Consider the following 57,671-nt stretch of genomic DNA (forward strand, 5'->3'; position numbering starts at 1 on the left):
TGTGCGTATTGAACAGCTGTACCCATTCCCACGTCATCATCTGCAAGCTCAGCTTGAGCAATATGCTCATGTTCATGACTTTGTCTGGTGTCAGGAAGAGCCACTGAACCAAGGGGCTTGGTATTGCAGTCAACATAATTTCCGTGAAGCAATCCCATTTGGGGCTTCTTTACGTTATGCAGGTCGTCCGGCATCTGCTTCCCCAGCTGTGGGATATACGTCTGTTCACCAGCAGCAACAGCAAGCACTGGTTAATGACGCACTGAACGTTGAATAAATTAAGGATAGAAAATGAGTAGCGTAGAAATTCTGGTTCCAGACCTTCCTGAATCTGTTGCAGATGCCACTGTGGCAACATGGCATAAAAAACCAGGTGACACCATAGAGCGTGATGAAGTGTTGGTTGAAATTGAAACGGATAAAGTGGTTTTGGAAGTACCAGCAAGTGAAGCCGGTGTTTTGGAATCTATTTTGGAAGAAGAGGGTGCCACTGTACTGTCCAAGCAACTGTTAGGTCGTATCCGTCTGGGTGACAGCACGGGTATCCCTGCTGAAGTAAAAGCAAAAACAGAAACAACGCCAGCACAGCGTCAAACCGCCTCTTTGGAAGAAGAAAGCAACGATGCACTAAGTCCTGCGGTTCGTCGTCTGATTGCCGAGCATGATTTAGATCCTGCTGCCATTAAAGGCAGTGGTGTTGGTGGTCGCATTGTCCGTGAAGACATAGAAAAGCATATCGCTGCAAATAAAAAAGAGAGTGATAAGCCCGTTGCATCTGCTGAACAGCCATCCTTATTGCCACACCGCAGTGAAAAACGTGTCCCAATGACGCGTTTACGTAAGCGTGTTGCAGAACGTTTGCTTGAAGCGAAGAACAATACGGCAATGTTGACAACTTTCAATGAAGTTAACATGAAGCCAATTCAGGAATTGCGCAAGCAGTATGGCGATGCGTTTGAGAAACGCCATGGTATGCGTCTGGGCTTCATGTCTTTCTATGTGAAAGCGGTTGTTGAAGCATTGAAACGTTATCCAGAAGTGAACGCTTCCATTGATGGGACAGATGTGGTTTACCACAACTATTTTGATATCAGTATTGCTGTATCTACACCACGTGGTCTGGTTACACCAGTATTGCGCGATGCAGATGCATTGAGCATGGCTGACATTGAGAAAAGCATCAAAGAGCTGGCTATCAAAGGCCGCGACGGTAAACTGACTGTTGAAGAACTCACGGGCGGTAATTTCACTATTACCAACGGTGGTGTCTTCGGCTCTCTGATGTCCACCCCGATCATTAACCCACCACAAAGCGCGATCCTTGGTATGCATGCCATTAAAGATCGCCCAATGGCGGTAAATGGTCAGGTTGAGATCCTTCCGATGATGTACTTGGCACTGTCCTATGACCACCGTCTGATTGACGGTCGTGAGTCAGTCGGCTTCCTGGTGACCATCAAAGAAATGCTGGAAGATCCAACACGTTTGTTGCTGGATGTATAGCATCACTGTCGGCGGAGAGTGTTAATTCTGCCAAGTCTGAAGTAGTACGACGTTGATGTAAAAATATATGCAGGCCAGCCCCTTGGGGCTGGTCATATCCAGAGCAACAAAATAGAAGGTAATTTACCTTTCTTAAATTAAATTATGGATAGAACATCATGAATTTACACGAGTATCAGGCAAAACAACTTTTTGCACGGTATGGTTTACCAGCACCTGCTGGCTATGCTTGTACCACACCGCGCGAAGCAGAAGAAGCAGCATCCAAGATTGGTTCAGGTCCTTGGGTCGTTAAATGTCAGGTTCATGCAGGTGGCCGCGGTAAGGCGGGTGGCGTGAAAGTCGTCAACAGTAAAGAAGATATTCGCACTTTTGCTGAACAATGGCTGGGCAAACGACTGGTAACTTACCAGACAGATGCACAGGGGCAACCTGTTCATCAGATCTTGGTGGAAGGGGCTACCGATATTGCCAAGGAGCTGTATCTTGGGGCTGTTGTTGATCGTGGTACACGTCGTGTAGTGTTCATGGCCTCTACTGAAGGTGGCGTCGAAATAGAAAAAGTGGCAGAAGAAACGCCTGAGTTAATTCATAAAGCCATTATCGACCCACTCTCTGGCCCTATGCCGTATCAAGGCCGTGAATTGGCGTTCAAACTTGGTTTGACGGGTAAACAAGTTGGTCAATTCACCAAGATTTTCTTGGGATTGGCTAACTTGTTCTTAGAGCGTGATTTGGCATTGGTCGAAATCAACCCTCTAGTGATCACAACGCAAGGTGATCTGGTTTGTTTGGATGGAAAATTGAGTGCTGATGGTAATGCGATGTTCCGTCAGGCTGAATTGCGTGAAATGCACGATCCTTCGCAGGAAGATCCACGTGAAGCTCAGGCTGCACAGTGGGAACTGAATTATGTTGCGCTGGATGGCAATATTGGTTGTATGGTGAATGGTGCAGGTCTGGCAATGGGAACGATGGACATTGTCAAATTGCATGGTGGTGCACCGGCAAACTTCCTTGATGTCGGTGGTGGTGCCACAAAAGAGCGTGTTACCGAAGCATTTAAGATCATCTTGTCAGATGAAAATGTTAAAGCTGTTTTGGTTAATATCTTTGGTGGTATTGTCCGCTGTGACTTGATTGCTGACGGCATTATTGGTGCGGTGGAAGAAGTGGGTGTTAACGTACCGGTAGTCGTTCGTCTGGAAGGAAACAATGCCGAACTGGGTGCTAAAAAGCTGGCGGATAGCGGTTTGAACATCATTGCCGCTACCAGTTTGACTGACGCAGCTAAACAGGCAGTAGCCGCAGCGGGGAATAAATAATGTCTATTTTAATCGATAAAAACACCAAAGTGATTTGTCAGGGTTTTACTGGCAGCCAAGGGACTTTTCACTCGGAACAGGCGATAGCCTACGGTACTCAAATGGTGGGTGGCGTAACACCGGGTAAAGGTGGCACTGAGCATTTAGGATTACCTGTATTCAACACCGTACGTGAAGCCGTTGAAGCAACGGGTGCAACCGCTTCTGTAATCTATGTTCCGGCACCATTTTGTAAAGATTCCATTCTGGAAGCGATTGATGCAGGCATTAAACTGATCATCACTATTACAGAAGGCATCCCAACACTCGATATGTTGACCGTTAAGGAGAAACTGGATCAAGCTGGTGTTCGTATGATTGGTCCTAACTGTCCGGGAGTCATTACTCCTGACGAATGTAAGATCGGCATCATGCCTGGTCATATTCACAAGTCAGGTAAAGTGGGCATTGTTTCCCGTTCAGGCACATTGACTTATGAAGCGGTTAAACAGACCACAGATGCTGGGTTGGGGCAATCTACCTGTGTCGGTATCGGTGGTGACCCGATCCCGGGTTCGAACTTCATCGATATTCTGCAACTATTCCAGGAAGATCCACAGACAGAAGCGATTGTCATGATTGGTGAAATTGGTGGTACAGCCGAAGAAGAAGCTGCGGCTTACATCAAAGAGCATGTGACTAAGCCGGTTGTTGCTTATATTGCGGGTGTGACTGCACCTAAAGGTAAGCGTATGGGTCATGCCGGAGCGATTATCGCAGGTGGTAAAGGAACAGCAGATGAGAAATTTGCTGCACTGGAAGCTGCTGGCGTGAAGACCGTCCGTAGCCTTGCAGACATTGGCGATGCTGTAAAAGCGTTATTAGCATAACAATCACAAAATAAACCATTTTTATAGAAAAAGGCTGCCCTAGGGTGGCCTTTTATTTTTTATTCATAATATTAACAGTAGGTTAGTTCATTTATAAGATGATTTATTTTTCAATTTAATTTAATTAGGTTTTAGTAAAATCTATTTATTTGATTAATTAAATTGAAAAAATATTTTTTCTAAAGAATGAAAACGAAAAGTTAATTTTCTAACGAATTTTACAGTAAAAAATAAATTACGAACCATTACAAATAACAACTTATTAACATTAGATAAACTATAATGAAATAATAACTGTAAAGATTAACAAAATAAGGAAAAAATTGACTAAAATCAATTTATTACTCTATATTGTATTCGCTAAACTTGATTAAATTGATCTAGTATATATAGGTATTAACTTGAGAATGTATGGTTTTGTTGACCTATATTCAGAATTCTAAGCTGAGTCACGTAAAAGCTATTTATTGTATGTGAATATAGGCGTAATATTATTGTGGTATCTATTGAATTTTCCATTTTGTAATAATTCATTGTTGTGTTTGAGGCATTTATTGCTGGTAGTTACGAGACTTTCGTTTTACGAAGTCGGGTTGCCGCAAGTCGGTGTCTTCCTGCTAGGAGCAAGGAGTCAAGATGTTTGATATTGTCGAACTGTCACGATTACAGTTTGCCTTAACTGCTATGTACCATTTTCTGTTTGTACCATTAACGCTTGGTATGGCGTTTTTGCTTGCGATCATGGAAACGGTATATGTCCTTTCTGGCAAACAAATCTATAAAGATATGACAAAATTCTGGGGTAAGTTATTTGGTATTAACTTTGCTCTAGGTGTCACAACGGGCTTGACCATGGAGTTCCAATTCGGAACCAACTGGTCATATTTCTCACATTATGTTGGTGATATTTTCGGTGCGCCTCTGGCCATCGAAGGTCTGATGGCATTCTTCCTCGAATCTACATTCGTTGGCCTGTTTTTCTTCGGTGGGATCGACTGAGTAAGAAACAACACTTGGCGGTTACCTGGCTGGTTGCATTAGGCTCTAACTTCTCTGCATTGTGGATCTTGATTGCGAATGGTTGGATGCAAAATCCGATTGCGTCTGACTTTAACTTCGAAACCATGCGAATGGAGATGGTGAGCTTTAGCGAACTGGTACTTAACCCAGTGGCACAGGTGAAATTTGTCCATACTGTTGCAGCGGGTTATGTGACAGGGGCTGTTTTTGTGCTAGGTATCAGCTCTTACTATCTGCTTAAAGGGCGTGATTTGGGGTTTGCTAAACGCTCTTTTGCGATTGCAGCGAGTTTTGGTATGGCTGCGGTACTGTCTGTTATTGTTCTGGGTGATGAATCTGGATATGAAATGGGGGACGTGCAGAAAACCAAACTAGCAGCAATTGAAGCAGAGTGGGAAACCCAGCCACCTCCAGCTTCATTCACGCTGATTGGTCTTCCTGATCAGGATAAAATGGAAAATAAATACGCCATCCAAATTCCTTACGTTTTAGGTTTAATTGCTACCCGCTCAACAGATACCCCGGTCGTTGGCTTGCGTGATTTGATGAGCCAGCATGAGCAACGTATCCGTAATGGTATTAAGGCCTATGAATTACTGGAAAAACTGCGTGCAGGTAATGTTGATCCAAGTGTTCGTAGTGCATTCAATGAAAGTAAGAAAGATCTTGGCTATGGCATGCTCGTGAAGCGTTATACCCAAAACGTAACTGATGCAACAGAAGAGCAAATCAAAGCTGCTGCGAAAGACTCTATTCCACGTGTAGCGCCGCTCTACTTTGCATTCCGTATCATGGTTGCTGCTGGCTTTATTATGCTGTTGGTTATCGGCCTGTCGTTCCTGAGTGTTCTCCGTAACCGTATTGGTCAACATAAATGGCTGTTGCGTGCTGCATTGTTCAGTATTCCATTGCCATGGATTGCCATTGAGTCTGGTTGGTTTGTCGCAGAATATGGTCGTCAACCATGGGCGATTGGTGAGGTGTTGCCAACGGCTGTCGCGGCATCAACACGCAGTGTTGGCGATCTGATTTTCTCAATGGTGCTGATTTGTGGTCTGTACACTTTGTTCTTGATCGTAGAGATGTTTTTGATGTTCAAATTTGCTCGTCTTGGCCCAAGTAGCCTGAAGACAGGTCGTTACCATTTTGAACAAAAAACAGTGTCTTCAGCGAATAATATTGAGTAAGCAGGAGTCCACTTATGCTTGATTATGATGTATTACGATTTATATGGTGGCTGCTGATTGGTGTGTTACTGATCGGTTTCACCGTGACTGATGGTTTTGACATGGGGGTGGGTATCCTGCTGCGGATCATTGGTAAAAACGATACCGAACGCCGTATCATGATTAACTCAGTTGCCCCACATTGGGATGGTAACCAGGTTTGGTTAATTACCGCGGGTGGTGCTCTGTTTGCTGCATGGCCAATGGTATATGCCGCCGCTTTCTCTGGCTTTTATGTGGCAATGATCCTGGTTTTGGCTGCATTGTTTTTCCGTCCGGTGAGTTTCGATTACCGTTCAAAACTGGAAAACAGCAAATGGCGCAATATGTGGGATTGGGGGCTGGCTATCGGTAGTTTCGTACCTGCATTGGTTATCGGGGTGGCATTTGGTAACTTGCTGCAAGGTGTACCATTGGCAGTCGATTCTTACCTGCGTGTCTCCTATGAAGGCTCATTCTTTGGATTACTGAACCCTTACGGATTGTTGGCAGGGGTGATTAGTCTGATGATGATTGTGACACAAGGTGCAACTTATCTGCAAATGCGTACAACGGGTGAACTGCACCTACGTTCCCGTACCGCAACCCATGTTTGTGCAGCGATAACGGCAATAGCATTCCTATTAGCAGGAATATGGCTGATTTATGGCATTGATGGTTATGTTGTGACGGGCGGTCTAGATGTTAATGCCGCATCTAATCCGTTACATAAAGAAGTCATTCAGCAGGCAGGTGCATGGCTGATCAACTTCAATAACTAGCCGCTTTTGTGGGCGATACCTGTGCTGGGAGTGATTCTTCCTCTGCTGACTATGCTGTCTACTTGGATGGATAAAGGTGCCTGGGCATTCTGTTCTCATCCCTGACAGTGGCTTGCATTATCCTGACTTCAGGCATTGCTATGTTCCCGTTTGTGATGCCATCAAGCCTTGACCCGAATGTCAGTTTGACTATGTGGGATGCGACATCCAGTCAGTGGACGTTGCAAGTTATGTTAGTTGTTGCGCTTATCTTTGTTCCTACTGTGTTGTTGTACACCATTTGGTGTTACTACAAAACTTTCGGGCGTTTGGATAAGAACTATATTGATAACAACAAACACTCACTGTACTAAGGAGCATAGGCATGTGGTATTTTGCTTGGATTCTCGGAACGCTCTTGGCTTGTAGTTTTGCGGTCATTGCTGCTTTGGCACTTGAGCATAGCGAATCACAAAACGCTTCTGAGAGTGACAAAAATAATGGCTGATAGATGCTACCAGCTTATGGATAAGGGCCTATTGAGGGCTCTTATCCTCATTATCGCTTTAACACTTGCTGCCTGTGTATTTTGGGATCCGGCACGTTTTGCCGCCAGTACCAGTTCACTACAAATATGGCAAGGTATTTTATTGATTTGGGCAGTTTGTTCTGGCGTTACTTTTGGTGTTGGTTTTCATCCTAAGAGTATTATCTGGCGATTGTTTTTTCACCCATTACCCGCATTTCTTATTCTTCTTTTTGGCTTATATCATTTCTTTAAGTAAACTAGTTGTAATTTTATAGGCTGATAGCCTATAAATTTTTTTTTTTACTAACAAGTCATTCCAAAGCGCTATTGTCTTAAGTATAGTGACAGCGTCAATTCGCCTAATTAGGATTATATGAGTAATATGTTGTTCCGTTGGCCTATCCGTGTTTACTACGAAGACACAGATGCTAGTGGTGTGGTTTACCACGCTCGGTATTTGGGTTTTTATGAAAGGGCTCGTACAGAGATGTTGCGTGAAAGAGGTTTTCACCAACAGTCTATGTTGGATGAGCAAGTTGGTTTTGTTGTTAGTCGTATGACGATTGACTATCGGAAACCAGCAAAACTGGATGATCAACTGATTGTTGAAAGTGAAGTTACGAATATCCGTGGAGCTTCCCTAACATTTATTCAACGAATTGTTGATTGTAATGGCGTAGTTTTCAGCAGTGCGGAATGCCTGGTTGTCTACGTGAATTCATCTCAAATGAAGCCGATTGCGCTTCCAAAGTCTATTGTCGCGGAGTTTAAGCAGTGACTGACATGAACATCCTTGATTTATTTCTTAAGGCAGGTTTTTTAGTACAACTGATCATGCTGATTTTGATTGGTTTTTCTATCGTCTCTTGGGCAATTATTATTCAACGGACAAAGATCCTTAATGCTGCAAGCCGTGAAGCAGAGGCATTTGAAGATAAATTTTGGTCTGGTATTGAATTATCTCGTCTTTACAAAGAAAGTCAGTCACGCCGTGATTCATTAAATGGTATTGAACAGATATTCCATTCTGGGTTTAAAGAGTTTGCTCGTTTACATCAGGCAAATAACGCTGCACCAGAAGCTGTTATTACAGGAACTTCCCGTGCCATGCGTATTTCACTAAATCGTGAATTGGAAGTATTGGAAAATCACATTCCATTTTTGGGTACAGTAGGTTCCATCAGTCCTTATATTGGTTTGTTTGGTACGGTCTGGGGGATCATGCATGCCTTTATCGCCTTGGGGGCAGTTAAACAAGCAACTCTGCAAATGGTGGCTCCCGGTATTGCTGAAGCTCTGATTGCAACAGCTATTGGCCTATTTGCGGCAATTCCTGCGGTGATGGCTTATAACCGTTTGAACCAGCGTGTTAATAAATTAGAACAAGTTTACGATAATTTTATGGAAGAATTTCTGGCGATTTTGCATCGTCAGGCATTTGCTTCTAATACTGTTAAGTCGTAATAAATCGTAAGGGGAAATCAGTGAATGGCGCGTACTCGTAGTCGCAGACGTGAGCTAAAATCCGAGATCAATATCGTTCCCTTGCTGGACGTGTTGCTGGTATTGCTACTTATTTTCATGGCAACAGCACCAATTATCACGCAAAGCGTAGAAGTCGATTTACCTGATTCGGTGGATTCAAAAACAGTTTCTAGCACTGATAATCCACCGGTCATTGTGGAAGTTTCTGGGGTAGGACAGTACAACATGGTTGTTAACCAGGAACGTTTGGAATTATTACCTGAACAGCAAGTTGTTGCAGAAGCTCAAACCGTGATGAAAGCCAATCCGAAAACAATTTTCCTGATTGGTGGTTCTAAGGAAGTTCCTTATGATGAAATTATCAAGGCGTTGAATATGCTTCGTCAGGCAGGTGTAAAATCGGTGGGTTTAATGACCCAGCCTATCGGCACCTGACAGCGGCTGTTACTTAAAGTTTCTGGATGTCGAGCGTGGGAAAGACAAGCGAGCAAAATAATAGGCTGAATCGGGCCATTATCATCTCTGTAATATTGCATATTATCCTGATCGGGTTTCTGATTTGGGGTTCTTTGACGCAAAAAACAGAAATGGGGGGCGGTGGACAAGGCGGTACTGTCATTGATGCTGTTATGGTTGATCCGAATGCGGTCGTTCAGCAATATAACCAACAACAACAGCAACAGGCCAATGCAAAGTTAGCTGAACAACAGCGGAAGAAAAAAGCGGAGCAACAGGCTGCTGAATTGCGGGCAAAGCAGGCGGAAGAACAGGAACGCTTGAAAGCGGCTGAAGAAGAACGAATTAAAGCGCTACAGGAAGCTGAAGTGCAAAAAAAACAATCTGAGGCTGCTGCCGCTAAAGCGCGTGAAGAACAAAAACAGGCGGAAGAAGCGGCTGCAAAAGCACTGGCAGAAAAAGAAAGAATTCTAAAAGAGCAAGCTGAAGCCCGCCAGAAAGCGGAAGCCCAGGCGAAGAAAGAGGCAGAAGAAGCGGCAAAACGTAAAGCGGCGGCTGAGGCAAAAGCTAAAGCGGAAGCTGAAGCCAAGGCTAAAGCCGAAGCCGAAGCCAAAGCTAAAGCGGAAGCCGAAGCTAAAGCCAAAGCAGCAGCCGAAGCAAAAGCTAAGGCAGAAGCAAAAGCTAAGGCGGAAGCAGCAAAGCAAACTCAAACGGTTAATGATCTATTAGGTGGATTAACATCTAATACGCCTAAGCAGGGTGGTGCGGCTGCGGCAGGAAAAGGTGGTGGTAAGAAAAGTGGCCTTTCTCAGCAAGATATTAATAGTTATCTGGGAAAAGTTCAGGCTGCAATAGAGAGTAAATTTTACGATTCCAACCTGTATATTGGCCGTACTTGTGATTTAAATATAAAACTGGCGCCAGATGGATTACTGATTGATATCAAAGCAGGAGCGGGTGATCCGGCGTTATGTCGAGCGGCAATTACTGCAGCTAATTTGGCAAAAAAGATGCCGCCTCCACCAAGCAAAGAGGTTTATGAATATTTTAAGAGTTTCACATTAGAATTTAAACCGCAGTAATTTAAGTGTTTGGTGCATAATTGCTATGCACTAAATAAACTTTCGAATAATTTATATATACAAACAAAATTATTAGATTTTATTTAGGTATCTAGTTTTGTTTGTTGGCGTTTGTTAGAATCCGGCGGATTATTGCGGCGAGTAAAAGATCGCGATAAGGGAGAGATGATGAAGCAAACTTTTAAACAGATGTTTAAAGTCATATTAGGCTTTCTGGTTATGTGGGCGGCACTTGCTCATGCAGAGGTTCGCATTGAAATTACACAGGGTGTTGATTCTGCCCGTCCTATTGGGGTTGTCCCATTTAAATGGACTGGGGCAGGTGAGTCACCTGAAAATATTGGCTCAATTATTGCTGCGGACTTGAGAAACAGTGGAAAATTTAATCCGATTGATTCTGCCCGTATGCCGCAACAACCGACGACTGCATCAGAGGTAACGCCTGCGGCATGGGCTGCATTGGGGATCGATTCAGTCGTTGTTGGACATATTCAACCCAGTGCAGATGGTAAATTCTTGGTTTCTTATCAACTTGTTGATGTTGCTGGTGCACCAGGAACGGTGTTGGCACAAGAACAATTCACCGTTGAAAAGAAATGGTTACGTTTTGCGGCACACACAGCCAGTAATCAGGTATTTGAAAAACTGACGGGCATCAGAGGTGCATTTACTACCCGTATAGCTTATGTCGTTAAAAATAGCAGTTCAGGTAAGTATCGAAATGAGCTGCGTGTTTCTGATTATGATGGTTATAATCAATTTACCGTACATAGCTCACCGGATCCATTGATGTCACCAGCTTGGTCGCCAGATGCTTCCAAACTTGCCTATGTTACATTTGAAGGTGGTCGCTCTGCGCTGATTATCCAAACACTGGCAACAGGTGCTATTCGTCAGGTAGCTTCGTTCCCTCGCCATAACGGAGCCCCTGCATTTTCTCCGGATGGGACTAAACTTGCCTTTGCATTATCTAAAACCGGTAGTTTGAATCTTTACGTGATGGATTTAACGTCTGGCCAAATCCGCCAGATCACTGATGGTCGCAGTAACAATACTGAGCCAAGTTGGATGCCAGATAACCAGACATTGGTCTATACCTCAGATCAGGGTGGGCGTCCACAATTATATAAAATCGATATTAATGGCGGTGCTCCACAACGCCTAACTTGGGAAGGACCACAAAACCAAGATGCAGATGTTAGCCCTGACGGTAGTTTTATTGTGATGGTTAGCTCAGCGAGTGGCAGTCAGCATATCGCCAAACAGGATCTAGCAACGGGATCTGTCCAAATTTTGACAGATACGTTCCTGGATGAAACGCCGAGCATCGCACCTAATGGCACTATGGTGATTTATAGCTCCACTCAAGGGTGGGGAACTGTATTGCAGCTAGTTTCGACTGATGGGCGTTTCAAAGCGCGTCTTCCGGCTACCGATGGACAGGTAAAATTCCCTGCCTGGTCGCCGTATCTGTGATGCATAATAATATGTATGGCAAACTATAAAAGGATCAAAGAGATGCAACTGAACAAAGTGCTAAAAGGGCTGATGTTAGCTTTACCAATCATGGCCGTAGCAGCGTGTAGTTCTAACAAAACTGGCAATAATGATCAGTCTAGTGTAGGCACTGTTGATAATTCTTCTAAGACTCTGTCTGCTGAAGAATTAGCGCGTCAGCAGATGCAAAAGCTGCAAAATAACAACATCGTATACTTCGGTTTCGATAAATACGACATCAACAGCGAATTTGCTCAGATGTTGGATGCACATGCTGCCTTCTTGCGTACTAACCCGTCTGTAAAAGTGACTATCGAAGGTCACGCAGATGAGCGTGGTACTCCAGAGTACAACATTGCTCTGGGTGAGCGCCGTGCGAATGCAGTGAAAATGTATCTGCAAGGTAAAGGTGTTTCTGCTGATCAGCTTGCTATCGTTTCTTACGGTAAAGAAAAACCAGCTGTACTTGGCCATGACGAAGCAGCATATGCGAAAAACCGTCGCGCTGTGATCGTATACTAAGAGTAATGCATGAACAGTAACTTCAGACGTTATATGTTGGGTCTGTCGTTATTGGTTGGCGTAGCGGCTCCTTGGGCCGCTACCGCCCGAGCGCCAATCAGTAATGTCGGCTCAGGCTCCACCGATGAGCGCCTCTCCCAATTAGAGCGTATTTCTGACGCTCACAGTCAATTATTGACCCAGCTTCAGCAACAGCTTTCTGATTCTCAACGTGATATCGATACACTCCGCGGTCAAATTCAGGAAAACCAGTATCAATTAAATCAGATCATTGAACGTCAAAAAGATCTTTACCTGCAATTGGATAAAATCACCAATCCATCCAGTGCAGAGAGTTCAGAGCCAGAAAATCGTAATGCGGCACCTTCGGCACAAGCTGAGAATAAAAAATCTGCTGTGTCGGCAAGTACAGGAAGTGAAAAAGGTGATTACGATGCCGCTGTTTCTTTGGCTATCAATACCAAAGAATATGATAAAGCGATTGTCGCATTTCAAAATTTTGCCAAAACCTATCCCAAGTCTAAATATTTGTCGAATGCCAATTATTGGTTAGGGCAGTTGAATTACAACAAAGGCAAGAAAGACGATGCGGCTTATTATTTTGCCACTGTTGTGAAAGACTATCCTAAGTCACAAAAAAGCAGTGATTCCTTGTATAAAGTTGGTCTAATCATGCAGGAAAAGGGGCAAAAGGATAAAGCGAAAGCGGTTTATCAGCAGGTGGTTAAGCAATATCCAGACTCTAATGCAGCAAAAATGGCCGGAAAAAAGCTTTCCGGGATGTAATAATTATCCCCGAAAGGTCAGAAATCGGTCTTTTGGGGAATAATTGACTGCTTAATAAGCATTTAAACAATTTTTCCAAAATAAACATTGCACCACGCTGAGAAATCAGTAATATATGCCGCCGTTGGCAAGGATAACTGCCAAACAGATTTAGAATTTAGATGGGTCGTTAGCTCAGTCGGTAGAGCAGTTGACTTTTAATCAATTGGTCGCAGGTTCGAATCCTGCACGACCCACCATCTAAACTTTCACTTCAAATACTTCTCAGATGGGTCGTTAGCTCAGTCGGTAGAGCAGTTGACTTTTAATCAATTGGTCGCAGGTTCGAATCCTGCACGACCCACCATCTTTAAATATTCCTTAAATAGATTGTAAACTCATTCAAAAGAACAGTTGGCTTTTAATTGATTTATCGTAGCAGATAATTTAATAAGTTGATTACTGACTTCACATTTTCTCCTTATCGTTTTTAAATCTTTAAAATAATTAAAGACTTTTTTTCTTAAATTCGTTATCTTGTTTAGTATTTAAAACAACAAAGCGCAAAATAGCCCAATTGTCTCGTAATTTCATGTTTATTGTATTGATATACTAAACATTATTTATGGTTAAGGATAAAAAAGTATGGATTTTTTCAACATTGATAACATATTCGTGCATATTCCACTAGGAACGGGCGGCTATAACCTTTCATATATTGAAGCGATTGGTACGATAGCAGGGCTGTTATGTATTTGGCTCGCTAGTCAGGAGAAAATCATTAATTACCTGTTTGGATTAATTAATGTCTCACTATTCGCTGTTATCTTCTTTCAAATTCAACTCTACGCCAGCCTCATTCTGCAAATCTTTTTCTTCGCGGCTAATATCTATGGGTGGTATGCATGGAGCCGAGTTAATGAGCAAAAACAAATAGAGCTTAAAATTCGGTGGCTCAACCTTAAACAGATGGTTGTTATTGCCGCGGTTTCCATATTTGCCATATTGATCATGACATTCAATATCGATCAAATATTTGGTTATATGGCAAAAGTGGTGGTGCTCACCCTACAGGGAATGGGTTTTAATATCATCATGCCTGATTTACAACCTGATTCTTTTCCATTCTGGGATTCAGTGATGACAATATTATCCATCGTGGCAATGATACTGATGACGCGTAAACATGTAGAAAATTGGCTGATTTGGGTCATCATCGACGTTATTAGTGTCGTGATTTATTACTGTCAAGGCGTGTTGGCGATGTCACTGCAATATATTATTTTGACAGGTATTGCATTGAATGGTACTCGTCTGTGGATCAAGGCAGCGAAACCAGCGGATAACAACCCAAAGAAAATGTAAATTAAAAGCAATCATCGGCCATAGATAATTAACGTTCTATGGCCTGTTATTTGCTCTTTTTCTGCAAGACATTCTCTTCTTATTCATCTATTTATTTGAATTAACATCATTTTTACTCTCAATGGTATTTTCCATAAAAAAGTATTCTATTTTTACTCACAAAGATTATTTACAGAACAACGCCTAACAGTTAGATTGAGATCACAAAATTATTTTAAATAACTGTAAACGTATTAGGTGAAAGGATAATGAATTACCAGAACGACGATATAAGAATAAGAAAAATAACAGAATTATTGCCACCAGTTGCATTACTCGAAAAATTTCCAGCCACAGAAGAGAGTATTATTACTGTTCGTAAGGCACGTGAATCTATTCATAATATTTTAATTGGTGAAGATGATCGTCTATTGGTAGTGATTGGTCCATGTTCAATTCATGATCCACAAGCGGCGTTAGAATATGCAGAACGCTTGAATAAATTACGTGAAGAATTGAAAGCCGATTTGGAAATTATCATGCGCGTGTACTTTGAAAAGCCCCGCACGACTATTGGCTGGAAAGGATTGATTAACGATCCAGGCATGGATTGCAGTTTTGATATCAATGGCGGATTACGTACTGCCCGTAAGTTATTGCTCGATATTAATAACATAGGATTACCTGCAGCAGGTGAATTCCTGGATATGATTACACCTCAGTACCTAGCCGATCTCATGAGCTGGGGTGCGATAGGGGCACGTACAACGGAGTCTCAAATTCATCGCGAGTTGGCTTCAGGGTTGTCGTGTCCGGTTGGTTTCAAAAATGGTACAGATGGCACAATTAAAGTCGCTATTGATGCGATTAATTCAGCAAGTTCATCGCACTGTTTCTTGTCTGTCACGAAATGGGGTCACTCCGCGATTGTTAATACAATAGGTAACCAAGATTGCCACATTATTCTGCGTGGTGGCAAAGAGCCTAATTACAGTGCAGAACATGTCGGTGCCGTTAAAGAAGGGTTAAAAAAAGCAGGCTTGGCTCCCCGCGTAATGGTTGATTTTAGCCATGCAAATAGCGCGAAGCAGTTCAAAAGACAAATGGACGTCGGTGTTGATGTCTGCGGTCAGATTGCAGGGGGCGAAAACGCGATCATTGGTGTTATGGTTGAAAGTCATTTGGTGGAAGGAAACCAAAGCCTGGAGAGTGACAAGCCTTTGGTTTATGGTCAAAGTGTGACTGACGGTTGTATTGGTTGGGAAGATACCGAAACGTTATTGCGTCAGTTATCTCAGGCTGTCAGAGTCGCAGAAGCTAATTTATCGCAAAAATGCCATAAAAAGCCGGACATCAATCCGGCTTTTAACGTTATTTTTACGCGAGTTGAGGATTACTTCGCTTTACCCTGATTTGCAACTGCTGCTGCCTTTGCTGCGATTTCATCAGCATTGCCCAGATAGTAGTGTTTGATAGGTTTCATGTTCTCATCAAACTCATAAACCAGTGGTACAGCGGTTGGAATATTCAATTCAAGAATTTCTTCTTCACTCATATTATCCAGATACTTCACCAATGCACGCAGGGAGTTACCGTGAGCGGCGATAATGACTTTTTCTCCTTTTTCTACGCGTGGCTTGATCACTTCTTCCCAATAAGGAATAACACGTTCAATAGTCGTAGCAAGGCTTTCAGTGACTGGGAGTTCTTCTGGTTTCAGGCTGGCGTAACGAGGATCATGGCCTGGGTAGCGTTCATCATCTTTGGTCAAATCAGGAGGCGTGATAGCAAAGCCACGACGCCACAATTTAACTTGATCATCACCGTATTTGGCTGCGGTTTCTGCTTTATCCAGGCCTTGTAATGCACCGTAGTGGCGTTCATTCAGTTTCCAGCTTTTTTCAACTGGCAGCCATTGCTGATCAACCTGATCCAGAATATTCCACAAAGTGTGAATAGCACGTTTTAGAACGGAAGTGTAGGCGAAATCAAAAATAAAACCTTCTTCTTTCAGTAGTTGACCAGCTTGTTGTGCTTCAGAGCGGCCTTTGTCGGACAATTCAACATCAGTCCAGCCAGTAAAACGGTTCTCTTTGTTCCACTCACTTTCTCCGTGCCTTACAAGAACCAGTTTAGTTACAGCCATAGCTTAAACTCCTATCAGTACTTTTTAATACAAAATGAAAAGATCGCTGCGGGCATTATATGGCGCGACAGGCCAAAACGGCAAACAATAGTCTCGTATCTTCTGTTTTAAATCATAATTGGTGATAATTACAGCGATCATATATCTGGGAGGAAGGGAAATAACGGAGAGTTTATGATCTGGACTGTCTCCGAATAGAGAGAGACAATTCAGATCAAATGGAATTCAGTTTAGTGCATGACTACTGATTTTATTGGGTAGGTGAAAAATAGTAGATGCATTAAGTTGAGTGAAAAATGGAAAGCAACAGCCACCCATAAACGCCCACTCCACAGCCAGGTCAGGCCATAAATTAACCCTGCCAGCGTAGCAAAAATCATCAGTAAACCCCCGCCAGCAAAATGGGCAGCGCCAAACAGCAGGGAGGTAATGACAAGGGCTAAGTAAGGATTCATCCATTGACTGAGCTTCTGCTGAATATAGCCACGAAACAGCGCTTCTTCAGCCAAAGAGACAAAGAAAAGATTAGCAATAACAAAGGCCGGGAACCAATTAGGTAGATGGAGTTCAACGGACAATCCGCCTAGTACGGTTGCAAGCCATAATAATGCTGGAATAGCTGCGATCAATAATGCCCATCCATGAGCAGGTGCATTAGCCAACGGTTTTCGGATGAACAAAGTAGGCATACAGAATATCAGGATAAATGGTAGCAGTGCCTTGTCAAAGTTGAAATACATTGAAAAAGGAGCGCTGAGCGGGCCTGCCTGCACTTTATCCAGATACTTGAGATTATGAAATCCTGGAATGTAGTGTACAAACAATAAAATACCACCAATGAGCAATAACAGTTCTATAACGATTTTGGGGACAAAATGTTTTTCGCTGTTTTTTTGGCAATAACGATATGCCATACCTAAAAGAGTGATCACTATCAGCGTGATTATAGCAGGATAGGTAAGTATGTTAGTGTTGATCCCAGCAATGATAGCGAAGAGTACGACGAAAAAAGCAATTTTCTGACGACTCTCTAAAAGAGCCAATGCAATGGCAAGTAATGCCCAAGCCATATAATTCCCTAATATCTTTGAAAAAACTAATGAAATAATCTAAAAATAAACGGTGATTCTATAGTAATGGTTAAAAAATTCAAAAATAATAATAAGAAATATCAAAAAAATATGACTTGATTTTATTAAAGAGTGATTAAATTGCACGGTAGTAGAAACCCCTCTCCATCAAGAGAGGGATCATCGTCATGCGTTGAACAAAAAAGAAGATTACAGTGATTCTAAGCAAATATTTTCAGTTTCATACCGATAAATATCACCGTCAGGAATAAATCGCAGACGATGGGTAATGCACTGTGGCGCATCTTCTTGATGATGGGAAACAAACAGAAGCTGTGTATCACCATGAGCAATCATGATGTCAATGAAGCGCAGGACTAACTGGCGGTTTAGAGGATCAAGCCCTTGCAAGGGTTCATCCAGGATCAATAAAGCGGGATGTTTCACCAGAGCGCGGGCAATCAAAACCAGCCGTTGTTGTCCCCATGACAAACTATGAAATGGGCTATTTGCTGTTGCTCCAGATAATCCCAATAAACCCAGCCATTCATCTGCTAACTGTTGCTGTCGATCTGAAACGGCCTGATAGAGTCCTATTGAATCGAAGAAACCTGACAGGATAACATTCCGAACGCCGGTACTGACACGATACTCCAGATGAACACTGTTACTGACATAACCAATGTGACGTTTGATATCCCAAATCGTTTCACCACTTCCCCGTTGACGGCCAAATAATATTAACTCATTGCTGTAACCTTGCGGGTGATCGCCTGTAATCAGGCTAAGAAGTGTCGATTTACCCGCGCCATTTTCACCGATGATTTGCCAGTGTTCATTAGGGTTAACTTGCCAGCTTAAGCTGTGCAAAATGGGTTTATCATTGTATTGGACAATAACATCACGCATTGACACCAACGGTTGATCAGCGGGAAGTTGCCCATCAATTCGGTATCCATCTGCTTCGGGAAGACGAATATTTTTCAGCCCTTCGCTGTGTGCTAACTGTGCCACGAGAGATTCTGCCAAAATGCGTTCTTTCTTTCCAGCCAGCGTCAGGTGGCAATCTGCCAGTACACCGATTTGTTCGACAAAATCAGGAATTTCATGGAATCGGGTTAAGATTAAAACTAAAGTAATGCCTTTTGCCGCCAGAGAACTTAATAATTGGGTAAGTTGATTGCGGGCATAACTGTCTAGTCCATCAAAAGGTTCATCAAGGATAAGCAGATCCGGGTTTACCATTAATGCCTGACATAACAAAACCTTACGAACTTCCCCTGTTGAAAGGTATTTGAATCGTCGTGAGAGCAGATCCTTGATACCAAAATATTCGCTTAGTTCAAGACACAATTCATTGTCTTTATGGTGAAGCTGGATGATGTCTGCGGCAGTACGTCCAGTATCTTCTTCTCCTTCACTGAGTAAATCTGTATTGTTGCGTTGCCACTCTTCATCAATCAGTTTTTGTAATTGTTCGAAAGATAGACGTATTGGTGTGCGAAACGAACAATGACGGTCACCTGCCAGTTGAATTAACTCGTCCGACAGTGCACGCGCCAGTGAAGATTTTCCACTGCCATTTGCGCCAACAAAAGCCCAACTTTCCCCAGAAATAATTTTCAGTGACGGTAGCCGTAGGGTACGGGTGTCACTTAAACGGAAACTACCTTGCTTTATTTGCAATTCAGACATTCTTCTTCCTTTTTAAGCAACATCAATTAAAGGATCATCAGAAATAAGCGGAATAATGTTCAATGTCAATGTGTAGCTGTTTGTTATTCATTGAGGCGTAATATTTTTGTAATCGATGTTTCAATTTTATCGCTGATACTAGGCTGTTTGCGCCTTGGCTGATAGAACCCGTTATTTTAATATGCGTAGGCAACGCAATTCATTGGGGATCAGAGAACAGGCGTTGTTGCAATTTTAGTGTTAACAATATTTGGGCTTGCATAGTGATTTATTTAGGATAACTATTTGAGCGTTCTTACAACAAAACCATAAGAATCGCACGTTTCGTCGGTTACTGTTACTGTTTTATTGTCTAGAATAACCCAATTAACGTCTGTGTTATGTCAGGTTCAGAGATGATACAGTTAATTTGTTAGTCACTCAGGATATGAGGTTAGCATGTTTGAATTGCTTAAAAGTATGGGATTTGCGCTGATCATGGTTCCCGTGGTGATGGCTGCTATTTTGGTGCTGATTTATGGGCTTGGGGGATTATTCAATCTTATCTCCAAAACAGAAAATACCAGTCGGTAGTCTTGCTCCTTATGATTCCTATTACCCGGTTATCCGGGTAATCATCAATTCCAACCTTCCCTTCATAGGTAATTTTTTGCATTGAGATCAATATAAAAGCTAAAACTGGCTCAAAACTTGCCGATTAATCTTAGAATAGCGTTTTCATTTAACGTTGTATCTTGTTATACACAACGCACTATATTGATTAGCGTAAGTGAGTATAAAATGAAAAATAAAGTTTATCAGTTGCTGACAGGGGCTGTAATTTCTTTTGCGCTTGCTGGAAACGTTTGGGCAGCAGATAAGGTGACGGTTTTTGCGGCCGCTTCATTAACGAATGCATTGGATGATATTACAGCACAGTATAAAAAAGAAAAACGGGGCGATATTGTAGCCTCTTATGCTTCATCATCGACGCTGGCACGTCAGATAGCTCAGGGAGCTCCGGCGGATATTTTTATTTCTGCCGATCAGCAGTGGATGAATTACGCGACTGACAAACAATCAATTGCCGAAAATACTCGTCATACCTTGTTGGGTAACCAGCTCGTCCTGATTGCGCCGAAAGAGAGTCATTTGAATCAAGTTGAGATCAACCAAGAAACCAAATGGAAGTCTTTGCTGGCGGGAGGGCGGTTAGCGGTTGGCGATCCTGATCATGTACCCGTTGGTATTTATGCTAAAGAATCACTGCAATATTTGAATGCATGGGATACGGTTCATCCATTGATGGCACGCACTAACAATGTGCGTAGTGGTATGGCGCTGGTGGAACGAGCCGAAGCCCCGCTGGGCATTGTTTATGGTTCTGATGCTGTTGCCAGCAATAAGGTGAAAGTTGTGGGGGTTTTCCCACCTGAAAGCCATAAATCGGTGGGATATCCGATGGCGATAGTCAAAGGTCATGAAAAACAGGCAGTTCGCGATTTTTATGATTACCTTAAAACCCCTGAAGCCGCTGTTATTTTTAAACGCTACGGCTTTAGTCCACTGTAGGAACGGATCTTTTGGAGATGTTAAGTGAATATGAATGGCAAGCAATTTTACTGAGCTTAAAAATCTCAGCGATTGCTGTGCTATTCAGTTTGCCATTTGGGATCTTAATGGCATGGATGCTGGCTCGTTGCCAGTTTGTTGGTAAATCCCTGCTTGACAGCATTATTCACCTACCGCTGGTATTACCGCCAATCGTAGTCGGATATTTGTTGCTTATCAGTATGGGGCGGCACGGAGTTATTGGTGAATTCCTTTATGACTGTCTTGGTATCAGCTTTGCGTTTAATTGGACAGGGGCGGCATTAGCTTCGGCTGTGGTGGCTTTTCCACTGATGGTCAGGGCTATTCGGTTGTCATTGGAGAGTATTGATCGGCGCCTGGAACAGGCTGCCCGTACTTTGGGGGCAGGTTCGCTTAAAGTCTTTTTCACCCTTATCTTGCCATTATCATTACCCGGTATCATCGTTGGCGCGGTATTGGCGTTTGCCCGCTCGTTGGGTGAATTTGGTGCCACTATCACCTTTGTTTCCAATATTCCGGGGAAACCCGAACCATTCCTCTTGCCATGTATACTTTGATAGAAACGCCAGGTGCTGAAACTGCCGCTGCCCGTTTGTGTGTTATCGCCATTATATTGGCTCTGATTTCATTGATGCTCTCTGAGTGGCTGACACGTTGGGGCAGAAAACGTTTGGGGGCAGCATGTTAGAGTTGGATTTTGAACAGCGCTTGGGTGAGCTTCACATGCAAGTGAATACCACTTTGCCAACAGAAAGCATTACCGCTGTATTTGGTCTTTCGGGAGCAGGAAAAACTTCATTGATCAATGTGATTGCGGGATTGAGCCATCCACAAAAAGGCCGCATTGTTTTAAACGGCACTACTTTAGTGGATACAGAACAAAATATCTTTGTGCCACCAGAGAAGCGTCGAATTGGTTATGTCTTTCAGGACGCGCGACTTTTCCCGCATTATCGCGTGAAGGGAAACTTACAGTACGGCATGGCACCAGAGATGAAACCCCAGTTTGACAGCATCATTGGCTTGTTGGGAATTGAACATTTGCTGTCTCGTTTCCCCATCACGTTATCTGGTGGAGAAAGACAGAGAGTAGCGATTGGCCGTGCATTATTGACTGCCCCTGAAATCCTGCTTATGGATGAGCCACTGGCATCATTAGATTTACCGCGTAAACGCGAGTTATTACCTTATCTTGAAAAGTTGTCCAAAAACGTCAAAATCCCGATCCTTTATGTCAGTCACAGTTTAGATGAAATTTTACGTTTGGCAGAGAATGTTATTGTTATGGACAACGGAAAAATCAGGGCAACAGGAACCTTGGAAGAGGTCTGGTCGAGCAGTGCATTGCGTCCATGGCTGCAAAAAGAGAGTTTGGGCAGCATACTAAACGTTTCTGTTATGGAACATCATCAACGTTATCAAATGACCGCCGTCGCGGTGTCTGACAAACTTCTTTGGTTGCCACAAGTTAATGTTTCTCCAGGAACGGATCTGCGTATCCGTATTGATGCATCCGATGTTTCTTTAGTCTTGGAGCCACCAAAATCCAGCAGCATCCGTAACACCTTACAAGTCAAAGTCATTGAGTTTTTTGAAGATAATGGCCAGGTTGATGTCAAATTAGCAGTGAGTGAACATAGCCTGTGGGCAAGAATTACGCCGTGGGCGCGGGAAGAGCTTAATTTGCGGGCAGGGCAATGGTTGTATGCACAGATAAAAAGTGTTTCGTTGAATCGTCACTTATAACTATCTGGAACATTATAGAGGGAGCAGAGCAGTGGACTGATTTGCTCCCGTTGGATTAAATTACAGTACGTATTTTCTCAGAATTTCAGCAATGCCAGGTTGAGTATTATCCCGTGTCACAATATCTGCCCGTTCTTTGACGGCCTCAACGCCATTACCCATCGCGACACCCAACCCAACATTCTCCAGCATACTGAGATCGTTATAATTATCACCGAAAGCAATCACATCGTTCATACTCATGCCTTGCGATTCCACCCATTGCTGTAATCGCATACCTTTGCTATTGCCTTTCTTGGCGATATCTACCTGATCAAACCATGACCATTCACACTCAAGGCCAACATTTTCCTCAATTTGTTCACTTATCTCACGCAGTTTCACTAAATCGGATGAGCTGGTAGCGAATTTCCAAATAGCATTCACCGTGTGGATTGCATCTTGAAAACTCTCTGTTTGCTGGATATTAGGGCGTTGATGTTCAGGCAGAGAATCCGACCATGCAAGGGTTCGGACTACAGTGTGAGGAAATTGATATAAAATGGCATCATCAACATACATCAAATGCTGAATTTCCGTGCCTTGCAGATAGGAAAGTGCTTGGGAAGCTTCTTGGGCAGAGAGTGGATTAGAGGCCAATACTTTCTTTGCATGATAATCATAGGAATAAGTCCCATTGCAGCAGATCGCAGGCGTATCGAGTTGTAACGCTTGATAGAAAGGGTGGATGGCGACATGATGGCGTCCAGTGACAATCAAAACTTTGATACCTGATTGGCGGGCTTCATTTAGGGCTGTCAGTGATTCGGGCAGGATACGTTTTTGTGGATCGAGCAGTGTTCCATCGAGATCCAGCGCAATAACGCGATACGACATGAGTTGTCCTCTAAGTTGTCCATGATATAAACAAAATATTATACGTTAGTTGAATATAGTTAAACCGTCATATACCAATTGCCTTTCAAGATGCGTCTTATATCTCCTCGCGTAGCGGGGGAAAATATAAACAATCATATTGACTTGCAAGCTGCAATTGGACGTTGGATTGGTATATGGATAGTTTAGCAGGCAAAATCTTTCAAGAATCGTTACAGATCAATGAAATAGTAATGAAGTATTAAGGAGAGAACATGAAACAGGTGGTTTATACAGCCAGCCCAAATAGCCAACAAATTCACGTGTGGTCGCTGAATGTAGCAGGGGAACTTGTGCTTCTCCAGACCGTAAATGTGCCCGGTGAAGTACAGCCAATGGTTGTCAACCCTGATGGTAAACACTTATATGTAGGAATTCGTCCGCAATTTAGTATCGTCACCTATGCAATTGGGGCAGATGGACGTCTTGAACAGCAGGCTATTGCACCATTGCCGGGTAGCCCAACGCATATATCTACTGACAGAGCAGGGCGTTTTTTATTTTCTGCATCTTACAGCTTTGATAACTTAAGCGTTCATCCTATTGATCAAAATGGGATCGTTACAGCACCACATCAAATTGTAGAAGGCCTGCAAGCGCCACACTCTGCCAATATTGATCGGGAAAATTGTCAACTGCTGGTTCCCTGTCTGAAAGAAGATCACATTCGTATTTTCAATTTAGATGAGTGGGGCTATCTGACAGAAAGCCGGACAGATGAAATAACGACAGCAGTAGGTGCCGGTCCACGTCATATGGCATTCCATCCGGAAAAACAGGCTATTTACTGCATTAATGAGTTGGATTCAACCGTTGATGTTCTGCGTCAATGGGAAAAATACCGTATCGTGCAATCAGTTGATTCGCTGCCAACAGATTTTTCCAACGTTCGGTGGTCGGCAGATATTCATATCACACCGGATGGCCGACATCTTTATACCAGTGAACGTTCAGAAAGCCTGATCAGCCATTTTCGCGTTTCAGAAGATGGTTATCACCTGACATTAGTTGGTCATTATCCGACAGAAACCCAACCTCGTGGTTTTGCCATCGATCACAGTGGTCGTTTCCTGATTGCATCAGGACAGAAATCAGATCATATTTCTGTATCACGCATTGACGAATATTCGGGGGAATTAACGCAACTGGCGCGTTATCCGGTTGGTAAAGGCCCGATGTGGGTGACGGTATTAGCGCTGTAACCTTGGGCTTCCAGTCACATAGCTTGCTATGTGACTGGAGAATACGCCTTTGCTACTTAAGATAAAAAATTAATGCAATTTATTGTTGGATTAGATTAAAAGAGCCGATACCAGATAAAACAATAGGGTATGTAATTAATATGTGATTCTGTTGTACAGAATATAAATCGCCCAAATAAACATTTCCTTTTAAAAGACGTAATATAATATTTCTTGGGTAAATATAAAGTTGAATATTTAATGGCGCGTTGATAATGGAATAAGGGTATTTTACAACGCCACCAAGATGAATATTATTAAAATTCAGTAGTGGTGTATTATGTCCTCCCTGAATATAGCCATTGAAATTGGTTTTTTTACCTATATTTGGCTGATGCCCAATAATAGCCGAGTTAGATGATACCTGGATAAAAGGATAATTACCATATTGATAATATGTATTAATGTTAAAATGCCCACTGATAAATTCTGTTTGTTGCAAGACAGGGCTGGTTAATGTATCTGGTTTAACTGTTTCTGCAAATAAAGGAGCTAATTCAGGTTTTTCTTTTACCAGAATTTCATAATGTGAAATTTCTTGCTCATATCTGTTTTTAGATAGTTTAAATACATCCTGCATTTCTTCATTGGAAGGGGTGATCAAATTTTCTGTATTCATGATATTTTCCTCTTTGTTTAAATGAGTGTGGTTACGTCATGAATATACCAAATAACTTATTTCTAGGTGACGAAATAACCTCTGTTTTTGTCATTAATATTTATCAGTGATTGACGTTTGGAAATGCATTTAATATGTTTTTTTATTAGGGATATAATAATCAGGTTTATTTGTTTCAGTCATATAATGAGATATACCAATCTAACTTAAAAATGTTTTTGATTTATTTCTGCTAAGCGGAAATAAATCAGGTTTCATATCGTGTTGTAAATTGCGATTTGAAGTTTAATGCGTATAAATAGCTTTCAAAATGATAGGAGTATTCCTTACCCCGCGCACCGCGCGGTAAGGAACGCCAACATCTGATACTTTCAGTATTATGAAAACCTGTTTATATGACCGGATATATTTTTATTTAATTTATTGTACCCGCAATGGCCTTTGTCAGCTTTGTTAGCTGTTCTGTTTGAATAATATAAGGCGGCATCAGGTAAATTAACCGGCCAAATGGCCTGATCCATACCCCATGTTGGACAAAATGGCGCTGTAATGAAGCGACATTTACGGGCTGTTTCATTTCAACCACACCTATCGCGCCTAACACCCGAACATCTTTGACTAAACTATGTGACTTGAGGGGAAATAGTTCTGCTTTTAATTGAGTTTCAATTGCTTGAATACGTTGTTGCCATGGGCTGTCAGCGAGCAATTTCAGGCTGGCACTGGCGACGGCGCAAGCCAGAGGATTACCCATAAAAGTTGGGCCATGCATAAAACAGCCCGCTTCACTTTGACTGATAGTTTCAGCAATATGGCGGGTAGTCAGTGTTGCGGACAATGTCATATATCCCCCCGTCAATGCCTTGCCTAAGCACAATATATCTGGCTCAATCTGCGCATGTTCACAGGCGAATAACTTGCCAGTTCGCCCAAATCCGGTAGCAATCTCATCTGCAATTAACAAGATCTGATATTCATCACAAAGCTGACGAACCTGACGCAGATATTCAGGATGATAAATTCGCATCCCGCCAGCCCCCTGAACAATAGGTTCTAAAACCACAGCGGCTACTTCATCATGATATTGCAGCAATAATTGTTTCAAAGAAGCGATATCTTCTGCTTGCCATTCATCACCAAACTGGCATTGCGGAGCATCGGCAAACAGATGATTGGGGAGATAGCCTTTGTACAGATTATGCATGGAGTTGTCTGGATCGCAGACAGACATAGCCCCGAAAGTGTCGCCATGATAACCATGACGCAGAGTCAGGAAACGATGGCGTTTTTTCCCTTTGGCCTGCCAATATTGCAATGCCATTTTTAGGGCGACTTCGACGGCGACAGAGCCTGAATCCGCCAAAAAAACACACTCCAAAGCATCCGGCGTCATCGCCACTAATTGCCTGCACAGTGCAACTGCAGGAGGGTGGGTTATGCCACCAAACATAACATGGGACATCTTATCGATTTGTGATTTTGCGGCTTCATTGAGAGCAGGATGATTATAACCATGGATAGCCGCCCACCATGAAGACATACCATCAATCAATGTGCGACCGTCTGATAAAACCAATTCTACACCTGTGGCTGATACGACCGGATAGGTGGGAAGTGGATTTGTCATTGAGGTATATGGATGCCAAATATGGCGCTGGTCAAATTCAAGATCTGAAGGAGTCATAATAACTTTAATGTAAACCTTTTTTAGTTCATTTTGGTTGACATGATAGCGAGGCTATTTAAACTGACAACATTTTTTACATCGGAGATGTTATTGTGAGCGAGCGTCAACAATGGACTATCAAACAAACACAGGCGTTGTTTGATAAACCTTTTTTTGAATTATTATTTCAGGCACAACAGGTACACCGCGAACATTTTGACCCACAACAAGTACAGGTCAGCACTCTGCTTTCGATCAAGACGGGTGCTTGCCCAGAAGACTGTAAATATTGTCCGCAAAGCTCCCGTTACAAAACGGGCCTGGAAAAAGAGCGGTTGATGGAAGTGGAAAAAGTCATTGAATCAGCGCATAAAGCGAAAAATGCGGGTTCAACCCGTTTTTGCATGGGGGCGGCCTGGAAAAACCCCCATGAACGTGACATGCCGTATTTGGAGAAAATGGTCAAGGAAGTCAAGGCATTGGGAATGGAAACCTGCATGACGTTGGGTATGCTGAACCACTCTCAGGCACAGCGTTTGGCAGAGGCAGGTCTGGACTATTACAACCATAACTTAGACACCTCGCCAGAATTTTACGGCAATATCATCACTACTCGAAGTTATCAGGACAGGCTGGACACGTTGGATAATGTCCGCAATGCGGGCATTAAAGTTTGCTCTGGCGGTATCGTTGGGTTGGGAGAGCAAATTCGCGATCGGGCAGCATTATTGGTGCAATTAGCAAACCTGCCTAAGCCACCGGAAAGTGTACCAATCAATATGCTGGTAAAAGTAAAAGGGACGCCACTGGAAAACAATGAAGATGTCGATCCTTTTGACTTTATTCGTACCATTGCGGTAGCACGGATCATGATGCCAAAATCTCACGTCCGTTTATCCGCTGGACGTGAACAGATGAATGAACAAACTCAGGCTATGTGCTTTATGGCGGGGGCTAACTCCATTTTCTACGGCTGTAAGTTGCTGACAACACCAAATCCGGATGAAGATAAAGATCTGCAACTGTTCCGCCGTTTGGGTATCAATCCTCAACAGACAAAGACGGCAATTGGTGACAATCAACAGCAGCAAAATTTGACAGAAGCCATCCTTCATAATGCTGATAACGAACAATTCTATAATGCGGCAATATGATGAGCTGGTCAGACTTTTTCTCCCGGCGTTTGGCCGAACGTCGGGGCACTCCGCTGTGGCGTAACAGGCAAGTCCATCACGGATCTGATGGACGTTTATTATCTACGTCGGACGGCCAATATCTTAATTTTTCCAGTAACGATTATCTTGGGCTGAGCCAACATCCCAAGATTATTGCTGCCTGGCAACAGGGTGCCCAGCAATATGGTGTAGGCAGTGGCGGTTCAGGGCATGTTACGGGCTACACTGCTGCACACCATACTCTGGAGCAACAATTGGCTGAGTGGTTGGGATACTCTCGTGCTTTGCTTTTCATTTCCGGCTATGCCGCTAATCAAGGGGTAATTGCGGCGTTGATGGCAAGGGAAGATCGCATTATTGCCGATCGATTAAGCCATGCGTCTTTGCTCGAAGCAGCAATGCACTCGCCCGCCCAACTGCGGCGCTTTCTGCACAATGATATGGGATCTTTGCAGCAACATATGGCAAAAGCATGTCTTGGTAAGACGCTGGTAGTCACGGAAGGTGTTTTTAGCATGGATGGCGATTATGCACCGCTTGACGCTATTGCGCAGCAAGCGAAATCTACGGCGAGTTGGCTGATGGTGGATGATGCCCACGGTATCGGCATTCACGGAGATGAAGGACGTGGCAGTTGTTGGATGCAAAATGTTAAACCAGAGATTCTAATCGTCACCTTTGGCAAAGCATTTGGATTGAGTGGCGCCGCCGTTTTATGTGATGAACAAACTGCGGAATACTTGCTCCAATATGCCCGGCATCTGATTTACAGTACCTCAATGCCTCCCGCGCAGGCAGTGGCACTTTCCGAAGCCATACGGCAAATCAAGGCTGGGGATGAGTTGCGTCAGCGGTTGCGAAACAACATTCGTTACTTTCGCCGCGAAGCACAGCATCTGCCTTTTGCATTGATGAATTCAGAAACGGCCATCCAGCCATTAATTGTGGGTGATAATGAACGTTGTACCGCACTGTCTCATGCGCTTAAGCAAAAAAAAGTGTGGGTTAAAGCGATACTTCCCCCCACGGTTCCCCCTGACAGTGCACGATTGCGTATTACATTGACAGCCAACCATACACGGCACGACATTGATGCATTACTGGAGGCATTGCATGGATCTGGTTGTTAAATCTGTTGACAAGCAAGCGATTGCTGGTGCTTTTGGACGCGCGGCTGCCAAATATGACACAGTGGCTAAATTGCAACAGCAAACCGGTGAATATTTGCTGGGATTGGCACAAGCGGAAAAGATTGGTGGACGAGTACTGGATGCGGGGTGTGGAACCGGTTTTTTTAGTGCTCGTTGGAAACAGTTGGGGAAACAAGTGATCGCCCTGGATTTGGCTTCCGGTATGTTGAGCCATGCAAAGGAACAACAAGTTGCTGATTATTATTTGCAAGGGGATATCGAACATTTGGGGTTAGCGGATAACAGCGTAGACCTCTGTTTCAGCAATCTGGCGGTGCAATGGTGCAATGATTTGCCAAGCGCCTTGCGCGAATTTTATCGTGTGACTCGTCCTGGTGGATTGATCGTATTTTCCACGCTTGCACAGGGTTCACTGAATGAATTGGCCACTGCTTGGGCGCGAGTGGATGATTATCGACATATTAATCATTTTCTGCCATTGCGAGCAATTACCCAGGCATGTCAACCCTACCGACATAAAGTCATTAACCGGCAATATTACCAGCACTATCCACAACTGTTGCCCTTACTGAATTCTCTAAAAGGGATCGGTGCAACACATCTGCATTATGGCCGCCAGCAGGGATTAATGACAAAAAAACGTCTAACAGCGCTTGCTGAAGCATATCCACGGAACAATGGGGATTACCCATTAAGCTATCAAATTGCTTTTGGAGTCATTTATTGTGACAAATAAATATTTTCTTACAGGAACCGATACCGAAGTAGGTAAAACAGTGGTGAGTTGTGCTTTACTTCAAGCCGCTAATAAGAAGGGATATTTGACTGCCGGTTATAAACCTGTGGCATCTGGCAGTGAAATGACGAGTGAAGGAATACGCAATAGTGATGCACTGGCCTTGCAACGTAATAGTACGGTGCCACTGACTTACCAGGAAGTGAATCCATTGGTATTTGTGGAACCGACATCGCCACACATTGTCAGTGCGGAACTTAATCAGCCAATCGATTTTTCCGTTTTATCAGCAGGCTTGGCCGTTTTGGCAAAAAAATCTGACTGGGTTTTGATTGAGGGCGCGGGAGGATGGTATACGCCATTATCGGAAAATACGACGTTTGCTGATTGGGTGATTCAGGAGAACTTACCGGTAATTTTGACAGTTGGTGTCAAATTGGGCTGTATCAACCATGCGGCATTAACCGCAAAGGCTATTCAGTATGCGGGGTTAAAACTGGCAGGCTGGGTTGCCAATGAAATTGAGCCTGCCGGTAAACGTCAGGCTGCTTATCTGGAGACATTGGAGCACATGATCCCCGCACCTTTATTGGGCGTTATTCCTCATCTGAGTGAATCATGTGATAAAAATCACATAGGAAAATATATTACTATTGATTCTTTGGTTAACTAATTGTTTACTGTGGGTTAGTTAAAGTCAATGCTGACTGTCGTTCTTTAGTCATTGTTCTCAGGCAGAGGATATTTTATTTCGACAACCATTGAGCTATTTTTGATCAAGAAATCGCGTGAATCAATCTCAAAGCAGTATAAAAATATTCCACTATTGAAAAAATTTATAAGTGGGGATAACTCTGCAACTGCCCATACCTAATAGCTTTTGCTGAGTTATCCACTATTCCTGTGGATAACCTTGTGTATTAGTTTTAGAAAAGTATCCTCATGCAAGGCCATACGCGGCTTGCGCCAGATTTGCTGTTATTCTCTACTTGTATTTTTTTATAATCAAAATCAATATGTTAAATAAAATCAATTCCTTTTTGCATCTCTTTGCTATTCAGTGCTTTATCATTTCAGTTGTTAATACAAAAATAGGAAAAAGCCAGATCATTATCTGGGGATAAAAATAGTCATCCTTGATGTTAAACAAAAGTTAATACCATAAGATTAATAACATCCGGGCAATAACATTATTTTGCCAAACTGACTTGAAGCTGGTTTTTTATCCAGTATGATAAAAAGAATTTTGTCGATGTATGGATGGCGTGGGGAAAATGAGCAAAGAAACAAATAAGGTATTTAAGTTATATTCTGATTTTAAACCGGCAGGCGATCAGCCATCGGCTATCAGACAGTTACAGGAAGGGCTGGAAGATGGACTAGCCCATCAAACACTTCTGGGGGTAACCGGCTCGGGTAAAACTTTCACCATTGCCAATGTTATCGCAAACTTAAATCGACCCACTATGATCCTTGCCCCCAATAAGACATTGGCAGCTCAGCTTTATAGCGAAATGAAAGCGTTTTTCCCTGAGAATGCAGTGGAATATTTCGTTTCCTATTACGATTATTATCAACCAGAAGCCTATGTGCCCAGTTCTGATACCTTTATCGAAAAAGATGCTTCAGTGAATGAACATATCGAACAGATGCGCCTGTCCGCAACGAAAGCCTTGTTGGAACGCCGTGATGTTGTGGTGGTGGCTTCTGTCTCCGCGATTTACGGTTTAGGTGATCCTGATAGCTATTTGAAAATGATGCTGCATTTAACCGAAGGTATGTTAATTGACCAGCGCGCTATCTTGCGTCGTTTAGCCGAACTGCAATATACCCGCAATGATCAGGCATTCCAGCGCGGAACATTTCGGGTACGTGGTGAAGTCATTGATATTTTTCCCGCAGAGTCGGACGAACGTGCTTTGCGTGTAGAATTGTTTGATGATGAAGTCGAACGCCTTTCCCTGTTTGATCCGCTGACAGGGCAGGTCGAGTACCATGTGCCGCGTTATACCATCTATCCCAAAACCCACTATGTTACGCCACGTGAACGTCTCCTCCAGGCGATGGAGGAGATCAAACTGGAGTTGGAACAACGGCGCAAGATCCTATTGGCGTCAGACAAATTATTGGAAGAACAGCGTGTTACCCAGCGAACCCAATTTGATCTCGAAATGATGAATGAATTGGGTTACTGCTCTGGTATTGAAAACTACTCCCGTTATCTGTCCGGCCGTTCTGCCGGTGAACCCCCTCCAACGCTGTTTGACTATCTGCCGGCGGATGGCTTGCTGGTGGTGGATGAATCCCACGTTACTATCCCACAGATTGGCGGGATGTACCGAGGAGATCGCTCCCGCAAGGAAACATTGGTGGAATATGGCTTCCGTTTGCCGTCAGCGTTGGATAACCGTCCATTGCGGTTTGAAGAGTTTGAGGCGCTGGCACCACAGACCATTTATATTTCAGCCACTCCCGGCAATTATGAATTGGAAAAATCCGGTCATGAAGTTGTTGAACAAGTTGTGCGTCCAACGGGACTCATTGACCCTGAAGTTGAAGTTCGCCCAGTGGCAACCCAAGTAGATGATCTTCTGTCTGAAATCCGTATCCGTGTGGCAAACAATGAGCGCGTGTTGGTCACCACCTTAACCAAACGGATGGCGGAAGACCTGACTGAATATTTGGAAGAGCATGGTGAGCGAGTGCGTTATCTCCATTCTGACATTGATACTGTAGAACGGGTGGAAATTATCCGTGATCTTCGTCTCGGTGAATTTGATGTTTTGGTTGGCATCAACTTGCTGCGCGAAGGCCTGGATATGCCGGAAGTTTCCCTGGTGGCAATTTTGGACGCGGATAAAGAGGGTTTCCTTCGTTCGGAACGTTCCCTAATCCAAACCATCGGCCGTGCAGCACGTCACCTGCATGGTAAGGCCATTTTATATGGCGACAAAATAACGGATTCGATGGCAAGAGCTATTGAAGAAACAGAACGCCGTCGAGCCAAACAGCAGGCATTTAACCAAGAACACGGCATCGTACCGCAAGGTTTAAAGAAAAAAATTGGTGACATCCTGAAAATTGGCCAGCCGGTTAATGGTAAAGGGAAGGCTAAAGGAAAAAATAAAGTTACTTTAGGTACAGATGATTACCGCAACCTGTCAGCGAAAGAGCTGGAGAGAAAAATCCGTGAACTGGAAGAGAAAATGTACCAACATGCACGGGATCTCGAATTTGAACAAGCAGCCAATATTCGTGACCAGGTTCAGGCATTGCGGACGCAATTTATTACTAATTCCTGAAAATTTATGTGGGCCATCGTGACTGGTTAATTGGTCTTTTTCAGACCGATTAACAGGTCTTTGGGGAGGGTTTATGGCTGCTATCATAAAGAAGACAAACTCCATTATTTTAAATAGAGTTTGTCAGTGGACTGAAATGCTAACCCAATTTTTGCAGAGTATGCTCAATTGCCTGGCGCAATAATTCACGGTCGTGACGGTAAGGCACATCCTGCGCTTCTAAAACCTGTTGTGTCACAACGCGGTCACTGAAAGGGCTGATATCAGTACGTGGGCCGACAATAAGCGCATTAATCATCCTGCGGCCAATCTTATTTTCCATGATTGCCAGTTTATCTTTTAATGATAAATTGGCAGCAGCGTGGCTGAGTTCTTTTCCTAAGTTACCGATATAAATCATGTTTGCATTACTGCGCCGTAAGGATTGGGTTAAATCTTCCAATAGCAACAACGGCATCAGGCTGGTGAAGAAGCTGCCAGGGCCGATCAAAATCAAATCTGCTTGTTCAATGGCATCCAGTGCTTCTTTAGTGGCATTGACATGAGGGTAAAGCAATAGTTCCTGTGGAACGCAATTCAGTTGATCGATATTCACTTCACCATACACAGTATTGCCTTGATCATCGACAGCCATCAAATCAACCGACTGCTCTGACATCGGAATCAATTGTGCATTGACTTTCAGCAGATTGCGGAGCAAGTTAATCGCCTCAAGAGGACGGACACTTAAATGATCCAGGGCTTTCAACATCAGGTTGCCTAAATTGTGGCCAGATAATTCGCCGTTGCCACTAAACCGATATTCAAACATGGCAGAAGCAATGGTAGGTTCCGTGATTAACTGATTGAGACAATTGCGCATATCTCCCCACGCAATTCCACCTTCTGAACGTCGTATTCTGCCGGTTGAACCCCCATTGTCCGTTGTCGTGACAATGCCTGTCAGGCGTGCGCCAAGGGAAGAAAGGGAAGACATAACACGTCCAAGTCCATGGCCGCCGCCAAGGGCGACAACGCGATCTAAATCAGCTAATGTGCGATTTCGCATAGGATTCCTGTTACTGCTAAATGTAGGGGCTTTAATAAAACGCATGTAATTTATCACAAAATATGATGCTGTCAGAAATTGATGTGGTTTTATGCGATCATTGCGAATGATTGCCTGGAAACATCGTAGAGAGCTGATGTATGGTGATTAGTTAACTCTTTGTATAATAAGATATATATAACATCGAGGATTAGCTTTTTATTTTAGGTTCATATAAAATTTAACTGATATTAACTCCTAGCCTCTGTGTCTAAGTCGCTGTACCAGATTGATATGATGCTTTGGCCGTGACTCCTGAGTCACCAGGATGCCAGGTAGAAATGCCGGCATCTCCCGTATTTGGAAGGTGTTATTGTGGAACAACTCGTAGATGTATTCTCACGCAAGTTCTATTATTTGAGATTGTCTATTACTGATGTGTGTAACTTCCGTTGCACCTATTGCCTGCCTGATGGATATCAGCCTCATGGCCATAAATCATTTCTTTCCCTGCCAGAAATTCGTCGTATTAGCCGGGTATTTGCTGAACTTGGCACAGAAAAAATCCGCCTGACAGGGGGAGAACCCACCATGCGCCGTGATTTTTGCGACATCATCGCAGCGGTTCATGAAAATCCGCAAATTAAAAAAATTGCTGTTACAACTAATGGTTACCGTATGGAGCGGGATGTCTCCCAATGGAAATCAGCTGGCCTGACCGCGATTAATGTGAGTGTTGATAGTTTGGATCCCCGCCAATTTTACGCCATTACCGGACAAGATAAATTTTTCCAGATTATGCGTGGTATTGAGGCAGCTTTTGAGGCGGGATTCAACGTAGTGAAAGTTAATGTCGTATTGATGAAGAATGTGAATGATACTCACCTGCCTGCTTTTCTTGATTGGATTAAACGTCGTCCTATCCAGTTGCGTTTTATTGAACTGATGGAAACGGGAGAAGGCAGTGACATTTTTCATCGACATCATCTTTCTGGGGAAGTGATCCGTCATCAACTGTTACAACAGGGATGGCAACAACAGCAACGTGCGCGTAGTGATGGACCGGCTCAGGTTTTTCGTCATCCCGATTATCAGGGAGAAATTGGCCTTATCATGCCGTATGAAAAAAACTTTTGTCAAAGCTGCAATCGTCTGAGGGTATCTGCAATTGGCAATCTCCATTTATGTTTGTTTGGTGAGCAAGGCATTCCATTGCGTGATTTATTGTCTGATGATGCATCACTGGGTGCCCTGAAATTGCGTATTCAAGGTGGATTGCGCCATAAGCGCGAGACTCATTTTTTACATCAAGGGGATAGCGGGATCACCCCGAACCTTTCTTTTATTGGCGGCTAGCTTGGTTGCAAGATTTATGTTCAGGAGCAAAGAATGTCTCAATTAACCCATATTAATACTGCGGGTGAAGCTCATATGGTGGATATTTCTGCCAAAGCCGAAACAGTGCGTGAAGCACGGGCAGAAGCCTTTGTTGAAATGCAGGCTGAAACCTTGGCCATGATTATCACAGGTGATCACCACAAAGGGGATGTCTTTGCGACCGCCCGTATTGCAGGTATTCAGGCAGCGAAACGGACGTGGGAATTGATCCCGCTTTGCCATCCGCTGCTGCTGAGTAAAGTGGAAGTCCGGCTGGAAGCACAAACGGAACATAGTCGGGTTAGGATCGAGTCCTGTTGTCGCCTGGCGGGGAAAACAGGTGTGGAAATGGAGGCTTTGACGGCGGCATCTGTGGCCGCTTTGACCATTTATGATATGTGCAAAGCGGTTCAAAAAGATATGGTCATTGGGCCTGTGCGTTTGTTGGAAAAAAGTGGTGGTAAATCAGGCAATTTTAAGGTGGAGTCATGATAAAGGTACTGTTTTTTGCTCAAGTCCGCGAATTGTTGGGAACGGATTCACTTGAGCTATCTAATGATTACTTAACTGTAGCGCATCTTCGTCACGCACTGACTGAAAAAGGGGAACGATGGGCGCTGGCACTGGAAGAAGGTAAGGTGTTGTCTGCCGTAAATCAATCTTTTGTCCATGCTGAACATGCTTTGAAGGACGGTGATGAAGTGGCTTTTTTCCCACCTGTTACGGGGGGATAAAAATGGAAAATACACGGATCAGTGTCCAGCAGGAGACATTCAGTGTTGGGGAAGAATATCAATGGCTCTCGCAATGTGATGAAGATGGTGCTGTTGTGACTTTTACCGGCAAAGTTCGCAACCATAACTTGGGAGATAATGTTAACGCCCTGACATTGGAGCATTATGCTGGCATGACAGAAAAAATGTTGCAGAAAATTGTTGACGAAGCCCGCCAACGTTGGCCTTTGCAACGAGCCTGCATTATTCATCGCATTGGCGAATTGTACCCAGGGGATGAGATTGTATTTGTTGGTGTCACCAGCTCTCACCGCAATGTAGCTTTTATGGCGGCTGAATTCATCATGGATTATCTGAAAACTCAGGCTCCATTTTGGAAAAAGGAATCGCTTGTCGAGGGCGAACGCTGGGTAGAAGCAAGGCAAAGTGACCAGAATGCGGCAAATCGTTGGCAAAACAGTGTTCGGTAGATCGTTCTGCGGACTATCTCGAAAACTGGACAAATAAACAATATGTCACTGAAATTGCCATTAATTGGCGGATGGTTTTATTAATGTTCTATGCTAATGTATAACTTTTGAATAGATTGTTTATTTTTAAACATTCTTAATCCTTAAACATTGTTATGAAAAGGTAATCATCATGGATCGATATCAACGTTCTAATGATTCGATTGTCCAGAAAGCGGGTTCTGGTATACAAACATACATGGCACAAGTCTACGGTTGGATGACTTGTGGCTTGCTATTAACTGCATTTGTTGCATGGTATGTGGCAAATACCCCTGAAATTTTATACGCCATTTTCAGTAGTTCTATTGTTTTCTATGGCTTAATCATTGCACAGCTTGCGTTAGTTTTTGTGCTGTCTGGTTTGGTGCATAAAATGAGTGGAGCACTGGCGACAGGGCTGTTTATGCTGTACTCCATGCTAACGGGGCTGACACTTTCCAGTATCTTTGTGGTGTATACCAGTAGCTCTATTGCCAGCACATTTGTTGTTTCAGCGGGGATGTTTGGTGCCTTGAGCGTTTATGGTTATACCACTAAGCGTAGTCTGAGTGGCTTGGGTAGCTTCCTGTTTATGGGGCTAATCGGCATCGTTCTGGCTTCTTTGATAAACATCTGGCTGAAAAGCCCGGCATTGATGTGGGCAATCACTTATATCGGTGTTGTGATTTTTGCTGGTTTGACGGCATACGATACCCAAAAACTGAAAGAAATGGGTGAACAATTGGATGTTAACGATAAAGAAAACCTGCGTAGGTACTCAATTACTGGTGCGCTGACTCTGTATCTGGACTTCATTAACCTGTTCTTAATGTTGTTGCGTATTTTGGGTGATCGCCGATAATTGCTGATGCATTAAATTAAAAAACCCTGCCTTGGCAGGGTTTTTTAGTGGTCATTAATCAGTTATCTATGACAATTGACATTGATAATGTTTATACACATTAAACTTTAAGTTGCAATTTACAACACTCTATGAAATCACACGCATCTTGAAGTTAGATTGGTACATGACTAATTATCTACAGTGTACAGTGGAAACATCATAGAGACATAGATAACAATCGAACAGCGAACCCAATCAACACAACGCCCATGATTCGTTCAAACCAATAGCCTTTCTGTATGAATTTATTACGAATCAATACATTCGAGAAAATGATACTAACCAACACAAACCATACAGCATTGACTACACACATCCATACACCATAGAAAACCTGTATCAGAGTAGGTGTATTACTACTCACTACGGTTGTGAAAACAGCCAAAAAGAACAATGTTGCCTTAGGATTAAGGGCATTAGTCATAAACCCCATCAGAAATGCTTTCCATCTACTCTGTGAGGTCAAAATAATTTCTTCACCTTCTAAGGTATCCAAATTAGCAGGCTTAGTCCTAATAAATTTGATACCAAGCCACGTGATATAAATTGCACCAACGAGTTTTGCTACTTCTAACAACCACGGAGTGGCATGCATTAATGCACTAACTCCCACCAGTGTATAGATAACATGTATTGATATTCCTGCTCCGATACCTACTGCCGTACATATACCTGCCCAACATCCAAATCTTATACTCTGCCGTATAGTTACCGCAAAAATATTTCTTACCTGGCGCGACTACTGCCAGGAAATGAATCACAGCCAGTCCTAAAAATTCTCCCCAATAGTTAGACAGCATATCAACTCCAGAATGACAATGGATTTTCTGTTCCACGATAGCCTATAAAACAAGACAGGCTCAAACGTAGATCATCGACGCCAGCAGTCACAGAATGCATACACCGAGAGTTAAAGATCAAAAGATCACCCACATCTGGTCGAATCTCTAGTGCTGGTTCACCAAGCAAAGAAGGCTCGATCCCATAACTATCACCACGCATAGCATCAAATTCTTCTGGAAGAAAGTTCATCTTTCCAAATTTGTAAGGCTCCGCCTTCTCTGGGCATAGAAAGATAAACATTAGCTGCAAACTGGGCTTGAAGACTCTTAGCTCTAAAGCTATCAGGAGCATCTTTAGCAAAAATATCATGGTGTGCAAGAAAAGTGACCCCTGGTATAACTACCCTCGACAATCCCACATACATTTTCTTGCCATACAGTGTTTCAATTTGGGCTCCAGCAGGCCAAAACCATCTAAATGCATCTCAGTTTATCTATTGCGAATAATAAGGTGAACAACGTTGTCGTAAGTCATTAATGTTCTGGAATACACTTTCAAAATAATCTTCTACACGCTGTGGTTTATTCTCAGCTTCATAAAATGCCATTCCGATTCGCCCTATGCTCGGTGCATTTAAATATCTATCAAATCCATGCCCTAATATTTTTTCCCCTAACTGTTCAGCTAACAAATTAGGCACAAATTGTTTTACACGTATAACTAAACTTTCTTTCTCTGCAAGTTTTTTTAAACACGCGGCATCAAGGCAATCAACTTCTATAATCATAATGTCTTTTTCTTTTATTTACTGATGATTTTTATAAAAAACATATTAAATTGTTAGGGGCTGTGGATGTTTTGTGAGGGGAATTGGAACGGCATGATGATTTGGTATCCTTGTTTTCGCCAAAAAACCGTTACCTTGAGAACATCATGCCAAGAACTATGTTACCAGCTCCTTTGTGGAATAAGCTATTTTTATTCATGCAACAAAATGAGCTTATCTACAATAAAGAGGAACACCGACTGACTTTCGAAGGCATTCTTTACCGGATGAGAACGGGTATTCCATGGCGTGAATTGCCGGATGAATTTGGCAAATGGAACACCGTATTCAGACGTTTTAATGCTTGGTCAAAAAAAGGCATTTTTGATTTATTATTCAAAATGTTGTCTGAAGACACGGATACTGAATGGTTGTTTATTGATGGCAGTATTATCCGTGCACATCAGCATAGTGCGGGCGCCGCCTCAGAGGAGAATGAGGCCATAGGTAAAAGTTGTGGCGGACTCTCAACCAAAATCCATTTAGCCGTAGACAGTTACGGTTTTCCTGTCCATTTTGAGCTTTCCGAGGGACAAACACATGATATCGTTCATGCTGAAAGTCTCCTTGCACAATCTCCAACTTCAGATTTTGTTATTGCGGATAAAGGATACGATAGTGAAGCTTTCAGGGAAATCGTCAAACGAAAAGGCGCGACACCGGTCATTCCCTACCGGAACAATAGCCGAAAATCGGATAAAAAGATTGATAAGGGTTTATATCGTTATCGTCATTTAGTGGAAAATGCGTTTGCCAGAATCAAGCATTTTCGTGCAATCGCAACAAGATACGATAAATTAGCACGGAATTATGCCAGTATGGTGGCACTGGCATTTATCATCGTCTGGCTACCCATGTGGTCAGAATAAATGATGAACACAAAACGTCAACAGACTCTAGACTACATCATAATTTACTATTAGATTGTCCTTCTTTATTTTAATCTCCTGCACTTTAATATTTCCTAATTCTCCTAGAGATGTCACATGGGTACCACCACAAAGGTAGGGCGTAAAATGACCGAAACTCACTTCTCTAAATCCATCATCTCGTTGAACTACTTTGCACGGTAGATCCTGTTTAATATAATTTTCACATATCGTTTGAATATGCTCTTTCGACACACTTTGAGCATTCACACTCGGCTTAAATACTATTCTCCCTTCACCCGGCCAATGATGAGCTTTAATTGGGTGCCACATCATACCTTCAACGACATGTCCAATAAGATGCCCGGCAGAATGCAGCCGCGAATATAATTGGCGTCGTTCAATATCAATACGAGCAAAAGCATTTCCTAGAGCTACAGGTTCTGTAGTTAAATGGACGATGTCACCATCTTCCACTGTCACGTGAACTACCTCTACTTCATTAAGCCAGCCTATATCACTAGGTTGCCCCCCTCCTTGAGGATGAAATATAGTAGACTTTAACCAAGTGGAATAACGCCCATCATCACGAGGAATACAGCCAATCACTTCAACATTATCGGTCAGTGCTTGACTCGATAAATAATTACGCTCTGTCATATTTTATTCCCAGATATTATTACAATTTAAATATATACCAATCTAACTTCAAGATGCGTGTGATTTCTCCCTGCGAAGCGGGAGAGAAATCAGGTTTCATATCGTGTTGTAAATGGCAACTTGAAGTTTAATGTGTATAGCTTGATAATAATTTCAATTTGAACTGTCTAAAATATAGAAGTCAGTTTCCTTATGATTTTCTAAAAATAATTAACATTCATTAGAAAAAAAGTAAAGTAATAACTAAATAGTTTCAAAATAAAGTGTTCTTTACCCTGTGCGGCACGCGGGGTAAAGAACTCCAACATCTGATACTCTCAGTATTATGAAAACCTATTTAGTAGGGATATAATAAACAATATTTCAATTAAAAATATAATAGAAAATTATTCTACGCTTAATGACAGACAGTGCAATTAGGTGGTTTTTCACACAGGGCAAGAGCGTGAATGCTCACTTCTTGCCCAACACCGTAAATCCTGCGACTAATACCTTGTCCAGATAGTTAATATCCATGCTCGCAAGCCGTTGTTTTCGGCGAATACTCGCTTTTTTGGTTGTTTCTGCCCGCAACATATTGACACTGATATGACGCATACATCCCAATATTTCAGCCGATTCTCCCCGATGGATAAGGCAAGCATCTTCTCCCATAGTGACATCAAGAACCCAATGTAATCGTGTTTCGATCCCCCAATGGCTCCTGACAGCGGTCGCAAATTTATCCGTGTTTAGCTCCGCTGAACTGATGTAATAACGATAATCGAGCGACTCTTTTCCTTTATTATTAATTCGATACCCGATTGCTACGCCGATGCTTTTTAAGTTTTTCCATTCAGGAAATGGTTGAGATAACGCTTGTGCAGACAATACATGATATTCACGCGCTTCTATACGACCATGCCCTTGTTCTATCGTGATATTTTCGGCATGACTCACTGCTGAGACTTGCGCAGACAACGCCTTCTTGACGGCGTGATACAGCGTTTCCTGATTGCCTTTCACCGCCAGAAGATAGTCACCTTCTTGCTGCACAATTTGTTCCGCAATCTTCGTTTGACATCCCATCGCATCAATTGTTATCAGGCAGCCTTTGATATCCAGCAAACGGAGTAATTTAGGGATCGCAGTGATTTCATTGGACTTTTTGTCTGTCTTCAATTGCCCCATCACAACGCCATTCTGGGTGGCAAACGCACTTACCATGTGGAGCATCGACTGCCGATCCTTGCCGTGATAAGTTCCCCGCAATGTTTTCCCGTCAATGGCGATAATTTCCCCTTCAGAACGTTCATTAATCCCTTGAACCCACTGGATAAAACAGTGCTGAAACTCAACAGGATTGAGACGAGAAATAAGTCGAGCGATAGAATCATGTCCCGGTATTCCATTCGGGAAAAGTGATTTTTTTTGATACCAGTCCAGATACGTTTCGCCGAAATCTTCAATATCTTCCCATCCTTCCGCGCCGGCGATGATGGATGTAATTGCCAGAAAAAGGATATCAAACAAAGGATAACTGATCTTAGACGACTGGCGAGGGTCTGTTAACGTACTGAAATATTGAGAAAAGGCATCGATGCTCATGAGAATACTTCCTAAAAAAAGAAGGATGAGATGATGTTTTTTCTTATCCGTCAACCCTAAATTTTGTTAACAAAAAATTCACGCTCTCACCCTGGTTTTTCACAGTTTTAAATTTATCAAGCAATCTTACTTCGAAACAGCCGATAAGCGACTCCCCCAGTTGTGGCAGTAATGACCAATAAAGGCCATAAATTTGGCCAAATAACGGATAAATCAGCGCCTTTCAAATAAATCTGCTTGGTGATATCAGTAAAGTGTCGGATTGGATTAATCCAGGTGATATTTTGTAACCAAACAGGCATATTCTCGACCGGAGAGATATAACCAGAAAGTAGAATAGCGGGCATCATAAACACAAATACACCAATAAACGCTTGTTGCTGGGTGGAACAAACAGCAGAAATCAGCAAACCGAAACCCACCAAGGATAAGCCATAAATCAACATACAGCCATAAAATAGCAGCAATGAACCCGCGAAAGGAATTTGATAGAACAGCGTTCCAATCAGCAAAACAATGCTTGCTTGCATCGTCGCCACAACTAATGCTGGAATCGCTTTGCCAAGGAAAATTTGCCATGTCGCCAATGGAGAAACCAGTAATTGATCCAGCGTTCCTTGTTCCCGCTCACGAGCGACTGACAACGCTGTGACAATCAGTACACCAATCGTGGTAATCATGGCAACCAGAGACGGCACGACGAACCATTTATAATCCAAATTGGCGTTATACCAGTTACGCACAATGAGTTCACTATTATTGAAATTAGGGGTATTTCCCAACAGTTGTTTTTGGTAATCCATCACAATCTGCTGGATATAGTTGGCTGCAATTTGGGCGCTGTTTGAATTACGCCCATCCAACAAAACTTGAATTGATGTCGGGTTATGGTTGGCGAGATTAGCACTGAAATTTTGCGGAAAGCGTACCAGCAATAGTGCCTTGCGGTTATCCAGGGTAGGGCGGATCTCTTGCGAACTGGTTAGCAAAATAACATCAGGAAATGCTTTTGATTTTGCCAGTCGTTGGGTTAACTCAATCGATGCCTGTCCATTATCCTCATTATAAATGGCGATGGTGGCATTTTTGACTTCCAGCGTTGCTGCCCACGGGAACAGGATCATTTGTATAATCACGGTCAAAATCAAAATGTTCCGTGTTTGCGGCTCTCTCAGAAGAGACTGTAACTCTTTCATAATGAGTGTGTACAGACGATAAAACATGCTCTTTCCTTTTTAATCCAGATGTCGACGTGTTTTCCACGCGGTCAGGCCGATAAAGACGATGGAACTGGCAATCAACAGGAGCAGGTTTGTCATCAACACAGTGCCAATGTTCCCGGCCAGAAAGAGCGTCTGTAGGCTGCTGACGAAGTAACGTGCAGGTATGATATAAGTCGAAGCCTGAATAAGCGCAGGCATACTGTCTATTTCGAAAACGAAACCAGACAACATAATGGCAGGCAAAAAAGCGGCATTGAGAGAAATCATCGCCGCATTGAATTGATTACGTGTCAGGGTAGAAATCAGTAACCCCATCCCCAGGGCGGTAGCAAGATAAAGGCTGGAGACTAACGCTAGTATCCAGAGTGAGCCGCGATAGGGCACCCCCAGCACAAACACCGTGAATAGCATACAAAGTACCATGACAAAAGATCCCAGCATCTGATAGGGCAATAATTTGGCAAGTAACAATTCGGTGCGGGTAACCTGAGTTGAAAGTAGCGCTTCCATAGTTCCGCGTTCCCATTCACGGGCAACCACGAGTGAGGTAAGAATTGCGCCTACCACAGTCATAATAATTGAAACCGCACCGGGAATAAGAAAGTGTCGACTAATGGCGGCGGGATTAAACCAATAACGGATTTGTGTATCAATCAAGGGTGTCGTTGAAATTCCACGATTTTGTCCTCGTTGCTGTAACCAAATTTGCCAGATGCCTTTAGTATAACCCTGCACAAAATTGGCGGTATTGGGTTCACTACCATCGGTAATAACCTGAATCGGAGCATGGCTCCCTGTACGGGCGAGCTGGGTATCAAAATTGACAGGAATGACGATAATGCCGCGGATTTGGTTTTCCTGCATTTTTTTGATTAAGAACTGGCGGTTGTCGCTGATGGTAGCATCAATATAGGGTGATCCCGTAAATACATGCACTAGCTCTCTGGCGTCTTTGCTCTGCTGCTCCATGAGAATGCCGAGGCGAAGTTTGCTGGAATCCAGGTTAATACCGTAACCAAAAATAAACAGCAACATCAATGGGATAACTACGGCAATCAAAGCACTGCTGGGATCACGGACAATCTGCTTAGTTTCTTTGATGCAGAGCGCTTTCAATCGACGCCATGAGAAACTGACGGCTTTCTGAGGTGTTGTATGTTCAGGATGACTCATTGCGGCTCCTTATCGTAGTTCAACACGAGATCGATAAAAGCATCTTCCATGGAAGGGTTAGGGAAGTTATCCGTAGCGACCAGTTGTTTCAGTTCATCGGGTGTTCCGGCTGCGATCAATTTGCCTCGAAATACCAGCCCGATACGATCACAATACTCTGCTTCTTCCATAAAGTGAGTTGTGACCATCACAGTTACCCCTTTATCCACCATGCCATTGATATGTAGCCAAAATTCTCGGCGGGTTAATGGATCAACGCCCGAGGTGGGTTCATCCAAAAACAGAATATCAGGTTCGTGCATCAATGCGCAGGAAAGGGCAAGTCGTTGCTTAAATCCGAGCGGCAGGCTATCCGTCTTTTGGTGTAAGATTGGCCCAAGATTGAAAGCACGGATCATGTCAGACATCTTTTCTTGTTGATGACGACCTTTCAGGCCGTAAACACCAGAGAAAAATTTAAGGTTTTGTCCAACGGTCAGGTTGCCATAAAGTGAGAATTTTTGCGCCATATAACCAAGGCGTTGACGGGCTTTGCCTGAACTGGTTTTTAAATCCATATCCAGAACCAAGGCTTTGCCTGAAGTGGGGATCATCAAACCACACATCATTTTGAAGGTAGTTGATTTTCCGGCGCCATTTGGCCCTAATAGGCCGAATATTTCCCCTCGTTTCACCTGAAAATCGACATGGTCAGTCGCCGCAAAATCGCCAAATTTTTTAGTCAGACTACGAGCTTCTATCACGGTTTCGGTTGGGTTTGGTGGTATTTGAGGCATTATCTCCGCTAATTCGGAGCGATGGGACGGGCCGCCACCTAATAAATCGATAAATGCGTCTTCGAAACGGGGCTCGGCTTCGATGAGATTGGTTTCATGTCCCCCTATTTGTTGGAGTAAGGCGTTCTTATCTGCTTCTTCTTTTAAGATCAGGCGAACATATTTTCCTTGAATCACACCATCAGTCACTTGCGGCAAGGTGAGGGCATGTTGCAACATTTTGCGCCGTGCATCCTGTTTGACATCAAGCAAAAAAGATCGGCCCGCAATATTGCGGGTTAAATCTTGTGGCTGGCCGCGATAGAGTAGCTCACCTCGGTTCATCAACAAAACATCACGACATAACTCGGCTTCATCCAGATAAGAGGTGCTCCATAAGATCAACATACCATCAGAAGCGAGCTCATGGACCATTTGCCATAATTCACGACGGGCAATGGGATCAACGCCCACACCAGGCTCATCCAGTAGCAAGACCTTCGGGCTACCTAGTAATGTGCAAGCCAGCCCCAGTTTTTGTTTCATGCCACCGGACAATTTTCCGGCTAACCGTCCGGTAAAACGGGTTAAGTCTGTGAAAGTGAGTAATTTCTGAAAGGTGGCTTTGCGCTCTTCACCAAGAACACCGCGCAGATCGGCATATAAAGTGAGATTTTCCATTACGGTTAAATCTTCATACAAGCCAAATTTCTGCGGCATGTAACCGAGCTCAGAACGGACTTGAACACTGTCCTTGATGGGATCAAGCCCCATGATTTCAATATTGCCGCTATCAGGTTTCAATAATCCGGCCAACATTCTTATCAGCGTGGTTTTTCCGGCACCATCTGGACCGACAAGTCCCGTCACTGATCCGCCCTGAATTTCTGCTTGCAGATGAGATACAGCAGGAACCTCTAATCCTGGAAAAGTTTTCTCCACGCCGTTCAGTTTTATCGTATAAGCTGAACTGGTCATGTTATCGCCTACTTATTTGTTTCAGTAAAACGCAAAGTAACAGGCATTCCTTGTTTCAGTCCTTCATCGGGATCAAGGACAATAATGCGCAGGCGATAGACCAAATCTGTTCTTAAGTCAGGGGTTTCGACATTTTTTGGGGTGAATTCGGCAGTTGGAGAAACGAAACCGATTTTGCCATGATAAGGCTGGTTTTTCCGCCCATCGGTATAAATCAAGACCTCCCGTCCGGCGATAGCCTGATTAAGATTAGGCTCATCAATATATGCCCTAATCCAAACAGGATTGGTCAATGACAGGGTAAAAACCGTGTTGCCAGCCGCCAGCATGGTGCCTGGCTCAATGGCTCTGGTCAGGATCATCCCTGCCGAGGGAGAAGTGAGTTGAGTATCTTTTAGATTAAGTTCAGCCTGTGCCACGGCTGCTTCTGCTTGAATAAGCTGGGCTTTTGTCGCCGCAATTTCTTCTATACGATAACCAGTTTCGAATTGACGCAATTTATCTTTTGCTGCCTGGTAAGCGGCCAGTGCTTGATTGCGTCCGGTTCTGGCATTTTCCAGATCATTGGCTGAGATTGTTTTGCTCTGCCATAACCCTTGCTGGCGTTTCAGGAAACTATCGGCAAAATGGAATGCTGACTCTTTTTGCTTGACTTCAGCACGTACCTGGGCGATTTCTTCGCTGCGATAACCCGCTTCGGCTTTGGCAAGATTTGCTTTAGCGACATCACGTGCTGCTTTGGCTTGATTCAAGGCATTGATAAAGGGGGCATCATCAAGGCGACCAATCATTTGGCCCACAGTAATGGCATCACCTTCATCCACCTGCAAATTAGCCAGCTTACCTGCAACCCGAAAACTTAGGTTAACAGTCCTGACATCAACATTGCCATACAGGGTAAGCTCCCTGCTATTTTGTTCCTGATAATAGTAGATACCGACAATAGCACTGATAACAACAATGAGTGCCAATAGGGCAAGAGCAAACTTTTTACTGTTCATACTATCCCTTATGCCTTGTTCAATTTATACCCGCTATCTTTCAAGTGGTGGCTTCGTTGGTTATGCCATTGCTTAAGCGCTATTGGGCATACCTGTTTGATTTTTCTCTTAACCCATCAAGTAACAAATTGATGTGTTGAGATAAAACCTGATTGATTAATTCGTATTCTTTGGCGCCAATATTGTCCCATCCGGTTTGGCGTAATAAGGCTTCCCTGGCCAGTCGGAAAGAGAGGATCTCACCCAATAGGGCATGGGTATGAATTTGGGTTGAAATTTGGCGTTCATCAGCGCCAATATAATTGGCAATGAGCTTATTCAACCGAGAATAAATTGGAGCCAGCCCCTGCTCATGCATAACGCTGTAAGCCTCTGTTGGCGTCAATTGTTCATGGGACATGATCCGGCTGATATTGATACTGCTTTTTTCGAAAATCAGGCGGTTATAGCTAACCATTCCCTGATGAATAAATGCCAATATTTGGTTTTTGGGGTAGGGCTTCGCTGTTTTAGCAAAAAAATGATCAATGGCTTCAATAAGAGGGGCAAACTCTGATTTCAGTTTATCGGCAATATGTTGTACGACGGCGAGGTATAATCCCTCTTTGGAACCGAAATAGTATGCGATAGCCGCGATATTTTGCTGTGCATGTTGGGCAATATTGCGGGTAGTCGCACCATCCAGACCTGATTTGCCAAAAATCTCTATCGCTGCTTCCAGAAGTTGTTGTTTGGCTTGTTCGCCGCGTAATGTCTGGGCCTTCTTTGCTGCCATGTCAAAATATTTCCTGTGATAAAGAGTTTTGGGAATACTAAAAATATATCAATCGTATGATTAACTTTAAAACTAAAGTAATTCGATGTAAAGTTAACACAAATTGTCTTTTTAATAGTCATCCATAAAAAATAATCGTCCAAAAGACATATCTGTTATAATCACGCCCTGTTTATATAGGCTGCATTGCAGTTTGTGTAGTCCTGAATTGATATCAGGCATGATGAAGTCTGGAGTATTTCTTATTTATGAATTTTGAGTCACTCGGCTTGAAGGCTGATATTTTGCGTGCCGTTGAAGAACAAGGTTACGTGGAACCTACCCCTATTCAGCAGCAGGCCATTCCTGTTGTGTTATCCGGCAAAGATCTACTGGCCAGTGCCCAGACAGGCACAGGAAAAACAGCAGGATTTACTTTGCCTATTCTGCAACGCTTGAGTGAATCCCCGATTCAGGCAAAAGGCCGCCGTCCGGTCAGGGCGTTGGTTTTAACCCCAACCCGAGAACTGGCGGCTCAGGTGGGAGAAAATGTACGTAATTACAGCAAATATCTTAGATTACGTTCGTTTGTTGTCTTTGGCGGAGTCAGCATTAATCCGCAGATGATGAAACTGCGTGGTGGTGTCGATATTCTGGTTGCAACACCGGGCCGCTTACTGGATTTGGAGCACCAAAATGCGGTCGATCTTTCACGCGTTGAGATTCTGGTTTTGGATGAAGCAGATCGCATGTTGGACATGGGTTTTATTCACGATATTCGTCGGGTGTTGAACAAACTGCCAGCAAAACGCCAAAACTTACTCTTTTCGGCGACATTCTCTGATGAAATTAAGAGCCTCGCCAATAAATTGCTGAAAGAGCCAGTCAGCGTAGAAGTGGCACGGCGTAACTCGGCCTCTGAGCAAATTGATCAATCCATCCATTTTGTTGACAAAAAGCGCAAGGGTGAGTTGCTCTCTTACATGATAGGCAGCCAGAACTGGCAACAGGTACTGATATTTACGCGTACTAAACATGGTGCAAACCGGCTGGCGGAACAATTAAATAAAGATGGTGTGCCTGCGGCTGCGATCCACGGTAACAAAAGTCAGGGAGCAAGAACCCGTGCGCTGTCTGATTTCAAGACAGGGAAAATCCGTGCGCTGGTGGCAACGGATATTGCTGCCCGTGGGCTGGATATTGACCAATTGCCTTATGTCGTCAACTATGAATTACCAAACGTTGCTGAAGATTATGTGCATCGAATTGGTCGTACTGGGCGCGCTGAGGCGACTGGACAAGCGATATCGCTGGTGTGTGTCGATGAACACAAGCTTCTGAAAGATATTGAGCGCCTATTGAAACGAGAAATTCCACGCATTGCTATTTCGGGTTATGAGCCTGATCCTTCTATCAAAGCTGAGCCTATCCAAAATGGACGTAATAGCCGTGGTAATAACTTTCATAGTAATAGCAGCTCGCGCGGTAATCATTCTCGCGGCAATAACCCTCATCGAAATGGCAAACAGGGTCATTCCAAACAAAATCGGGTAAATAAAGAACGCGCAACCAAAACCTCACGTGCTTCGGTAGCGGGAGAGTAATTTAATGCGCGTTTTGCTGGCTCCGATGGAAGGGGTTTTGGATTCTTTGGTTAGGGAACTGTTGAGTGAAATCAATGACTATGACCTGTGCGTTACTGAATTCCTGCGTGTGGTTGACAGCTTACAGCCGGTAAAATCTTTTTACCGGCTGTGCCCTGAACTGCATCATCAGAGCCGTACCCCATCGGGAACTCCAGTCAGGCTCCAGCTTCTTGGCCAATATCCAGAATGGTTGGCAGAAAATGCGGCGAGGGCGGTTGAGTTAGGATCATGGGGTGTCGATTTAAACTGTGGTTGTCCGTCAAAGGCGGTCAATGGCAGTGGTGGTGGTGCTAGCTTATTGAAAGATCCCGAACTCATTTATCAGGGAGCTAAAGCCATGCGTGAAGCGGTGCCCGCCCATTTGCCGGTAACAGTAAAAGTACGTCTGGGATGGGACTCTACTTCACGTCAGTTTGAGATTGCGGATGCTGTTCAACAAGCGGGGGCAACCGAATTGGTTGTGCATGGACGAACCAAAGAAGAGGGGTATAGAGCGGAGCATATTAACTGGCAGGCGATAGGTGAGATTCGGCGTCGCCTTGCTATTCCTGTCATTGCCAACGGTGAAATTTGGGATTGGCAAAGCGCTCAGGCGTGTATCAAAACGACAGGATGTGATGCCGTGATGGTGGGCCGTGGTGCTCTGCATGTGCCAAATTTGAGTCGTGTCATTAAATATAACGAACCCAAAATGCCGTGGAGCGGCGTACTCAAGTTACTGCAAAAATATACTTATCTGGAAAAGCAAGGAGATACGGGGCTTTATCATGTTGCCCGTATCAAACAATGGTTGGGGTATTTACGCAAAGAGTATAATGAAGCGGATGAGTTATTTATGCAAATCAGAGGATTGAAAACATCTGCTGAGATTGCCAAAGTTATTTCTTCTGCCGTAGGTGAATGTCTACTGCGATATACCATCCAAGAATCCTCCATCTTCTGTTAGCCGCATTTATTCCCTCCCGTGATAGAATGTTTCTCTATTTCTGGGGGATCTTAGGAAAAGAAACAACAGTTTCTATAGGTAATACCACGTGGCGTGGCTTACCTATACATTTCCTATAGATATAAAAATCAGGCAACGGCCTAATTGCCTCTGTTTTACTATAATGCTGGTGGGTGATCCGACTTTTCCTGAATTAAAGGATAATGTTGTCGGTATATTTTTCATTACCCTCTATGACCAATATGGAAATAAAGGAAAATTTCAGGTCGTGCCACGGCATAAAAACGACGGAGAGAAAATTAGAATTTATCTGGTGGACGCTTAGTCTATATACCTGTTCATAATACTGAGAGTATCAAGTGTTATAGCTCCTTATCGCGCTCGGTGTGTGGGATAAGGAGTACTCCCGTCATGTTGAAATGCTATTTAGAAGAATATTGATTAAATAAAATTCGCCTTATGTACGCATTAAACTTCAGGTTGCAATTTTTTTTGTTGGTGTCTTAACTTAAAACAGAGAAAAATAATTGAACCAGTGGACTAATAACCTAATTAGTTTTGGAGGTGGTGTATGGGGATTCTGTCATGGATTTTCTTTGGTTTAATTGCTGGAATTCTTGCTAAATGGATTATGCCGGGAAATAACAGCAGTGGCATCATAATGACGATTATTCTGGGTATTGTGGGGGCTGTGGTTGGTGGATATATTAGTACGTTTCTTGGTATGGGAAAAGTGGACGGCTTTAATTTGGGGAGTTTCGTTATTGCCGTTATTGGCGCAATAATAGTCCTGTTTGTATACCATAAAATTTCTAATCAATAGTACAAGAAAGGGCATGTTATTTTGATGCCCTTTCTTGTTATTTAGTTATTTTTCTAACGGAAGTGAATCATCAGCGCCCCATTCAGCCCAGGAGCCATCGTATAATCCTGTTTCCTCATGACCAATCATATTAAGCCCCAGAACTAAAACTGCGGCTGTCATACCAGAGCCACAACTGGTAATGATAGGTTGGCTTAAATCAACGCCCTGTTTGCGGAATATTGCTGCAATTTCTTCTCGTGGCTTATAGCATCCATTATCAATCAGGGCTGTCCACGGAACATTTTTAGCGCCGGGCAGGTGTCCCATCCTCAGACCTGGACGGGGTTCCGGTACTTTTGCCTGAAAACGCTCTTCTGCTCTGGCATCAACAAATTGTACCCCTACATCGTTACGGAGAGCATCAAGGACCTGCGCCTGAGAACAGACTTTTTCAGGGGTAAACTGGATATTGAAAACTTCGGGAGAGCGAATAACTTTACCGGATTCGGTGGGATAACCGGCTTGCTGCCAGCCTTGTAAGCCACCTTCAAGAATACGGATATGCTGGGCCCCAAAAATTTTGAATGTCCACCATGCCCGTGGGGCGGAAAACATATTGCCTTGATCGTAAATTACCACCAGATGATTTTCACTGATGCCCATTTTGCTAACAGCCTGACGGAAAGTTTCCGGCGCCGGCAACATGTGAGGCAGGTTGGTTTGTAGATTAGCGACCTTATCCAGATCAAAAAATTGTGCGCCCGGAATGTGTTTCTCTAACCAAAGTTGGTGATAGTTGATAGATTGGGTAGGCATTGGGGCACTGGCATCAACGACAACGATATTTTCATCATAAAGATGTTCGTTTAACCATTGTGGACTGACAAAATGTTCATTTTTCATGAGCTTCCTCATCTGGTGTTACGATACAAGCCAACGTATTTATTGTTGCCCTGTTGGAGTATTTTCCTGCTGAGTCTGTTGTGGCGCTTCTGTTGGTGTGGTTGAGCGGGTGTATATATTCATCCCTGCCAGAAGGTTCCCACCAATTGAGCCGATGGAAAATAATATGATGATAATGAGCAGGATTTTTTTCATCTTTGTATCCAATAAGGTTTTAATAGGGAGTTATAACGGTTATAAAAATCCAAAAGTATATCGGCTTCTACATTCCAGACAAGCGATAACCGGTTTTCTTGCATTGACAGTAAAAAGACTGGAAACCGTTTCGCAGGAATGATCATATAAAGCTGCTTTGAGATCAGTTCTATGGGAAAATTATTTCTTACCAAATTGCGCTTATGCGTTTGAACAGTAAAGACAGAAGTATGATGAAAAAAATAGCCCCTCCATTTTTAAGCAGTAAAACTCATGGCTCTTTCTAATTCAGTAAAAAGTCAGATTAGTCAGTGGTATAAATCATTATCTACCCATATTGATGGTTTTATTCCACGTGCCCCGCAACGTCAAATGATCGCCGAAGTTGCAAAGACATTGGCAAATGAAGAAGGGCGGCATTTGGTGATAGAAGCGCCAACAGGAGTAGGAAAAACGTTATCATATCTGCTCCCAGGGATTGCCATTAGCCGGGCAGAACAGAAACCATTGGTAGTCAGTACAGCCAATGTTGCCTTACAAGATCAAATTTATAGCAAAGATTTGCCGCTGCTGCGTAAAATTATTCCTGACCTGAAATTTACGGGCGCTTTTGGTCGGGCGCGTTATGTCTGCCCACGCAACCTGGAGGCCATTTGTGCCGCAGAAGGAGAGCAGATTGACTTGATGTTTCTAGTCGAAGATCAGACTGAAATTGCGAACAGTGAAGAGCGGGAACTGTGTCGCCGACTGCGCAGTGATTATACGACGTTTGTCTGGGATGGCTTACGTGATCATCATAAACTGGCACTGGCGGATCCATTGTGGGCAAAAATCAGTACGGATAAGGTGAACTGCCTGGCACGCAATTGCCAGTTTTACCATCGTTGCCCATTTTTTCTTGCGCGCAGGGAAATTGAAGATGCAGATGTCATCGTTGCCAATCACTCTTTGGTTATGGCGGCGTTGGAAAGCGAATCGGTTTTACCGGACGCAAAAAATCTGTTGTTGGTTTTGGATGAAGGGCATCATATTCCCGAAGTGGCAAGGGATGCGCTGGAAGTTGAAGGGGAAATCACCTTATTCCAGCTTAATGGGCAATTAGATACCTTTGTCCGCCATGTAGAACAATACCTGGTTCAATTCCGGCCGGCAAAACCGCCCGCTTTGGCCAATATCCCTCGATTACAGAACCATTGTGCAATAATCCGTGAATACTTTAAGGAATTGGTGGAGATAACACAGGCGCTTTTGCCTGAGCGTGGTGAAGCGGAAGAATATCTGTTCGAACTGGGAAAGTTACCGGATAGTCTGCTGCTATGCTGCCAGCAATTATTTAAACTCACTGATGGATTACGTAGTTTAGCTGAAGCGATTTTGAATGATTTAAGTGATCAGACGGCCAAACAAGATATTGTCCGATTGCATCGTGCTATTTTGCAAGTCAGCCGAACATTGGGTTATTTTGAGAATATGACAAAACTGTGGCGTTTGGCGTCACAAGAAGAGTCTTCCCATGCGCCAATATCCAAATGGTTAACGCGACGCGATGAGAAAAACCAATCGCATTTTTATTTTCACTGTGCTGGAATTCGGGTCAGTGAACAATTAACCCAAATACTATGGCGTACCATCCCCCATGTTGTAGTGACATCGGCCACGTTGTGTTCACTGAATAGCTTTTCCCGCATTCAGGAACTTACCGGATTACACGAAAATTATGGTGATCGTTTTATTAGCTTGTCATCACCTTTTGAACATGTACGACAAGGGCGTTTGGTTATACCGCAAATGACACAGGAACCGACCATTCAGAATGAAATGCAGCATCTTGAGGAAATGTCGCGTTATTTCCGCTCTCAAGTGATAGCAGGAAAACATCGGGGAATGTTGGTACTTTTTAGCAGTCAACGAGCAATGGAAGGGTTCCTCACTTTTGTTACAGACCTGCGGTTGATGTTATTGGTACAAGGTGATCAGCCTCGTTATCGATTAGTAGAAACACATTGCAAGCGTATTGATGAAGGACAAACTAGCGTTCTGGTTGGGTTACAGTCATTTGCAGAAGGGCTGGATCTAAAAGGTGATTATCTATCACAAGTCCATATCCATAAAATCGCATTTCCTCCCGTAACCAATCCGGTGATCATTACTGAAAGCGCCTGGTTGAAATCTTTAAAACGTTATCCATTTGAAGTACAGAGTTTACCCAGCGCTTCCTTTAACTTGATCCAACAAGTGGGGAGGTTAATTCGTAGCCATGAGTGTTATGGTGATGTGGTTATTTATGACACTCGGTTATTTACCAAACGTTATGGTTCACGTTTATTGAATTCTTTGCCGGTATTTCCCATTGAACGGCCGAAGGTGCCAGCGGAAAAGGAATAAATAACTCATGGATGGGTTATTTATTCAATTGCGCTGTATCAATATTACAATGTGATGATTTGATTTTTATGTATCCAATAATCATTAACTGTTAGCCCTTGCAAGAAGCTCTCATCATGAGAGCTTAAAATAAAAATTTTTTGGTCAGCAAGGGATTTGATCAGTTCCCTAAAAAAAGTGATTGAGTTTAAATCTAGGCCATTAGTAGGTTCATCAAAAATATAAACATCAACATCAGACATTAGTGCAGATGTCAGTAGAAATTTCTTTTTAGTACCTAAAGACATGTTGCCGAATTCTGTATTTAAGTAATGGGTAATACCAAACCCTGTTAAATAATCTGCTAATTGATAGTCATGGTTTATCTTTTTATAACGTTTAGTTAAATTAATGATATCAAGGCCGGTAAGAAAATGGTAAAAATTAACATGGTCAGATAGATAAAAGCCTTGTTTTTGTAAATTGAATGGGTGATTCTTATGATCCTTAACGAAATTACATTTACCTTTATTAACCTTTTTAATTCCAGATAGGCAAGCAAGAAAAGTTGTCTTACCAGAACCATTAATACCTTTGATACGATTTATACCAATATCAAATTGACAATTAACATTTGAAAATATTTTTCTATTGCCAACCGTTGCTTCCAGTTCAATGATATCAAGCATAAATATATCCTCCTAAACAAGAAAATAAAACAATGGAACATAATGAAAGCAATTTTGTATATTGTGTCTTTGATAGATTTATTAATGCAATAAAAATAGATATTACATAATAATAAGGAAATAAAACTAACTGCAATGAATGCGTCACAAAAAAGGCAAATACACTACATGAGATAGTAAAAATAGAAAGGCATATACAATAATTAAGAAGTATAAATTTCTTTGCTGATAAAAAATTAATCAAGTGATAAAGGTGACCTTTATTAGTATGAATTAAATTATAGAATAATATCATTGAGATATAGAGTGTAAGCCCAAAGTAACCTATTGTAATAAAATTATTTTTATCAGGTGCTTGTTGGCAGGCTATATAAGCAATGAAATATAAAAACACTATTGATATGATTATATTCATAACAAATATTTTATTAATTGAGAGGAAATGATATAAATTTATGATATAAGGAGATAAAAGTTTATTATATAGATTAATACTATCTTTTTGATAAATTTTCTTATCTTTTTTTCTCGAATAAAAAGTTGGAAAGTAATGATTAAAATAATCAAAATATAAATTAAATTACACAATAGATTATATCTAAACATAGATAATAAAATAAACGAAAAGGATAAAATTATGGTGTGAGATAATTTTAATTCTGACAAGGAAAATCCAATTACGGAAAAGGATGTAATAAAGAATAGTACAGAAGTGATTTGTGATAATAGACTGTTACTATTAGATAATAAACCTATAAAAAAGAAAATAGAAATAGGTATAGCACTATAAAACCATAAAAACAATTCGGCATATAAAGAAAATTCTTTTATCTATTAATGATGAAATAAAACCATTTGAGTATTTTGGTGGGAATAACGGTTTTTGTACTGAATAAAAGATAACATATATCAACAGGAATATTGATGTCAGGTAAAAGGAAGTTATCGTATTATTTGAAGTTGTTATATATTGAGATAAATGTATCAATCCACTAAAAATCCCACCAACTTTTGCTGGGGTAAATAAAAAACATAAAAATAAAATAAGGTTCTTATTCCCTGAGGCAAATTGTTTTATTTTACCTTTGTATTCCAACACATCTGCAATAAGTAAATTCATTTTTTTATCCTAAAACCAGATTCTATATAGTGTTCTTTTGGAATTTTTTGGAAAAAATGTTCTGGAATGTAAATAGAGATGGTTGCTAAATATAATACATTGATTTTCTTTTAATTTAAAGAAGGTTTGATTTTCTTTTTGATGTATTAAATAATTTATGTCTTTAATCATATTATAAACTTCTTGGGAGCATTTGAATTCATTAATTAATGGTGAGAATGATATTCCAATATTTTCTTTATTCTTAAAAAAATATTTTTTGTAAATTCACTATTGTTTTTAATGCAAGTAATACAATCATCATGGAACAATAAAGCCACCTTTTCACCATATTTTTTTATAAGTATTTTATAAATTGACTCAGAATTGACTAATATATTTTCTCCTCCAAATTCAGAGTTGGTTTTACAATAAAGTGCAAGTATATTGGGTTGAGTTTTTTCATGCCCCTCATCAGTATGGAC

56 protein-coding genes, 2 tRNA genes, 4 pseudogenes and 1 riboswitch (2 of these 63 running past the window's edge) are annotated in these 57,671 nt (G+C 42.7%); of the genes and pseudogenes, 39 read left to right on the forward strand and 23 right to left on the reverse strand.

Annotated features, from left to right (window positions below; translation table 11 throughout):
* From sucA to aroG, 19 genes and pseudogenes are all read left to right on the forward strand, one after another.
* Window positions 1–277: the final stretch of a 2-oxoglutarate dehydrogenase E1 component gene (gene sucA, locus AAC853_RS12450; protein ID WP_338882877.1), read on the forward strand. It extends 2,531 nt beyond the left edge of the window; the window shows 277 of its 2,808 coding nt (coding positions 2,532–2,808); the start codon falls outside the window, past its left edge; it ends in the stop codon at window positions 275–277.
* Between the two features lie 14 nt (window positions 278–291).
* Entirely contained in the window at window positions 292–1,503 is a 1,212-nt protein-coding gene (odhB, locus tag AAC853_RS12455; protein ID WP_338882876.1) for a 2-oxoglutarate dehydrogenase complex dihydrolipoyllysine-residue succinyltransferase, read from the forward strand.
* Between the two features lie 158 nt (window positions 1,504–1,661).
* Window positions 1,662–2,828 (forward strand): ADP-forming succinate--CoA ligase subunit beta, encoded by a 1,167-nt coding sequence (gene sucC, locus AAC853_RS12460; RefSeq protein ID WP_074022389.1) that lies wholly within the window; start codon window positions 1,662–1,664, stop codon window positions 2,826–2,828.
* Entirely contained in the window at window positions 2,828–3,697 is an 870-nt protein-coding gene (gene sucD / locus AAC853_RS12465; protein WP_193848991.1) for a succinate--CoA ligase subunit alpha, read from the forward strand. Before sucC ends, sucD begins: the two co-directional genes overlap by 1 nt.
* A gap of 636 nt (window positions 3,698–4,333) precedes the next feature.
* A pseudogene (gene cydA, locus AAC853_RS12470) lies at window positions 4,334–5,904 on the forward strand (cytochrome ubiquinol oxidase subunit I).
* Between the two features lie 14 nt (window positions 5,905–5,918).
* Window positions 5,919–7,057 (forward strand): annotated as a pseudogene (gene cydB, locus AAC853_RS12475) (cytochrome d ubiquinol oxidase subunit II).
* Between the two features lie 11 nt (window positions 7,058–7,068).
* Entirely contained in the window at window positions 7,069–7,191 is a 123-nt protein-coding gene (gene cydX, locus AAC853_RS12480; RefSeq protein WP_338882873.1) for a cytochrome bd-I oxidase subunit CydX, read from the forward strand.
* The gene (gene ybgE, locus AAC853_RS12485) at window positions 7,184–7,468 is read left to right on the forward strand and encodes a cyd operon protein YbgE (protein WP_340614739.1); all 285 of its coding nucleotides are present in this window, start codon (window positions 7,184–7,186) and stop codon (window positions 7,466–7,468) included. The genes cydX and ybgE overlap by 8 nt, the downstream gene beginning before the upstream one ends.
* Before the next feature lie 117 nt (window positions 7,469–7,585).
* Window positions 7,586–7,990 (forward strand): tol-pal system-associated acyl-CoA thioesterase, encoded by a 405-nt coding sequence (gene ybgC, locus AAC853_RS12490; protein WP_338882869.1) that lies wholly within the window; start codon window positions 7,586–7,588, stop codon window positions 7,988–7,990.
* Complete coding sequence (gene tolQ, locus AAC853_RS12495) at window positions 7,987–8,676, forward strand: Tol-Pal system protein TolQ (protein WP_338882867.1); 690 nt, start codon at window positions 7,987–7,989, stop codon at window positions 8,674–8,676. Before ybgC ends, tolQ begins: the two co-directional genes overlap by 4 nt.
* 24 nt (window positions 8,677–8,700) lie before the next feature.
* Window positions 8,701–9,132 carry a colicin uptake protein TolR gene (gene tolR, locus AAC853_RS12500; protein WP_338882865.1) on the forward strand — a complete coding sequence of 144 codons (432 nt, stop codon included), beginning with the start codon at window positions 8,701–8,703 and terminating at the stop codon, window positions 9,130–9,132.
* 35 nt (window positions 9,133–9,167) lie between these two features.
* The gene (gene tolA, locus AAC853_RS12505) at window positions 9,168–10,235 is read left to right on the forward strand and encodes a cell envelope integrity protein TolA (protein ID WP_340614740.1); all 1,068 of its coding nucleotides are present in this window, start codon (window positions 9,168–9,170) and stop codon (window positions 10,233–10,235) included.
* Window positions 10,236–10,424: 189 nt separating this feature from the next.
* Window positions 10,425–11,711, forward strand: coding sequence for a Tol-Pal system beta propeller repeat protein TolB (gene tolB / locus AAC853_RS12510; RefSeq protein WP_422824218.1), 1,287 nt, complete (start codon window positions 10,425–10,427; stop codon window positions 11,709–11,711).
* 42 nt (window positions 11,712–11,753) lie between these two features.
* On the forward strand, window positions 11,754–12,254 hold the full coding sequence (gene pal, locus AAC853_RS12515) for a peptidoglycan-associated lipoprotein Pal (RefSeq protein WP_338885591.1): 501 nt from the start codon (window positions 11,754–11,756) through the stop codon (window positions 12,252–12,254).
* 9 nt (window positions 12,255–12,263) lie between these two features.
* Window positions 12,264–13,040 carry a cell division protein CpoB gene (gene cpoB / locus AAC853_RS12520; protein WP_340614741.1) on the forward strand — a complete coding sequence of 259 codons (777 nt, stop codon included), beginning with the start codon at window positions 12,264–12,266 and terminating at the stop codon, window positions 13,038–13,040.
* Window positions 13,041–13,203: 163 nt separating this feature from the next.
* Window positions 13,204–13,279: transfer RNA gene (locus tag AAC853_RS12525), tRNA-Lys, on the forward strand.
* Window positions 13,280–13,310: 31 nt separating this feature from the next.
* Window positions 13,311–13,386: transfer RNA gene (locus AAC853_RS12530), tRNA-Lys, on the forward strand.
* Window positions 13,387–13,664: 278 nt separating this feature from the next.
* Window positions 13,665–14,384, forward strand: coding sequence for a nicotinamide riboside transporter PnuC (pnuC, locus tag AAC853_RS12535; RefSeq protein WP_338882862.1), 720 nt, complete (start codon window positions 13,665–13,667; stop codon window positions 14,382–14,384).
* Between the two features lie 248 nt (window positions 14,385–14,632).
* A pseudogene (aroG, locus tag AAC853_RS12540) lies at window positions 14,633–15,670 on the forward strand (3-deoxy-7-phosphoheptulonate synthase AroG); the annotation flags it as partial.
* Window positions 15,671–15,756: 86 nt separating this feature from the next.
* Here the strand turns inward: aroG and gpmA are convergent.
* The 3 genes from gpmA to modF all read right to left on the reverse strand — a co-directional run bounded on the left by gpmA (window position 15,757) and on the right by modF (window position 19,274).
* Complete coding sequence (gene gpmA, locus AAC853_RS12545; RefSeq protein ID WP_338882860.1) at window positions 15,757–16,509, reverse strand: 2,3-diphosphoglycerate-dependent phosphoglycerate mutase; 753 nt, start codon at window positions 16,507–16,509, stop codon at window positions 15,757–15,759.
* A 230-nt stretch (window positions 16,510–16,739) separates the two neighbouring features.
* Entirely contained in the window at window positions 16,740–17,579 is an 840-nt protein-coding gene (locus AAC853_RS12550; RefSeq protein WP_338882859.1) for a CPBP family intramembrane glutamic endopeptidase, read from the reverse strand.
* Window positions 17,580–17,789: 210 nt separating this feature from the next.
* A complete protein-coding gene (gene modF / locus AAC853_RS12555; protein ID WP_340614742.1) occupies window positions 17,790–19,274 on the reverse strand; it encodes a molybdate ABC transporter ATP-binding protein ModF in 1,485 nt (494 codons plus the stop codon).
* 438 nt (window positions 19,275–19,712) lie between these two features.
* Between modF and AAC853_RS12560 the strand changes: the two genes are divergently transcribed.
* From AAC853_RS12560 to modC, 4 genes and pseudogenes are all read left to right on the forward strand, one after another.
* The gene (locus AAC853_RS12560) at window positions 19,713–19,847 is read left to right on the forward strand and encodes an AcrZ family multidrug efflux pump-associated protein (RefSeq protein WP_338882856.1); all 135 of its coding nucleotides are present in this window, start codon (window positions 19,713–19,715) and stop codon (window positions 19,845–19,847) included.
* 207 nt (window positions 19,848–20,054) lie between these two features.
* Window positions 20,055–20,825 (forward strand): molybdate ABC transporter substrate-binding protein, encoded by a 771-nt coding sequence (modA, locus tag AAC853_RS12565; RefSeq protein ID WP_338882855.1) that lies wholly within the window; start codon window positions 20,055–20,057, stop codon window positions 20,823–20,825.
* Between the two features lie 17 nt (window positions 20,826–20,842).
* Window positions 20,843–21,534 (forward strand): annotated as a pseudogene (gene modB, locus AAC853_RS12570) (molybdate ABC transporter permease subunit).
* Window positions 21,528–22,592, forward strand: a complete 1,065-nt coding sequence (gene modC / locus AAC853_RS12575; RefSeq protein ID WP_338882852.1) for a molybdenum ABC transporter ATP-binding protein ModC — start codon at window positions 21,528–21,530, stop codon at window positions 22,590–22,592. Before modB ends, modC begins: the two are co-directional and overlap by 7 nt.
* A 60-nt stretch (window positions 22,593–22,652) precedes the next feature.
* Here modC and AAC853_RS12580 read toward each other — a convergent pair whose 3' ends face one another.
* Window positions 22,653–23,468 carry a pyridoxal phosphatase gene (locus AAC853_RS12580; RefSeq protein WP_340614743.1) on the reverse strand — a complete coding sequence of 272 codons (816 nt, stop codon included), beginning with the start codon at window positions 23,466–23,468 and terminating at the stop codon, window positions 22,653–22,655.
* 254 nt (window positions 23,469–23,722) lie between these two features.
* Between AAC853_RS12580 and pgl the strand changes: the two genes are divergently transcribed.
* Window positions 23,723–24,709, forward strand: coding sequence for a 6-phosphogluconolactonase (pgl, locus tag AAC853_RS12585; protein ID WP_340614744.1), 987 nt, complete (start codon window positions 23,723–23,725; stop codon window positions 24,707–24,709).
* 79 nt (window positions 24,710–24,788) lie between these two features.
* Here pgl and AAC853_RS12590 read toward each other — a convergent pair whose 3' ends face one another.
* Window positions 24,789–25,367, reverse strand: coding sequence for a hypothetical protein (locus AAC853_RS12590; RefSeq protein WP_340614745.1), 579 nt, complete (start codon window positions 25,365–25,367; stop codon window positions 24,789–24,791).
* A gap of 415 nt (window positions 25,368–25,782) precedes the next feature.
* Entirely contained in the window at window positions 25,783–27,051 is a 1,269-nt protein-coding gene (bioA, locus tag AAC853_RS12595; RefSeq protein WP_340614746.1) for an adenosylmethionine--8-amino-7-oxononanoate transaminase, read from the reverse strand.
* A gap of 95 nt (window positions 27,052–27,146) precedes the next feature.
* Between bioA and bioB the strand changes: the two genes are divergently transcribed.
* From bioB to uvrB, 5 genes are all read left to right on the forward strand, one after another.
* Window positions 27,147–28,187: a biotin synthase BioB gene (gene bioB, locus AAC853_RS12600; protein WP_340614747.1), complete on the forward strand. Its 1,041-nt coding sequence runs from the start codon at window positions 27,147–27,149 to the stop codon at window positions 28,185–28,187.
* On the forward strand, window positions 28,187–29,338 hold the full coding sequence (bioF, locus tag AAC853_RS12605; protein ID WP_338885590.1) for an 8-amino-7-oxononanoate synthase: 1,152 nt from the start codon (window positions 28,187–28,189) through the stop codon (window positions 29,336–29,338). Before bioB ends, bioF begins: the two co-directional genes overlap by 1 nt.
* Window positions 29,322–30,095, forward strand: coding sequence for a malonyl-ACP O-methyltransferase BioC (gene bioC, locus AAC853_RS12610; protein WP_338882842.1), 774 nt, complete (start codon window positions 29,322–29,324; stop codon window positions 30,093–30,095). The genes bioF and bioC overlap by 17 nt, the downstream gene beginning before the upstream one ends.
* Complete coding sequence (gene bioD, locus AAC853_RS12615) at window positions 30,085–30,768, forward strand: dethiobiotin synthase (RefSeq protein WP_340614748.1); 684 nt, start codon at window positions 30,085–30,087, stop codon at window positions 30,766–30,768. The genes bioC and bioD overlap by 11 nt, the downstream gene beginning before the upstream one ends.
* Window positions 30,769–31,369: 601 nt before the next feature.
* Window positions 31,370–33,397 (forward strand): excinuclease ABC subunit UvrB, encoded by a 2,028-nt coding sequence (gene uvrB / locus AAC853_RS12620; protein WP_340614749.1) that lies wholly within the window; start codon window positions 31,370–31,372, stop codon window positions 33,395–33,397.
* Between the two features lie 139 nt (window positions 33,398–33,536).
* On the opposite strand, the gene yvcK is transcribed toward uvrB, so the two are convergent.
* Window positions 33,537–34,445 carry a uridine diphosphate-N-acetylglucosamine-binding protein YvcK gene (gene yvcK / locus AAC853_RS12625; protein ID WP_338803215.1) on the reverse strand — a complete coding sequence of 303 codons (909 nt, stop codon included), beginning with the start codon at window positions 34,443–34,445 and terminating at the stop codon, window positions 33,537–33,539.
* 222 nt (window positions 34,446–34,667) lie between these two features.
* A riboswitch (molybdenum cofactor riboswitch) is annotated at window positions 34,668–34,810 on the forward strand.
* Between yvcK and moaA the strand changes: the two genes are divergently transcribed.
* The 5 genes from moaA (at window position 34,797) to AAC853_RS12650 (ending at window position 37,888) form a co-directional block, all read left to right on the forward strand.
* The gene (moaA, locus tag AAC853_RS12630) at window positions 34,797–35,780 is read left to right on the forward strand and encodes a GTP 3',8-cyclase MoaA (RefSeq protein WP_340614856.1); all 984 of its coding nucleotides are present in this window, start codon (window positions 34,797–34,799) and stop codon (window positions 35,778–35,780) included. (Overlaps the previous riboswitch by 14 nt.)
* A gap of 33 nt (window positions 35,781–35,813) precedes the next feature.
* Window positions 35,814–36,293, forward strand: a complete 480-nt coding sequence (moaC, locus tag AAC853_RS12635; protein WP_340614750.1) for a cyclic pyranopterin monophosphate synthase MoaC — start codon at window positions 35,814–35,816, stop codon at window positions 36,291–36,293.
* Window positions 36,290–36,535, forward strand: a complete 246-nt coding sequence (gene moaD, locus AAC853_RS12640) for a molybdopterin synthase sulfur carrier subunit (protein WP_189758147.1) — start codon at window positions 36,290–36,292, stop codon at window positions 36,533–36,535. The genes moaC and moaD overlap by 4 nt, the downstream gene beginning before the upstream one ends.
* Before the next feature lie 2 nt (window positions 36,536–36,537).
* Window positions 36,538–37,005, forward strand: a complete 468-nt coding sequence (gene moaE / locus AAC853_RS12645) for a molybdopterin synthase catalytic subunit MoaE (protein ID WP_340614751.1) — start codon at window positions 36,538–36,540, stop codon at window positions 37,003–37,005.
* 172 nt (window positions 37,006–37,177) lie between these two features.
* Window positions 37,178–37,888: a Bax inhibitor-1/YccA family protein gene (locus tag AAC853_RS12650; RefSeq protein ID WP_193849044.1), complete on the forward strand. Its 711-nt coding sequence runs from the start codon at window positions 37,178–37,180 to the stop codon at window positions 37,886–37,888.
* 199 nt (window positions 37,889–38,087) lie between these two features.
* Here AAC853_RS12650 and AAC853_RS12655 read toward each other — a convergent pair whose 3' ends face one another.
* The 3 genes from AAC853_RS12655 to AAC853_RS12665 all read right to left on the reverse strand — a co-directional run bounded on the left by AAC853_RS12655 (window position 38,088) and on the right by AAC853_RS12665 (window position 39,500).
* On the reverse strand, window positions 38,088–38,651 hold the full coding sequence (locus tag AAC853_RS12655; protein ID WP_340614857.1) for a LysE family translocator: 564 nt from the start codon (window positions 38,649–38,651) through the stop codon (window positions 38,088–38,090).
* Between the two features lie 80 nt (window positions 38,652–38,731).
* On the reverse strand, window positions 38,732–38,962 hold the full coding sequence (locus AAC853_RS12660; RefSeq protein WP_340614752.1) for a 2OG-Fe(II) oxygenase family protein: 231 nt from the start codon (window positions 38,960–38,962) through the stop codon (window positions 38,732–38,734).
* 244 nt (window positions 38,963–39,206) lie between these two features.
* Window positions 39,207–39,500, reverse strand: coding sequence for a hypothetical protein (locus tag AAC853_RS12665; RefSeq protein WP_340614753.1), 294 nt, complete (start codon window positions 39,498–39,500; stop codon window positions 39,207–39,209).
* Window positions 39,501–39,646: 146 nt separating this feature from the next.
* Between AAC853_RS12665 and AAC853_RS12670 the strand changes: the two genes are divergently transcribed.
* Entirely contained in the window at window positions 39,647–40,408 is a 762-nt protein-coding gene (locus AAC853_RS12670; RefSeq protein WP_340613431.1) for an IS5 family transposase, read from the forward strand.
* Between the two features lie 27 nt (window positions 40,409–40,435).
* Here the strand turns inward: AAC853_RS12670 and AAC853_RS12675 are convergent, their stop codons facing one another.
* From AAC853_RS12675 to AAC853_RS12705, 7 genes are all read right to left on the reverse strand, one after another.
* Complete coding sequence (locus tag AAC853_RS12675; protein ID WP_338882830.1) at window positions 40,436–41,068, reverse strand: alanyl-tRNA editing protein; 633 nt, start codon at window positions 41,066–41,068, stop codon at window positions 40,436–40,438.
* A gap of 453 nt (window positions 41,069–41,521) precedes the next feature.
* On the reverse strand, window positions 41,522–42,655 hold the full coding sequence (locus tag AAC853_RS12680) for an ISAs1 family transposase (RefSeq protein WP_340614754.1): 1,134 nt from the start codon (window positions 42,653–42,655) through the stop codon (window positions 41,522–41,524).
* Between the two features lie 116 nt (window positions 42,656–42,771).
* Window positions 42,772–43,878 carry an ABC transporter permease gene (locus tag AAC853_RS12685; protein WP_340614755.1) on the reverse strand — a complete coding sequence of 369 codons (1,107 nt, stop codon included), beginning with the start codon at window positions 43,876–43,878 and terminating at the stop codon, window positions 42,772–42,774.
* A 12-nt stretch (window positions 43,879–43,890) separates the two neighbouring features.
* Window positions 43,891–45,051, reverse strand: a complete 1,161-nt coding sequence (locus AAC853_RS12690; RefSeq protein WP_340614756.1) for an ABC transporter permease — start codon at window positions 45,049–45,051, stop codon at window positions 43,891–43,893.
* On the reverse strand, window positions 45,048–46,784 hold the full coding sequence (locus AAC853_RS12695) for an ATP-binding cassette domain-containing protein (RefSeq protein ID WP_273558378.1): 1,737 nt from the start codon (window positions 46,782–46,784) through the stop codon (window positions 45,048–45,050). Before AAC853_RS12695 ends, AAC853_RS12690 begins: the two co-directional genes overlap by 4 nt.
* 8 nt (window positions 46,785–46,792) lie before the next feature.
* A complete protein-coding gene (gene hlyD, locus AAC853_RS12700) occupies window positions 46,793–47,785 on the reverse strand; it encodes a secretion protein HlyD (RefSeq protein ID WP_340614757.1) in 993 nt (330 codons plus the stop codon).
* Between the two features lie 79 nt (window positions 47,786–47,864).
* The gene (locus AAC853_RS12705) at window positions 47,865–48,560 is read right to left on the reverse strand and encodes a transcriptional regulator (RefSeq protein WP_340614758.1); all 696 of its coding nucleotides are present in this window, start codon (window positions 48,558–48,560) and stop codon (window positions 47,865–47,867) included.
* Between the two features lie 248 nt (window positions 48,561–48,808).
* Here AAC853_RS12705 and rhlE point away from each other — a divergent pair, with 248 nt between their 5' ends.
* The 3 genes from rhlE (at window position 48,809) to AAC853_RS12720 (ending at window position 51,954) form a co-directional block, all read left to right on the forward strand.
* Window positions 48,809–50,143 (forward strand): ATP-dependent RNA helicase RhlE, encoded by a 1,335-nt coding sequence (gene rhlE / locus AAC853_RS12710; protein ID WP_340614759.1) that lies wholly within the window; start codon window positions 48,809–48,811, stop codon window positions 50,141–50,143.
* Window positions 50,144–50,147: 4 nt separating this feature from the next.
* Window positions 50,148–51,131, forward strand: a complete 984-nt coding sequence (gene dusC, locus AAC853_RS12715; RefSeq protein WP_340614760.1) for a tRNA dihydrouridine(16) synthase DusC — start codon at window positions 50,148–50,150, stop codon at window positions 51,129–51,131.
* 571 nt (window positions 51,132–51,702) lie between these two features.
* On the forward strand, window positions 51,703–51,954 hold the full coding sequence (locus tag AAC853_RS12720) for a GlsB/YeaQ/YmgE family stress response membrane protein (protein WP_338882822.1): 252 nt from the start codon (window positions 51,703–51,705) through the stop codon (window positions 51,952–51,954).
* 45 nt (window positions 51,955–51,999) lie between these two features.
* Here AAC853_RS12720 and sseA read toward each other — a convergent pair whose 3' ends face one another.
* Window positions 52,000–52,839: a 3-mercaptopyruvate sulfurtransferase gene (sseA, locus tag AAC853_RS12725; RefSeq protein WP_340614761.1), complete on the reverse strand. Its 840-nt coding sequence runs from the start codon at window positions 52,837–52,839 to the stop codon at window positions 52,000–52,002.
* Between the two features lie 39 nt (window positions 52,840–52,878).
* On the reverse strand, window positions 52,879–53,034 hold the full coding sequence (locus AAC853_RS12730; protein ID WP_189758165.1) for a hypothetical protein: 156 nt from the start codon (window positions 53,032–53,034) through the stop codon (window positions 52,879–52,881).
* A 273-nt stretch (window positions 53,035–53,307) separates the two neighbouring features.
* On the opposite strand from AAC853_RS12730, the gene dinG reads away from it, so the two are divergent.
* On the forward strand, window positions 53,308–55,419 hold the full coding sequence (dinG, locus tag AAC853_RS12735) for an ATP-dependent DNA helicase DinG (RefSeq protein ID WP_340614762.1): 2,112 nt from the start codon (window positions 53,308–53,310) through the stop codon (window positions 55,417–55,419).
* 44 nt (window positions 55,420–55,463) lie between these two features.
* Here dinG and AAC853_RS12740 read toward each other — a convergent pair whose 3' ends face one another.
* The 4 genes from AAC853_RS12740 to AAC853_RS12750 all read right to left on the reverse strand — a co-directional run.
* Complete coding sequence (locus AAC853_RS12740) at window positions 55,464–56,087, reverse strand: AAA family ATPase (protein WP_340614763.1); 624 nt, start codon at window positions 56,085–56,087, stop codon at window positions 55,464–55,466.
* 784 nt (window positions 56,088–56,871) lie between these two features.
* Complete coding sequence (locus tag AAC853_RS12745; protein WP_340614764.1) at window positions 56,872–57,207, reverse strand: hypothetical protein; 336 nt, start codon at window positions 57,205–57,207, stop codon at window positions 56,872–56,874.
* A 9-nt stretch (window positions 57,208–57,216) separates the two neighbouring features.
* On the reverse strand, window positions 57,217–57,474 hold the full coding sequence (locus AAC853_RS17875; RefSeq protein WP_422824219.1) for a TauD/TfdA family dioxygenase: 258 nt from the start codon (window positions 57,472–57,474) through the stop codon (window positions 57,217–57,219).
* Window positions 57,414–57,671: the 3' end of a TauD/TfdA family dioxygenase gene (locus AAC853_RS12750; protein WP_340614765.1), read on the reverse strand. The gene runs 342 nt beyond the window's last position; the window shows 258 of its 600 coding nt (coding positions 343–600); its start codon lies off the right edge, out of view; the stop codon is at window positions 57,414–57,416. The genes AAC853_RS17875 and AAC853_RS12750 overlap by 61 nt, the downstream gene beginning before the upstream one ends.

The sequence above is a fragment of the Xenorhabdus thailandensis genome (assembly GCF_037996785.1).
GTDB classification, from domain to species: domain Bacteria; phylum Pseudomonadota; class Gammaproteobacteria; order Enterobacterales; family Enterobacteriaceae; genus Xenorhabdus; species Xenorhabdus griffiniae.

Bases quoted from the DNA above. Each gene is read 5' to 3' on its own strand.
- odhB (WP_338882876.1), top strand. From the start codon at position 292: ATGAGTAGCGTAGAAATTCTGGTTCCAGACCTTCCTGAATCTGTTGCA.
- sucC (WP_074022389.1), top strand. From the start codon at position 1,662: ATGAATTTACACGAGTATCAGGCAAAACAACTTTTTGCACGGTATGGT.
- sucD (WP_193848991.1), top strand. From the start codon at position 2,828: ATGTCTATTTTAATCGATAAAAACACCAAAGTGATTTGTCAGGGTTTT.
- cydX (WP_338882873.1), top strand. From the start codon at position 7,069: ATGTGGTATTTTGCTTGGATTCTCGGAACGCTCTTGGCTTGTAGTTTT.
- ybgE (WP_340614739.1), top strand. From the start codon at position 7,184: ATGGCTGATAGATGCTACCAGCTTATGGATAAGGGCCTATTGAGGGCT.
- ybgC (WP_338882869.1), top strand. From the start codon at position 7,586: ATGAGTAATATGTTGTTCCGTTGGCCTATCCGTGTTTACTACGAAGAC.
- tolR (WP_338882865.1), top strand. From the start codon at position 8,701: ATGGCGCGTACTCGTAGTCGCAGACGTGAGCTAAAATCCGAGATCAAT.
- tolB (WP_422824218.1), top strand. From the start codon at position 10,425: ATGTTTAAAGTCATATTAGGCTTTCTGGTTATGTGGGCGGCACTTGCT.
- pal (WP_338885591.1), top strand. From the start codon at position 11,754: ATGCAACTGAACAAAGTGCTAAAAGGGCTGATGTTAGCTTTACCAATC.
- cpoB (WP_340614741.1), top strand. From the start codon at position 12,264: ATGAACAGTAACTTCAGACGTTATATGTTGGGTCTGTCGTTATTGGTT.
- pnuC (WP_338882862.1), top strand. From the start codon at position 13,665: ATGGATTTTTTCAACATTGATAACATATTCGTGCATATTCCACTAGGA.
- gpmA (WP_338882860.1), bottom strand. From the start codon at position 16,509: ATGGCTGTAACTAAACTGGTTCTTGTAAGGCACGGAGAAAGTGAGTGG.
- AAC853_RS12550 (WP_338882859.1), bottom strand. From the start codon at position 17,579: ATGGCTTGGGCATTACTTGCCATTGCATTGGCTCTTTTAGAGAGTCGT.
- modF (WP_340614742.1), bottom strand. From the start codon at position 19,274: ATGTCTGAATTGCAAATAAAGCAAGGTAGTTTCCGTTTAAGTGACACC.
- AAC853_RS12560 (WP_338882856.1), top strand. From the start codon at position 19,713: ATGTTTGAATTGCTTAAAAGTATGGGATTTGCGCTGATCATGGTTCCC.
- modA (WP_338882855.1), top strand. From the start codon at position 20,055: ATGAAAAATAAAGTTTATCAGTTGCTGACAGGGGCTGTAATTTCTTTT.
- modC (WP_338882852.1), top strand. From the start codon at position 21,528: ATGTTAGAGTTGGATTTTGAACAGCGCTTGGGTGAGCTTCACATGCAA.
- AAC853_RS12580 (WP_340614743.1), bottom strand. From the start codon at position 23,468: ATGTCGTATCGCGTTATTGCGCTGGATCTCGATGGAACACTGCTCGAT.
- pgl (WP_340614744.1), top strand. From the start codon at position 23,723: ATGAAACAGGTGGTTTATACAGCCAGCCCAAATAGCCAACAAATTCAC.
- AAC853_RS12590 (WP_340614745.1), bottom strand. From the start codon at position 25,367: ATGAATACAGAAAATTTGATCACCCCTTCCAATGAAGAAATGCAGGAT.
- bioA (WP_340614746.1), bottom strand. From the start codon at position 27,051: ATGACTCCTTCAGATCTTGAATTTGACCAGCGCCATATTTGGCATCCA.
- bioF (WP_338885590.1), top strand. From the start codon at position 28,187: ATGAGCTGGTCAGACTTTTTCTCCCGGCGTTTGGCCGAACGTCGGGGC.
- bioC (WP_338882842.1), top strand. From the start codon at position 29,322: ATGGATCTGGTTGTTAAATCTGTTGACAAGCAAGCGATTGCTGGTGCT.
- uvrB (WP_340614749.1), top strand. From the start codon at position 31,370: ATGAGCAAAGAAACAAATAAGGTATTTAAGTTATATTCTGATTTTAAA.
- yvcK (WP_338803215.1), bottom strand. From the start codon at position 34,445: ATGCGAAATCGCACATTAGCTGATTTAGATCGCGTTGTCGCCCTTGGC.
- moaC (WP_340614750.1), top strand. From the start codon at position 35,814: ATGTCTCAATTAACCCATATTAATACTGCGGGTGAAGCTCATATGGTG.
- moaD (WP_189758147.1), top strand. From the start codon at position 36,290: ATGATAAAGGTACTGTTTTTTGCTCAAGTCCGCGAATTGTTGGGAACG.
- moaE (WP_340614751.1), top strand. From the start codon at position 36,538: ATGGAAAATACACGGATCAGTGTCCAGCAGGAGACATTCAGTGTTGGG.
- AAC853_RS12650 (WP_193849044.1), top strand. From the start codon at position 37,178: ATGGATCGATATCAACGTTCTAATGATTCGATTGTCCAGAAAGCGGGT.
- AAC853_RS12660 (WP_340614752.1), bottom strand. From the start codon at position 38,962: ATGAACTTTCTTCCAGAAGAATTTGATGCTATGCGTGGTGATAGTTAT.
- AAC853_RS12665 (WP_340614753.1), bottom strand. From the start codon at position 39,500: ATGATTATAGAAGTTGATTGCCTTGATGCCGCGTGTTTAAAAAAACTT.
- AAC853_RS12670 (WP_340613431.1), top strand. From the start codon at position 39,647: ATGCCAAGAACTATGTTACCAGCTCCTTTGTGGAATAAGCTATTTTTA.
- AAC853_RS12675 (WP_338882830.1), bottom strand. From the start codon at position 41,068: ATGACAGAGCGTAATTATTTATCGAGTCAAGCACTGACCGATAATGTT.
- AAC853_RS12680 (WP_340614754.1), bottom strand. From the start codon at position 42,655: ATGAGCATCGATGCCTTTTCTCAATATTTCAGTACGTTAACAGACCCT.
- AAC853_RS12685 (WP_340614755.1), bottom strand. From the start codon at position 43,878: ATGTTTTATCGTCTGTACACACTCATTATGAAAGAGTTACAGTCTCTT.
- AAC853_RS12690 (WP_340614756.1), bottom strand. From the start codon at position 45,051: ATGAGTCATCCTGAACATACAACACCTCAGAAAGCCGTCAGTTTCTCA.
- AAC853_RS12695 (WP_273558378.1), bottom strand. From the start codon at position 46,784: ATGACCAGTTCAGCTTATACGATAAAACTGAACGGCGTGGAGAAAACT.
- hlyD (WP_340614757.1), bottom strand. From the start codon at position 47,785: ATGAACAGTAAAAAGTTTGCTCTTGCCCTATTGGCACTCATTGTTGTT.
- AAC853_RS12705 (WP_340614758.1), bottom strand. From the start codon at position 48,560: ATGGCAGCAAAGAAGGCCCAGACATTACGCGGCGAACAAGCCAAACAA.
- rhlE (WP_340614759.1), top strand. From the start codon at position 48,809: ATGAATTTTGAGTCACTCGGCTTGAAGGCTGATATTTTGCGTGCCGTT.
- dusC (WP_340614760.1), top strand. From the start codon at position 50,148: ATGCGCGTTTTGCTGGCTCCGATGGAAGGGGTTTTGGATTCTTTGGTT.
- AAC853_RS12720 (WP_338882822.1), top strand. From the start codon at position 51,703: ATGGGGATTCTGTCATGGATTTTCTTTGGTTTAATTGCTGGAATTCTT.
- sseA (WP_340614761.1), bottom strand. From the start codon at position 52,839: ATGAAAAATGAACATTTTGTCAGTCCACAATGGTTAAACGAACATCTT.
- AAC853_RS12730 (WP_189758165.1), bottom strand. From the start codon at position 53,034: ATGAAAAAAATCCTGCTCATTATCATCATATTATTTTCCATCGGCTCA.
- dinG (WP_340614762.1), top strand. From the start codon at position 53,308: ATGGCTCTTTCTAATTCAGTAAAAAGTCAGATTAGTCAGTGGTATAAA.
- AAC853_RS12740 (WP_340614763.1), bottom strand. From the start codon at position 56,087: ATGCTTGATATCATTGAACTGGAAGCAACGGTTGGCAATAGAAAAATA.
- AAC853_RS12745 (WP_340614764.1), bottom strand. From the start codon at position 57,207: ATGAATTTACTTATTGCAGATGTGTTGGAATACAAAGGTAAAATAAAA.